Below are 55,753 nucleotides of genomic sequence, written 5' to 3'. Positions count from 1 at the left end.
CAGTGTCACCGACGAGAGCGCGGGCAGCGCCTCGACCTCGTATCCATGTGCCACGAGCGTACTGCCGACCCCCGACAAAAACGGATCACCGCTGGCCAGGACGCAGATCCGCTGCCCTTCGTGCTCGGCGAGCAGCGCGTCCAGACCGGGCAGCAACGGAGATGGCCACGGCACCGCGGTGACCCCGGGCGGCAGGTACTCCAGCTGCCGCGGAGCGCCGATCACGACATCGGCGCCGAGCACCAGGGCCTGGGCTTGTTCCGACAGGCCGGACCACCCGTCAGCCCCGATCCCCACCACCGTCAACCGTGATTTTTCGCGCACGATTTCCCACCCTAAGCGAGCCGGGCGCTGTGCGATGATCGGCCGGTCGCCGAGCCGGAGGAGTGCTGTTGAAGCCGTACCCGTTCACCGCCGTCGTCGGGCTGCCGGACCTGCGCCTGGCGCTGGTCCTCTCCTCGATTTCTCCTGCGGTCGGCGGCGTGCTGGTGCGCGGCGAGAAGGGCACCGCGAAGTCGACCATGGTCCGCGCGCTCGCGGGCCTGCTGCCGGGCGTGGACGTCGTGGACGGCTGCCGCTTTTCGTGCGATCCCGCCGCTCCCGACCCGCTCTGCCCGGACGGCCCCCACGACGGTGCGCAGAGCCATCGACGCCCGGCGAAGCTGGTCGAACTGCCGGTCGGCGCCGCCGAAGACCGCGTCATCGGCTCGCTGCACCTCGAACGCGCGCTCGCCGAAGGCGTCACGGACTTCCAGCCCGGCCTCCTCGCCGCCGCACACCGCGGCCTGCTCTACGTCGACGAGGTCAACCTGCTCCACGACCACCTCGTCGACACCCTGCTCGACGCCGCCGCGATGGGCCGCGCGACCGTCGAGCGCGAGGGCGTCTCGGTGTCGCACGCGGCCCGGTTCGTGCTGATCGGCACCATGAACCCCGAGGAAGGCGAGCTGCGGCCGCAGCTGCTGGACCGGTTCGGGCTGACCGTCGAGGTCGCCTCCAGCCGCGACCCGGAGCAGCGCGTCGAAGTCGTCCGGCGCCGTCTCGCCTACGAAGCGGATCCTGACGCCTTCGCCGCGCAGTACGCCGAGGAAGACGCGCAGCTCGCCGCGGACATCGAAGCGGCGCAACAGCTTCTGCCCGCCGTCAAGCTCCCCGACGACGCCCTGCGCCAGATCGCCGAGATCTGCGCGTCCTTCGAGGTCGACGGCATGCGCGCGGACATCGTCACGGCGCGCACGGCCGTCGCGCACGCGGCCTGGGCCGGCCGCGACGAGGTGACCACCGACGACGTCCGCGTCGCCGCGCGGCTCGCCTTGCCGCACCGGCGCCGCCGCAACCCGTTCGACGCCCCGGGAATCTCCGAAGAGCAGCTGGAGCAGGCCCTCCAGGACGCGCAACCGGACCCGGGACCCGAGGACGACGGCCCCGGTTCGGGCTCGACGCCCGAGGAAGCCCCGCAGGAAGTCCCACCGGGCGACGCGCCGCAGGGGCAGCCGCAGCAGAACGCGGGCGGTCAGCAGAAAACCGTCGGCGCCGGCGAAACGTTCAAGGCGCGCGTGTTCCGCGTCAAGGGCATGGGCGAAGGCGAGCGCGGACGTCGCTCGCGCGCGATCACCGACAGCGGCCGCACCATCGGCGTGCAGCCCCCGAGCGTCCGCGACGGACGGCCGCACCTGGTCGCGACCGTGAAAGCCGCGGCGCCGCACCAGAAGTCGCGCGGTCGCGACGGCGCGGCCTTGAAACTGCGCCCGGAAGATCTGCGGTACGCGCTGCGCGAAGGGCGCGAAGGCAACCTCGTGCTGTTCTGCGTCGACGCGTCCGGCTCGATGGGCGCGAAGGCCCGCATGCGCGAGGTCAAGTCCGCGGTGCTCTCGCTGCTGCTCGACGCCTACCAGCGCCGCGACAAGGTCGGCCTGGTCACGTTCCGCGGGAGTGAAGCCGAACTCGCGCTGCCGCCGACGATCAGCGTCGACGCGGCCGCGTCCCGCCTCGAAGGACTCCCGACCGGCGGCCGGACGCCGCTCGCGGAAGGTCTTCTGGAGGCCGCGCGGGTGCTGCGAGTCGAGGAAATCCGCGACCCGCGGCGCCGTCCGCTGCTGGTCGTCGTCACCGACGGCCGCGCCACGAGCGGACCCGACGCCGTCGCGCGCGCCCAGGCCGCGGCCGGGTTGCTGGGTGGCGTGACCTCCATCGTCATGGACTGCGAAAGCGGCAAGATGCGCCTCGGCCTGGCCGCCGAGCTGGCCGCCCACCTCGGCGCGGAACACGTGCCGCTGGCCGACGTCGCCGCCGAGTCGCTGGCGAGCGCCGTTCGCGCCCGGACCGGGAAGGCCGCCTGATGCCCCAGGGAAAACCTTCGGTCGTGCCGGAAGACGGCCTGACCACCCGCCAGCGCCGCAACCGGCCGCTGCTCGCCGTGCACACCGGCGAGATGAAGGGCAAGTCGACCGCCGCCTTCGGGATGGCGTTGCGCGCCTGGAACCAGGGCTGGTCGATCGGCGTGTTCCAGTTCGTCAAGTCGGCGAAGTGGCGTGTCGGCGAGGAAGCCGCGTTCAAGGCGCTGGGGAAGCTGCACGACGACACCGGCCAGGGCGGCCCGGTCGAGTGGCACAAGATGGGCGAAGGCTGGAGCTGGGCGCGCAAGTCCGGCACCGAGGACGACCACGCCGAAAACGCGCGTGAGGGCTGGGCGGAGATCAAGCGCCGGCTCGCCGCCGAGGCACACGGTTTCTACGTCCTGGACGAGTTTTCCTACCTGCTCAAGTGGGGCTGGCTCGACGTCGAAGACGTCGTGTCCACTTTGGTCTCCCGGCCCGGGCACCAGCACGTCGTCGTCACCGGCCGGTACGCACCGCCGGAGCTGGTCGAAGCCGCTGATCTGGTCGCCGAGATGACCAAGGTCAAGCACCCGATGGACGCCGGTCAGAAGGGCCAGCGGGGGATCGAGTGGTAGCGCGCGTGGTCGTCGCCGCGCCCGGGTCCGGGCACGGCAAGACGACCGTCGCCGCGGGGCTGATGGCGGCGCTGCGCGCGGCCGGGCACCGCGTGTCCGGGCACAAGGTCGGGCCCGACTTCATCGACCCGGGTTACCACGCTCTCGCGACCGGCCGTCCAGCGCGGAACCTCGACCCGTTCCTGCAGGGCGAAGACGCGTTGATCCCGTTGCTGCGCCACGGTTCTCGCGGCGCGGACATCGCCGTCATCGAGGGCGTGATGGGCTTGTTCGACGGCGCTCTCGGGACCGAGGGCTACGCCTCGACCGCGCACGTCGCGCGGCTGCTGGACGCGCCGGTGGTACTGGTCGTGGACGCGTCGGCGGCGTCCCGCAGCGTCGCGGCGACCGTGCTCGGGTTCGCTTCGTACGACACGCGTGTGCGGCTCGCCGGGGTGATCCTCAACAAGCTGGGCTCGCAGCGGCACCTCGACGAGATCGCGTCCGCGCTGGAAGCCACCGGCGTCCCGCTGCTGGGAGCGTTGTACCGCAACGAAGAGATTCACGCGCCGAGCCGGCACCTGGGGCTCGTCCCGGCGGCGGAACGGGCGGCCGAAGCGCGGCACGTGCTGCCGGCGCTGGCCGCGTGGGTTTCCGACGGGGTCGACCTGGAAGCGATCGTCCAGATCGCTTCGGCGGCACCGCCGTTGTCCGCGCCGGCCTGGGAACCGTCCGGAGTGGACGGTCCGCGGGTGACGGTCGCGGTCGCCGGGGGACCGGCGTTCACTTTCCGCTACACCGAAAACGTCGAGCTGCTGGCCGCCTGCGGCGTCGACGTGGTCGACATCGATCCGTTGCGGGACACGGCATTGCCCGAGGGCTGTGCCGGGCTGTACTTCGGCGGCGGGTTCCCCGAGGTGCACGCGGCGGAGCTGTCGGCGAACACGGCGTTGCGCGCCGAAGTGGCTTCGGCGATCTCCCGGGGCATGCCGGTCAGCGCGGAGTGTGCGGGGCTGCTGTACCTGTGCCAGTCGCTGGACGGCGTCCCGATGGTCGGCGCGGTCCCCGCGGACGCGAAGATGACCGCCCGCGGCAAGCTCGGTTACCGGCGCGCGGTCGCCGTCGAGGACAACGTGCTGGCCACGGCCGGGCAGCGCGTCACCGGGCACGAGTTCCACCGCACCGAAGTGACGCCCTCGCACGGGACTTCGGCGGCGTGGGGCTGGGACCGGCAGCTGGACGGCTTTGCGTCGCCGACGTTGCACGCGTCCTACCTGCACGTCCACTGGGCCGGGTACCCCGAGCTGGCCCACCGGTTCGCGGCGCGGGTCCGGGCTCATGCCTGAGTACGACCTGCACCACCACGGCGATCGCGAGGTCGGGCCGGGGCTGGTCGACCTCGCCGTGAACGTCCGGCTGCCGCGGCCACCCGCTTGGCTGCGGGACGAACTGGCGTCCGCTTTGGACTCCCTGGCGGCTTATCCGTCCACTGAGGACGCCGTCGCGGCCGTTGCCGCTCGCCACGGCCGTCTTGCTTCGGAGGTGCTGGTCACCGCGGGTGCGGCGGAGGCGTTCACGCTGCTGGCGTCGGCGTTCCGGCCCCGGCGTGCGGTGGTCGTGCACCCGCAGTTCACCGAGCCCGAGGCGGCGTTGCGGGCGGCGGGTCATGACGTCTCGCGCGTGATCCTGTCCGAAGCGGACGGTTTCGTGCTGGACCCGGCGCTGGTTCCTGTTGACGCCGACCTGGTGTTCGTCGGCAATCCGACGAACCCGACGTCCGTGCTGCACCCGGCGTCGTCGCTGCTTTCCCTGACGCGACCCGGGCGGCTGCTGGTGGTGGACGAGGCGTTCCTGGACGCGATCCCGGGCGAGGCCGAGAGCCTGGCGTCCGGGTTTCCCGGGGTCGTCGTGCTGCGCAGCCTGACGAAGACGTGGGGCCTGGCCGGGCTGCGGGCGGGGTACGTGCTCGCTTCGGCGGACGTCGTCGAGCGGCTGCGCGCGGTGCAGGTGCCGTGGTCGGTGTCCACTTTGGCCGGGGTGGCGACGGTGGCCTGCTGCCGCCCGGCCGCCCTGGAGGAAGCGGAAAAGCTGGCGACCGCGGCGGAGTCGGACCGCGAGTACCTGGTGTCGGGTCTGACGGCGGCGGGCGTGCCGGTGCTGGGCGACCCCCGCGGCCCGTTCGTGCTGGTGCGCGTCCCCGACGGCGCTTCCCTGCGCGCGCGCCTGCGTGAAGCGGGCTACGCGGTGCGGCGGGGGGACACGTTCCCCGGCCTCGGCCCGGACCACGTGCGCTTGGCGGTCCGCGACCGCGCGACGACGGACGCGTTCCTGACCGAGTTGCGGAAAATCTTGTAAACACCGACAGGGGGCTGTCGTCACCGCCGCCGAAAGTGGGTGCAGCCGGGAAACGCCCGGCGCCCCAGCGGAAGGAACGACATGCCCGGATTCAACGACGTCGCCTGGTTCGAGATCGGCACCGACGACCCGGCGACCGCCGAACGGTTCTACGGCGACGTCTTCGGCTGGAAGGTCGCGCAGGACGACACGGCGAGCACCGACACCGCCTACCGCGTCGTCGACACCGGCGGCTCGCGCGGCGGTCTGTTCACGGGCCAGGAGAACTACGCGATCTTCACCGTGCTGGTCGAGGATGTCGACGCGACCTGCCGCCAGGTCGAGAAGGCCGGCGGCCGGGTGCAGCGGCCGCCGAGCGTCAACCCGGTCGGCGTGACGTTCGCGCACGTGCTCGACCCGGCCGGCAACCACTTCTCGGTGTTCACCCCGCCAAAGTGAGCTGCTCGACGTCGCCGTAGGGGATGTCGAGGTCCTCGGGCCGCAGCCGGCGCAGCGGCGGGACCTCGGCCAGCACGGAGAAGGAGGTGATGCGGTCGGTGCGGAACGCCCGGATCTCCCGGCGCAGCCGGCACCAGGCGATGAGGTACCAGTGCTCGGGCTTGCCGACGTAGCCGAGCGGCTCGATTTCCCGGCGGGTGGCCGTGCCCGCGCGGTCGGTGTACCGGATGCGCAGGACGCGGCGGATGCTCAGCACCTGCGGCATCGGCGGGACGGGCTCGCCGCCGAGCAGGTGGACGCTGAGGGCGAGGTTCTTCGCCGCGGTCGCGTCCTCCTGCCGCATCGCGGCGACGAGCTTGCGCAGCGCGGAACGCCCTTCCTCCCGGAAGGGGGTGCCGTCGAGGTGTTTCAGCGCGAGGGCCATGGCGACGGCCTCGGCGGGCGTCAGGTTGACCGGCGGCATCGTGTGCGCCTTGTCGAGGCAGTACCCGCCGGTGCGGCCGGTCTCGGCGTAGATGGGCACGCCGGACTGCTGCAGCGCGCTGATGTCCCGTTCGACGGTGCGGACGCTCACCTCGAACCGGGACGCGAGCCAGCGCGCGCTGCGCGGACGAGGGGAGACAGCACGAAGTTCTTCGACGAGCGCGTACAGCCGATCGGTTCGGTTCACGCGTCGCACTCTAGGAAGGGGGTACGACAGTTTCAGACGAGCGCGAGCAGCGCGGCCGCAACGGCGACTTCGACACAAGCGCCGAGAACGTCCCCGGTGACACCGCCGAGCCGCTTGGTGCACCGCCACAGGAGCGCACCGGCAACGGCATAGGCGACGGCGACGGCGACGGGCCCACGCCACCACGGAAGCCCGGGCAACAAGGTGGCGAGCCCAGCGGCGGCGAGCCCGACGCCGACGGCGGCGGCGCGGGGAACCGAGCCGGCGACGGTGGCGCCCAGACCCTCCGGCCGAGCTGAGGGGACACCACGGGCGCAGGCGAGCGAGAGGGTGCACCGCCCGATGAGGACGCCGGCGGCCGCGGTGACCGGACCGGCGGCGGTCAGGGCGCCGACCTGGACGAGGAGGACGAAGACAAGCGTGGCAACCCCGGTGGGCCCGGAGTCCCCGCGGCGCATGACGTCGAGAGCCTTGGCGCGGTCGTAAGAGGCACCAAGTCCATCGGCGGTATCGGCGAGCCCATCGAGGTGCAGCCCCCGGCTGCCCAGGGCGACAACCCCGAGCGCGAGGGCGGCAGTAGCGAGAGAAGGGAGGTGAACGGCAAGTCCACCGGCGACAACAAGCCCGGCGGCCACGGCAAGCGGCAGCGCGGCAAGGGGAGCCAGCAGCATGGCACCCCCGGCCACACGCCGGTCGATGACGCGAGGCGCCGGAACGCGAACGGTGGTCAACGTCCCGACGGCCATCCGCAAGGAGTCCGCCCAGCGACTCACGCGAAGTGCTCCACAGCGCGACCGGACCGGACGGAGTCGTCTTCAGCGCGCCCGGAGTTGTCCACAGCGCGACCGGCGACGGCGGAGTTGTCCACAGATCGCCGAGCGGGGCTTTTTCCCCGGTGGGGGCCGATAGACTGGACAGGGGACGCCCCCCAGGGAGTGGCGGGGGCTGCCCTCATGCCAGGTCCGCCAGCAGACCCATGTCGGCCAAGATCGCGCGCGCGGCGCGGAGCGTCGGGACCGCCTGCACCGCCCCGCTGCCTTCGCCGAGCCGCAGCCCGAAGTCCAAGATCGGCTCCAGTCCCAGCGCCTTCAGCGCGAACGCCTGCGAAGGTTCCGTCGACCGGTGCCCGGCCAGCCACCACTGCTCCGCGCCCGGCGCGATGTCCCGCGCGACCAGGGCCGCCGCGCCCGAGAACACGCCGTCCAGTAGCACCGGGATCCCCCGCACCGCCGCCTCGACCAGGAAGCCGGCCGTTGCCGCGACGCACGCGCTGCCCAGCGCCGTCAGCCGGTCGAACGGGTCCTCCGTCCGGCCCGCCGTCCGCGTCAGGGCCGCCGCGACCGCCGCCGTCTTGCGCTCGAGGCCGTCCGCGTCGACGCCGGTCCCTGTGCCGACCACCTCGGCGGCCGGCAGCCCCAGCGAGGCCGCCACCAGCGCCGCGCACATCGCCGTGTTGCCGATCCCCATGTCGCCCGGGATCAGCACGTCCGCGTCCGCTTCCTCGCGGGCGATCGCCCGGCCGGCCTCGAAGGCCGCCCGCGCCTCACCCGGCAGCAGCGCGTCCTCGACGTCGATCGAGCCCGAACCGCGGCGGATCTTGTGCGCGGTGACCTCGGGCGGTACGTCCGCGCCGTCCCAGTCGACGCCCAAGTCGGCCACGCGCACCTTCGCCCCGACCTGCGCGGCCAGCACGCTGACGCCGCTCTTGCCCGCCAGGAACACCCGCACCATCGCCGCGGTCACCTCGCGCGGGTACGCCGACAGCGCCGACACGCCGTGGTCGCCCGCGAAGACGACCACCCGGACGTCGTCCAGCGGCCGCGGCGGCACGCTCCCGTGCGCCGCGGCCAGCCAAGCGGCGATCTCCTCCAGCCTGCCGAGCGAGCCGAGCGGCTTGACCAGGCCGTCGAGCCGCTCCTGCGCGGCGGCGCGGGCGGCGGCATCGGGGACGGGTACGTCGAACACGGGCGCCTCCTGGCTACAGGTCGAGCGCCCGGCCCGCGACGACCAGCACGACCCGGTCGGCGTCGGCGGACACCCGGTTGTTGAGTGCGCCCAGCACATCACGGAACAGCCGTCCGGACGACGTTGCGGGCACCACACCGCTGCCGACCTCGTTGCTGACCGCGACCACCGGCACCCGCGCCGCGGCCCACGCGGCGAGGAAGTCTTCGAGCCGGTCGTCCAGCCGGTGCTCCCAGCCCGGCTTCTGCTTCCACGCGCCGACGTCGTCCAGCACGCGGGACAGCCACGTGCCGAGGCAGTCGATCAGCAGCGGTTCGGTCGCCTTCCGGAGGGTGCCCGCGAGGTCGGTGGTCTCGACGGTCTTCCAGTGCGACGGCCGCCGAGCCTGGTGCGCGGCCACCCGCGCGGCCCATTCCGGGTCGTCTTCGCCGGCGGGGAGGCCGGGCGCGACGTAGACCAGGTGCGGGTGGCCGGCGACGAGCCGTTCGGCGTGCCGCGACTTCCCCGAGCGGACGCCGCCGAGGACGAGCACCTTGCCTTCGTCGCGGCCGTACCGGCGGAGGGCGCGTGCCAGGGTCTCGAGGTAGCCCGCGAGGCGGGCCGTCAGCCTCGCCGACGTCTTTTTTCCCGCGGAGGCGGTGGGCACAGTCATACCCGGCATTGTGGTGCACGCGCTACCGTGCGCCACGTGCCACTCCGTCTAGGGACAACCGCTGCCGGACTCGTTACCGGATACGCCGCCGACACCCTGTTCGGCGACCCCCGACGGGGTCACCCGGTCGCGTTGTTCGGCTCGGCGGCGGCACGCCTCGAACGTCTCGTGTGGGCGGACTCGAAGCCGCGCGGAGCCGTGTACGCGGGGTTGTGCTCCTTCGGCGCCGTCGGCCTCGGAGTCGCGCTTCAGACGGCGACGCGGCGAAGCCCCTTCGCGCGCTTCTCGCTCACGGCGGTGTGTACGTGGGTCGTGCTCGGCGGCCGGGGCCTCGCCGCCGAAGGCGCCGAAATGGCCAGGCTGCTCGAAGCGGACGAAGTACCTTCGGCGCGTAAGCGGCTTTCGCACCTGTGCGCGCGCGACGCGACGACGCTCGACTCAGCCGAGCTCACCCGCGCGGCGACCGAGTCGATCGCCGAGAACACGTCGGACGCCGTGGTCGCCCCGTTGTTCTGGGGCGCGGTCGCCGGAATGCCGGGACTGCTCGGCTACCGGGCGCTGAACACGCTGGACGCAATGGTCGGCTACCGGTCACCGCGCTACGGCCGGTTCGGCTGGGCCGCGGCCCGCGCCGACGACGTGGCCAACTTGGTGCCATCGCGGATCGGCGCGGCAATCACGGCGCTGTGCGCACCATTGGCGGGAGGACGCGCAGGCGAGGCGTGGCGCATCTGGCGCCGAGACGGCAGCCGCCACCCAAGCCCGAACGCGGGCCAGGTCGAGGCGGCATTCGCGGGAGCGCTGAACATCCGGCTGGGCGGGACGAACAGCTACGGCGGCGAGTTGGAGAGCCGCGCCCGGCTGGGCGAGGGACGCGACCCGCAACCGGTCGACCTGCGCCGAGCAGTGCGCCTATCGCGCCTGGTCGGAGCAGCTGCAGCAGCCATCGCCACCGCCGTCGCAGCCCCCACCACTCCCTGGGGGGCGTCCCCTGTCCAGTCTATCGGCAGGGCGCGCCGGGGAAGGGCCGTTCGGCGATCTGTGGACAACTCCGCCGGCGCACTGCGGGCTGTGGACAACTTTGCCCGCAAAGCGCGGGTCGCGAACAACAGCACCCGCGCAATGGGGGCCGTGGGCAACTCGGCTGGGGCGGTGCGGGTCGTGGGCAACTTCGCCGGCGCACTGCGGGTCGTGGGCAACTCGGCTGGGGCGGTGCGGGTCGTGGGCAACTTCGCCCGCGCACTGCGGGTCGTGGGCAACTCGGCCGGCGCAGCGCGGGCCGCGGGCAACTCGCCCCGCGCAGCGCGGGTCGTCGACAACTTCGCCCGCGCAGTGCCGGCTCTGGGCAAAGCACGAGCCGCCCGGTGAGCGGCCTTCTCATCGCCGGCACCACCTCCGATGCCGGTAAGAGTCTCGTCACCGCCGGGGTGTGCCGGTGGCTGGCCCGGCGCGGGGTGCGCGTTGCGCCCTTCAAAGCTCAGAACATGTCCAACAACTCCATGGTCTGCGCCGATGGTGCCGAGATCGGGCGCGCCCAGTGGGTGCAGGCGCGGGCCGCTCGCGTTGAGCCCGAAGCCGCCATGAATCCCGTTCTGCTCAAGCCCGGCAGTGATCGGCGCAGTCACGTCGTCGCGCTCGGGCAGCCCTTCGGCACCCTCGAAGCCGGCGAGTACGCCACCGGGCGCGCCGGGCTGGCCGAGATCGCCTTCGGTGCCTTTCAAGATCTCAACGAGCGCTATGACGTCGTCGTCTGCGAAGGGGCCGGGAGTCCCGCCGAGATCAACCTGCGCGGCGGCGACTACGTCAACATGGGGCTCGCCCGGCGGTTCGGGCTGCCGGTGCTCGTCGTCGGCGACATCGACCGCGGTGGTGTCCTCGCCGCCATGTTCGGCACCCTCGCCCTGCTGTCGGCCGATGACCAGGCGCTCGTCGCCGGGTGGGTCGTCAACAAGTTCCGCGGCGACGTCGGCCTGCTGCGCCCCGGCCTCGACAGCCTCGAGAAGGTGACCGGACGGCCGGTGCTCGGCGTGCTCCCGTGGCTCGACCGCGTCTGGATCGACTCCGAGGACGCCCTCGCCGCCGCGGGGTGGCGCCGGGAGGCCCACGGCCGCGGTCTGCGGGTGGCCGTCGTGCGGTTCCCGCGCGCGTCCAACGCCACCGACGTCGACGCGCTCGCCGCCGAACCCGGTGTCACCGTCACGCTCACCGCCGACCCGGACACCGTCGCGGACGCCGACGTCGTCGTGCTGCCCGGGTCGCGTGCCACCGTCACCGACCTCGCCTGGCTGCGCGAGCGCGGCCTCGACACGGCGGTCGCGGCCCGCGTGGCCGCCGGACGTCCGGTGCTCGGCATCTGCGGTGGCTACCAGATGCTCGCCGAGTCCATTGTGGACGACGTCGAGTCCGGTGCGGGCGAGGTGCCCGGTCTCGGCCTGCTGCCGGCTCGGGTGACGTTCGCCGAAGAAAAGGTCCTCGCTCGACCAAAAGGGGAGTGGCGCGGTACCCCCGTCGAGGCGTACGAGATCCACCACGGCTCGGTGACCACCGAGGCGCCCTTGGAGTCCTTTTTGGACGGGAGCCGCCACGGCGCGGTCTGGGGCACGATGTGGCACGGGGCCTTCGAGAACGACGCGTTCCGCCGAGCTTGGCTCACCGAAGCGGCGGCCCAGTCCGGCGTCGAGTGGACCCCGGCGCCGGATGCCCCCGGCTTCGCCGACCTGCGGGAGCAGATGCTGGACAAGCTGGCCGACGCGATCGACGAGCACCTGGACACGGCGGCGCTGCGCACCCTGCTGGAGCTGGGCACGCCGAAGGACCTGCCGCTCGTCCCGCCCGGCGCGCCCTGACGGTCAGGGCCGCACGGGGCCGGTGAGCTTCCCGCTGACCTGCCGCGCGGTGCAGACCGCCTCCCGGGCCCCGGCGTTCCAGGACGACTCGGTCGGGACGTGCGCGGCGAACTCGATGCCGGGCGGCGTGGTGCCGCCGGGGAAGGACGCGGCCGCCGCGATGCGGCACAACGGCTGCGCCAGCTCCTGCAGCGCGGTGAGCCCGGGGTAGGTCTCGTACCCGTTGCCGACGTCGACCCGCGCGGCGATCTGCTCGTCGTGCGGCAGGTCGCAGGCGACCCGGATCACCTGCGCGCTGTCCGCGTCGGAGTCCAGGCAGTCGCCGACCGCCATGGTGTCGATGTAGTCCGGGGCCGCCGCCGCGTGCTTGGCCTGCTGCGGCGTGATCGCCACCAAGCCGCCGAGGGTCCACAGCGCGCCGAGCACCAGCCCGGCGATGGCCAGGCCGGTGCCGTCCCGGCCGGTGCGGCCGATCCGGACCAGGGCGCGGATCCCGAAGCCGACGGCGAGCGGGACCACCCCCAGCAACCCCAGGACGAACGCCGTGATCGCGAACCCGTCGGTCCCGGGGGACTCGACGGGTCCGCGGACGGTCGTCTGGGCATGACTGGACAGCGTCGAGCGCGTCTCGTCGAACACGGGTCCCCTCCGGAATCCCCCGACCCGGCGGGAGAAACCTTAGAGGCCCGAGATCACGAAGCGGCGACAGTGGCCTTTTTGGTCAGTGCCTTCTCGGCGAAGGCGCCGAACGCCAGTCCGAGCGCCAGCCACAGCGTCACCTGCGTGCCGACCGACGCCGTGCGGAAGCTCCACAACGTCGAGGCGGGGAAGTCCGCCGGGACTTCGTCCACCGCCGGCATCAGCCAGGCCGCCACGCCGATCACGACGACGTAGCCCGCCGCGGCCAGGAGGAAGCCGTTCCAAGCTCCGAAGCGGTCCGCGAGCTTGCGGCCGAACACCGTCGCGAGGATGCCGACCAGCAGCGACACCGCGACGAACCCGAAGTACAGCTCGGTGCGCGAGCCGATCGTGCCCGGCTGGCCGACCGCCGGCGGGTTGGCCGGGTACTTCAGGAACGGCACCAGGAACACCACCGCGAACGCGCCGCCGGTGAGCAGCAACGCCGTCACGCGGGGGCGGAGGTTGCCGAGGCGGCCTTGGGCGAACGCGAAAGCCAGCGAAAGCAGGCCGCCGATCGCGACGCCGTAGACCAGCACGCCGGTCAGCAGCCCGACGGTGCTCTGGATGTCCCGCGGGACGAGCTCTTCCTCGTGTTCTTCGGCCGGCGCGGCGCCGGCGTCGTGTGAATGGGAGTGGCCACCGGAGTCTTCGAGGCCGATGGCGGTGTTCACCGACGGCTCACCGAAGGCGTAGGCGAACCCGAACGCGAGCACGCCGGCGATCAGGCCCGCGAGCATGCCGCGGACCAGCAAGGTCTTCATCATGGGAAGTTGCGCCGCCGCTCAGTGGCAGGGGAAGGCCAGCAGGTGCCGGCCGTCGTGCACGAACTCGTGGACGTAGGAGTTCGCGAACACCGCCGTCGCGCCCTGCTCGGCGCTCACGAAGTACAGCGCGATCAGGGCGAGGAGCACCACGAACACCGCCCACGGCACGATCTCACGGATCGGGATGCGGATCGGGAGCGGGACGGCGGGAACTGCCGTGTGGGACATGAGCGTGGCCTCCTCGGGCTTTCGCGGCCTCATCGGGGACTGCACGAAGGGATCCGGGTCTGGCTTCCCCCTGGTGGGGTCACAGTGGCGCGACCGCGCGGACTTGCACCGCGTTCCGGAATCTCCTCGTCTGGCCGGTTGAGCGTAGGTCCGCCGTTTGGGCCGCGTCAATGTGACAATGCCGCGGTGACTCGAATGGTGGCGGCCCTCGATGTGGGCGGGACGACGATCAAGGCGGCGTTGCTCGACGAGCAGCTCCAGCCCAAGGCGACGCTGCGGGCGGAGACGGCACGCAGCGCCGACGGCACGGCGCTGGCCGCGCAGGTCGCGGAGATCGTGACGGCGCTGGCGGAGCAGGCGGGCACCGGGCGGCCGTCGGCGGTGGGCGTGGTCGTGCCCGGGATCGTCGACGAGGAGACCCGCGTCTGCCACTTCTCGGCCAACCTCGACTGGCGCGAGGTGCCGTTCGGCGAGCTGCTGGAGGGACGGCTGGGGCTGCCGGTGGCGTTCGGCCACGACGTCACGGCGGGCGGCATCGCCGAGTTCCGGGTCGGAGCGGGCCAGGGCGCGACGAACGCGGCGTTCATCCCCGTGGGCACGGGCATCGCGGCGGCGCTGCTGCTGGACAGCCGGATCCACCGGGCGCACGGGCAGGCGGGCGAGGTGGGGCACATCGACGTGGGCCACCCGGGCAAGTGCGGCTGCGGCGCAACGGGCTGCCTGGAGGCGATTTCCTCGGCGGCGGCGATCGCCCGGAGGTACACGGAGAGAACGGGCCGAGCCGCCGACGGGGCGCGCGAGGTGGTGGAGCTGGCCCGCCACGGCGACGAGGTGGCGGTGGCGGTGGTCCAGGACGCGCTGGACGGGTTGGGGCACGGGATCCGCACGCTGTTGACGTTGCTGGGTCCGGAGGTGATCGTGCTCGGCGGAGGGTTGTTCACCGCGGCGGACTACGTGCTGGAGCCGGTTCGGGAATGGCTGGCGGCGCATTTGACTTTCCAGCGGATGCCGGAGTTGCGGATCGCGAAGCTGGGCGACGAGGCCGGCCGGCTGGGTGCGGGATTGCTGGCGCTCGACTTGCTGAAGGACTGACGTGCCGCCAGGCCGTGAATGCCACATCGAAGGCTTTTGTCCCTGAATGTGGCATTCACGGCTTTTGACAACAGGCGCGCGACGCCGTCAGAGCGCCCGCAGGAAAGCCAGCGACGGCATGAAGAAGTACTCCCCACCCCGCAACGTCACTGCCTGCGGCACCGGCTCCGCCGTCTGCTGCACCGATCCGCCCCACTCCACCGTGTACTCCGAGGTCCCCCGCTCACCCTGGCCGATCACCGGGTCCAGTCCCGGTGTCACGCCCTCGACGATCGGGAAGCCCGGGTTGTTCGCCCACAGCGTCTGGGTGAACTCGAACTGGTTGCCCAGCACCGAATTGAACGCCATGAACAACAACCCCACGCCGCCGCTGGGACGCGCCGCCGGGGGTACGTCCGCGTTCGGGTCGTCCGGGCGCTCTCCGTACGTCACCCCGCGACGCGCCATCAAGTGCAGGCGCTCGCCGGAAGGGTCCTCGGCTCCTCCCGAGCCTCGCGGGTTCGTCTTGCGGATGTGCGCCTGGAACGGGCACTTCAGCGCCGCGCGGTCGCTGTCGTACGTGAAGTTGTTCGACACCGGGCTTTCCGCGCCGTCTTCGCGCTGCGTCGTCAACGGTGTTCCGTCCTCGAACCGGCCGATCAGCATCGCGCCCGCTCGCTCGCGGTCTTCCCCCGTCAGGCCCAGCGTGTCGGCCAGGTCCGACTCCGCCTGCTTGAACCGGCGCACGTTCTGCTCCAGCTTGCGGAACACGAAATAACTGCCGAAGTGCACGCCCGGGTCCGGGGCCGCGGTGTCCGGCACCAGCACCTGGGACAGCGGCGCCGCCGGGTTCCACACGTTGATGCCGTCCGTGTTGTTCTTCTCCGCGTCGACGTCCTCCGTGAGGAACAGCGGCTGGCTCCGGCCGTCGACGTACCCGAAGTGCTCGATGCCCTCGCCGCGCGCGTTCACGCGGCCCAGGCCCGTTTCCTCCGCCAGCACCGTCACCGAATCCGGCAGCAGACCGAGGATTTCGTTGCGCCGGGCGGTCATCGCCTTGTCCGTCGCGGCGCCGACCAGTACCACCGCGTGGATTTCGCCGTGGTAACCCGGATCGAACGTCGACCGCGGCGGGTCGTTCAGCCGCTGCCGGGTGTCCGGCGCCGCCATTCCACGCCGGAATGACTCGTCCGACGGGAACTCCGTGACGCCGAGGACGCCGTAACCCGCCGCGGTGAGCCCGACTCCGACGTACGGTGTGCCCGCCGCGCCGGACTCCTTGAACGCACCCACCTCCTCGAGGTGGGCCTTGGCGGATTTCATCTTCCCGGTGACCGAGACCAGGAACGCCCGCGCCTCCGCCGGGTCGCCGAAACCCAGCAGCAGCGCGGAAAGGTGGTCGCGGACGTGGGCCTTCAGGATGTTCGGCTGCAGTTCGCCGAGCATCACCTCGGCGTCCCCGGTCGCGGTGGTCCAGGACAAAGTGGTGGACAGATCGACACTCATTGCGGGCTCCCCTCCCGTGTGAAACGGGCGCACGCCCGCACCGAACCCCCTCGCCGGTGCGGTGCGTGCCCCCTGGAACCAGGCTGCCCTCGCCGTCCTGTCGCGTGCCACCGAAATCCCGGCATTCACACGAAAGATTAAGTTGAACGCGGAACCGTTCGCCCGCAACGAAAACGCGGGCCCCGGAACCGGGACCCGCGTCTCGTCAGGAATTGGTCAGTACCACCACTGCGACTTGCCGCCCGCGATGTAGTCCCACAGCTGCAGGCGCGTGCCGTTGGCGCCGACCGAACCCTCGCCGGTCAGGTAGCGGCCGTTCTGCGGGCTCTGCAGGCGCAGGTAGCCTTCCGGGTTCACGGTGTCGGCCCACCACTGGTTCTTGGCGCCCGCGCGGTAGTCCCACAGCTGGACCTTGGTGCCGTTGGCGCCGGCCGTGCCGAGGTCGGCGTCGAGGTACCGGCCGCTCTGCACGTTCTGGAAGCGCAGGTAGCCCTCCGGGATGGAGGTGACGTAGAACGCCTGGTTCGCGGCGTACACGTCGCAGTCCCACAGCTGCATCTTCGTGCCGTTGCCGCCGATCGTGCCCAGGTCCGCGTCCCAGCAGCGGCCGAAGGCGGCGGACTCGATCAGGTACGCGTCGGCCTCGGCGACCTGCGCGCCCGCGACCCCGGGGGTGGACCGGTGCGCGGCACCGACCTTCGCCGGCCGCAGCTTGATCCCGCCGGCCAGCACCGAGACCGCGGTCCCCTTGCCTTCGGCGGGCGCCGCGCCGGCCTGCGGAACGGCGACGAGGCCGAACAGGCCCGCCGCCGCGACGGCCGTCACCATCAGCCGCTTCATCTTCGTCATGCTTTCCCCTTTTCGTCGGTTCACCCGTGGTGACGAAAGGGCGCCAACCGCCACCGGGCCCGTGTGGACCCGGCGCGTGGACGTGCCGGCGAATCCCCCTCGTCGAGACCGTCAAACCCCCGAAAGCGGTCTCTCGGACCATCATTCAGTGCGGTCCCGTCGTCGTCGAGGTCATTTCCGCGAGGGGCCAAAACGCACGTCAGGCGTGTAACGGAACGGAACCGGCGCCGATAGAGGGGCAGACACCGGGGGGAGTGGCGTTGCGCATCGAGCTGACCTTGCCCGACCTCGTCCGCGTCGGGCTCGCCGCCGCGGCCGACCCGATGGGGGAGCTCGCCGCGAGCCTGCAGGTCCTGCAACGCCGCGACGGCGGCCGCACTGCGGCTTCGGGCGCGTTCAACCGGTGGCGGTACCGCGTGTGGCAGAGCCTGCCCGACTCGGCCGCGGTGCTGATGTGGCTGTGCCGTCCCGACGCGCCGCTCCCGGGATTCCTGCTGCCCGCGGCGGGGCGCTACGAACTGGAATCCGGGCTCGCGGCGGTGCTGAAGACGGATCCGCTGAGCCTGAAGACGGCGTTGCGCACCGCGCCGGTCTGGCGCGATCTGCCGTCGTGGGCGGCCGCGCTCGCCGACGGCGACACCGCGGGCCTGCCGCGATTGGTCCAGGCCATGCGCGACTACCACGAGGTCGCGATCGCGCCCGGCTGGGAGACGGTGTCCGGTCAGGTGGACGCCGACCTCGGGATGCGCACGCAGCTGCTGCTCCACGGCGGCGTCGACGCGCTGCTGACCGGCCTCCGCCCCCTGGTGCGCTGGGACGCGCCCGAACTGGAGACCGACGACCGGATCGCCGGCACGGTGCCCTCGGAGGGCACGGGCCTGCTGCTGGTGCCGACGTACTACTCGGTGTGCCCAGGCCTGGTCCCGGCGGCTCCGGGCGGTACGCCGCGGCTGCACTACCCGTGCGTCCGCCAGGCCGCGCCGCCGGCGGGCTTCGGCCGCGGTGCGCACAAGGCGTCGGAAAAGGCTCTCGCGGACCTGCTGGGTCCGACTCGCGCGGCTGCGTTGGCGGTGCTGGCGGTGGGGTGTTCGACGTCGGAGCTGGCGGCGCGGCTGGGGGTCACGCCGTCGGCGGTCAGCAAGCACACGACGGTGCTGCGGCGGGCCGGGCTGATCACGACGCACCGGGAGCGGAACACGGTGCTGCATTCGCTCACGCCGCTGGGAAGCGCGCTCCTGGACACTTGACGCGCGGCTCGCGCGGTCAGCTCAAGGCGCCGGCGGCTTTCACGAGTTCGGCCAAAGCTTCCCGGGCCAACTCACCGAAACCCCTCGAGTTCGCCGGCTCCACCCAGCGCGCGAAGGCTGTCGTGAACGCCAACCCGCCGATCTCCGCGGCCAAGCTCGCCGCCGGGTCCGCGACTCCACGAGCGCGCAACGCCGATGCCATCGCGCCCCGAAGCTTCGCGCGCTTCAACAACTCGCGCTCGCGAAGATCCGGCTGACCCGAGACCACCCGCTGGACCTTCGCCGCCCACTCCCGCCGTTCCGCGTCGAACGTCGTCTCGACCGCCGTCAACGCCGCCGAGATCGCCTCGATCGGCGTCGCGGACGACGGCGCTGCCGTGATCGCGTCCGCGAGGAGGCCGCTCAGGACGTCCTGGCCAGCGAACAGCACCTCGCGCTTGTCCCCGAAGTGCCGGAAGAACGTCCGCTTCGTCAACCCCGCGCGTTCGGTGATCTCCGCGACCGTGACGACGTCGTAGCCCCGCTCCAGGAACGACTCCACCGCGGCGCGCACCAGCCGCTCGCGTGCGTTCGGCTCCCAGCGGCTCATGCCGTCCAGCCTAGGCGATGACACCGAGTGTCGTCACACGTGCTACGGTGATGTCACCAGGTGTCATCACAGGGAGGTTCTCATGCGTGTCTTCGTCACCGGGGCGTCCGGCTGGATCGGCCGGACCCTCGTCCCCGAACTGCTCGAAGCCGGCCACGACGTCGTCGGGCTCGCCCGGTCGGACGCCTCGGCGGAAGCCGTCGCGAAAACGGGCGCCGACGTGCTTCGCGGCGACCTACAGGACCTCGAAGCCCTCCGAAAGGCCGCCGACGGCGCCGACGGTGTCGTCCACCTCGCCTTCGGCCACGACTTCAGCCGGATCGAAGAGTCGATCCGCACCGACGCGGCCCTTGTCGACGCGCTCGGCCCGGTGCTCGACGGCAAGCCGTTCATCGCCGCCTCGGGGACGCCGATCGTGGCCGGCGGGACCGCGACCGAACGGGACGACCCGGACGGCTTCGGGCCGGTCGCCGGCCGCATGGAGGTCGCCCGGTCGGTGCTGAAGACGGCGGAGCGGGGCGTGCGCGCGTCCGTCGTGCGGCTGCCGCGGTCGGTGCACGGCGAGGGGGATGAGCACGGTCTCGTCGCGCGGCTGATCGGCCTCGGCCGGGAGAAGGGCATCGCCGCGTACGTCGGCGACGGCGCGCAGCGCTGGCCCGCGGTGCACGTCGCCGACGCCTCGCACCTGTTCCGCCTCGCGCTGGAGCAGGCGCCGGCGGGCTCGGTGCTGCACGCGGTCGGCGACGAAGGCGTGGCGATCCGGGACGTCGCCGAAGTGGCCGGGCGCCGCCTCGGCCTGCCACCCACGTCGGTCGACGCCGGAGAACTCGGCTTCCTCGGGCCGCTCCTGGCGATCGACCAGCCCGCGTCCAGCAAGGAGACGCAGGCGCTGCTCGGCTGGCAGCCCACCCACCCGGGACTGCTCGACGACCTCGGAAACGGTTACTACGGCTGAAGAAGTGGGACAGCGCCGGCGGAGGTGGCGACAGTGACACCCCCGCCGGCGCCGGGTTCTACGCGATCGGCCGGTCCGTCGGCGCGATCGGGGCGGGCAGGACGTCCCGCCCGGTCAGGAAGGCGTCGACGCCGGCCGCGGCGCTGCGGCCCTCCGCGATCGCCCACACGATCAGGGACTGGCCGCGGCCCATGTCACCGGCCACGAACACGTTGTCCAGGCTCGTCTTGAACGCCTTGTCGCGGGCGACGTTGCCACGCGCGTCCAGCTCGACGCCGAGGTCTTCGACGAGGCCCTTCTTCTGCGGCCCGAGGAAGCCCATCGCCAGCAGGACGAGCTGCGCCGGCAGTTCCTTCTCCGAACCGGGCACCGGGACGAACTTGCCGCCCTCGTTGCGCACCTCGACCAGCTTCAACGCCCGCACGCGGCCGGCATCGTCACCCAGGAACTCCTGCGTGTTCACCGCGTACAGCCGCTCGCCACCCTCTTCGTGCGCCGAGGACACCCGGTAGATCATCGGGTACGTCGGCCACGGGTGCGCGTCCGAACGCGCCTCCGGCGGCTTCGGCATGATCTCCAGCTGCGTCACCGAACGCGCGCCTTGGCGGTGCGACGTCCCGACGCAGTCCGCGCCCGTGTCGCCGCCGCCGATGACCACGACGTCCAATCCCGAGGCGTCGAACGGAGACGCATCGAGGTCGCCCGAAGCGACCCGGTTGGCCGGCGGCAGGAACTCCATGGCCTGGTGGATGCCGTCGAGTTCGCGACCCGGGATCGGCAGGTCACGCCAGTCGGTCGCCCCGCCGGCCAGCACCACGGCGTCGTAAGAAGCCGTCAGCTCCGAAGCCGTGATGTCCTCGCCGACGTTCACCGACGTCCGGAACTCCGTCCCCTCGGCGCGCATCTGGTCGAGGCGCCGGTCGAGGCGGGACTTCTCCATCTTGAACTCGGGGATGCCGTAGCGCAGCAGCCCGCCGATCTTGTCGGCCCGCTCGAGGACCACGACGCTGTGGCCCGCGCGCGTGAGCTGCTGCGCCGCGGCGAGTCCCGACGGGCCGGACCCGACGACCGCGACCTTCTTGCCCGTGAGCGCGGACGGCGGCTGCGGGGTCACCCAGCCCTCGTCGAAGGCCCGGTCGACGATCGAGATCTCGACGCGCTTGATCGTCACCGGGTCGTCGTTGATGCCGAGCACGCACGCGGTTTCGCACGGCGCCGGGCACAGCGTGCCGGTGAACTCCGGGAAGTTGTTGGTCGCGTGCAGCCGTTCGATCGCCTGCTGCCAGTCTTCGCGCCAGGTCAGCGTGTTCCACTCGGGGATGAGGTTCCCGAGCGGGCAGCCCTGGTGGCAGAACGGGATCCCGCAGTCCATGCAGCGGCCGGCCTGCTTCTGCAGCTTCGTGGTGGCGAAGTCCTCGTAGACCTCTCGCCAGTCCATCAGCCGCAGGTCGACCGGACGGCGCTTCGGCTCTTCGCGGGTGGTGGTCAGAAAGCCCTTGGGGTCAGCCATGTGCGGCCTCCATGATCGCCTCGTTCACGTCGCGCCCGTCGCGCTCGGCCTGCACCTGGGCGGCGAGCACGCGCTTGTAGTCCTTCGGCATGACCTTCCCGAAGCGGTCGACGCCCGCGTCCCAGTCGGCCAGCAGTTCCCGCGCGACGGCGGATTCCGTTTCGTCGTAGTGCTTCTCGAGCGTCTCGCGCAGGAAGTCCGCGTCCTCGGAGTCGAGCGGGTCGAGGTCGACCATCTCCGGGTTGACGCGGTGCGCGGGCAGGTCCAGCACGTAGGCGATGCCGCCGGACATGCCGGCCGCGAAGTTGCGCCCGATCCCGCCCAGCACGACCATCCGGCCGCCGGTCATGTACTCGCCTGCGTGGTCGCCGACGCCTTCGACGACGGCCAGCGCGCCCGAGTTGCGCACGCAGAACCGCTCGCCGACCTTGCCGCGGATGAAGATCTCGCCGCTCGTGGCGCCGTAGGCGATGACGTTGCCGGCGATGATGTGGTCCTCGGCGGCGATGGTCGCTTCCTTCGGCGGCCGCACGATCAGCCGGCCGCCGGAGAGGCCCTTGCCGACGTAGTCGTTGCCGTCGCCGTAGAGCCGCAACGTGATGCCCTTGGGCACGAACGCGCCGAACGACTGGCCGGCGGTCCCGGTGAAGGTGACGTCGATGGTGTCGTCGGGCAGGCCTTCGCCGCCCCACCGCTTGGTCAGCTCCGAGCCGAGCATCGTGCCGACGGTCCGGTTGACGTTGCGGACGGGCAGTTCCAGCCGCACCTTGTCACCGGAGTTCAACGCGCCTTCGGCCAGCTGGATCAGCGTGTTGTCGAGCGCCTTCTCCAGGCCGTGGTCCTGCAGCGTCTGCTGCAGGCGCAGGCCCGCCGGGGCCATGTCGGGCACGTGGAAGATCGGCGACAGGTCGAGCCCGGCGGCCTTCCAGTGGTCGATCGCCTTGCGCTTGTCGAGGAACTCGGCGTGCCCGACCGCCTCGGCGATCGACCGGAAACCGAGCTCCGCCAGGTACTCGCGCACTTCCTGGGCGATGAACTCGAAGAAGTTGACGACGTATTCGGCCTTGCCGCTGAACTTCTCGCGCAGCTTCGGGTTCTGCGTCGCGACGCCCACCGGGCACGTGTCGAGGTGGCAGACGCGCATCATGATGCAGCCCGACACCACCAGCGGCGCGGTCGCGAAGCCGAACTCCTCGGCACCGAGCAGCGCGGCGACGACGACGTCACGCCCGGTCTTGAGCTGCCCGTCGGTCTGCACGACGATCCGGTCGCGCAGCCGGTTGGCCAGCAGCGTCTGCTGCGTCTCGGCCAGACCCAGCTCCCACGGGCCACCGGCGTGCTTGATGGACGACAGCGGCGACGCGCCCGTCCCGCCGTCGTGACCCGAGATGAGCACGACGTCGGCGTGCGCCTTCGAGACACCCGCCGCGACCGTGCCGACGCCGACCTCGGACACGAGCTTCACGTGGATGCGCGCGTTCGGGTTGGCGTTCTTGAGGTCGTGGATCAGCTGCGCCAGGTCCTCGATCGAGTAGATGTCGTGGTGCGGCGGCGGCGAAATCAGGCCGACGCCCGGCGTCGAGAACCGCGTCTTCGCGATCCACGGGTACACCTTCGCGCCGGGCAACTGCCCGCCTTCGCCGGGCTTCGCGCCCTGCGCCATCTTGATCTGGATGTCGTCGGCGTTGACGAGGTACTCGCTCGTGACGCCGAACCGGCCGGACGCGACCTGCTTGACCGCGGACCGGCGCTCGGGGTCGTAGAGCCGTTCCGGGTCTTCGCCGCCCTCACCGGTGTTCGACTTGCCGCCGAGGCGGTTCATCGCGATGGCGAGCGTCTGGTGCATCTCCATCGAGATCGACCCGTAGGAGATGGCGCCGGTGGCGAACCGCTTGACGATTTCCGAGACCGGCTCGACCTCCTCGATCGGCACCGGCGAGCGCTTGCCGTACTTGAAGTCGAACAGCCCGCGCAGCGTCAGCAGCTTCTCGGCCTGGTCGTCGACGGCCTTCGTGTACTCCTTGAAGACGTCGTACTTCCCGGCCCGCGTGGAGTGCTGCAGCTTGAACACCGTCTGCGGGTTGAACAGGTGCGGCTCGCCTTCGCGCCGCCACTGGTAGTCCGCGCCCGTTTCCAGCTCGCGGTGGGTGGCCCGGACGCCGTCGGCCGGGAACGCGTACTCGTGCCGCTTCGCGACCTCGTCGGCGAGGGTCTCGAAACCGATGCCGCCGAGGCGGGACGTCGTGCCGGCGAAGCAGGTGTCGATGACCTCTTCGCCGAGCCCGACGGCCTCGAAGATCTGCGCGCCGGTGTAGGACGCGACGGTCGAGACGCCCATCTTGGACATCGTCTTGCGGACGCCCTTGCCGAGCGCCTTGATCAGGTTGTACGTCGCTTCCTTCGGCGTGACCCCGGGGATCAGGCCCTGGTGGGCCATCTCCTCGACGGTCGCCATCGCCAGGTACGGGTTCACCGCGGCGACGCCGTAGCCGATGAGCAGCGCGATGTGGTGCACCTCGCGCGCGTCGCCGGCCTCGACGATGAGGCCGACCTGCGTGCGCGTCTTCTCGCGGACGAGGTGGTGGTGCACCGCGCCGGTCAGCAGCAGCGAGGGGATCGGGGCGTGGTCTTCGTCGACCCCGCGGTCGGACAGCACGATCAGCCGCGCGCCGTCTTCGATCGCCTCGGACACCTCGGCGCGGATCTCGTCGAGCCGCTTGACGAGCGCGTCGCCGCCGCCGTGGACGTTGTAGCGGCCGAGCACCGTGACGGCCTGGAACTCCGGCAGGTCGCCGTCGTCGTTGACGTGCACCAGCTTGGCGAGCTGGTCGTTGTCGAGCACCGGGAACGGCAGCACGATCCGGCGGCACGACGACGCGTTGCCGTCGAGCAGGTTCGGCTCGGCGCCGATCTGCGTGCCCAGCGCGGTGACGAGCTCCTCGCGGATGGCGTCCAGCGGCGGGTTCGTCACCTGGGCGAAGAGCTGGATGAAGTAGTCGAAGATCAGCCGCGGCCGGCTGGACAGCGTCGCGATCGGCGAGTCGTTGCCCATCGAGCCGATCGGCTCCGCGCCGGTGCGGGCCATCGGCTCGAGGATGGCTTCGAGCTCTTCCTCGGTGTAGCCGAACGCCTGCTGACGGCGGACGAGCGCCGCGTGCAGCGGGACTTCGCGGTCGCGCTCGGGCAGGTCCTCCAGGTGCAGGAGGCCGGCCTCGACCCACTCGTCGTACGGGTGCGCGGTGGCCAGCTCGGTCTTGACCTCTTCGTCCTCGATGATCCGGCCCTCGGCGGTGTCCACGAGGAACATCCGTCCGGGCTCGAGGCGTCCCTTCCGGACGATCGTCGCCGGGTCGATGTCGAGCACGCCGACCTCGGAGGCGAGCACGACGAGGCCGTCGTCGGTCACCCAGTAGCGGCCGGGGCGCAGGCCGTTGCGGTCGAGCACCGCGCCGATCTGGGAGCCGTCGGTGAACGCGACGAGCGCCGGCCCGTCCCACGGCTCCATCAAAGTCGAGTGGAACTCGTAGAAGGCGCGTCGCGCCGGGTCCATCTCCTGGTGGTTCTCCCAGGCTTCCGGGATCATCATCAGCACGGCGTGGGGCAGCGAGCGGCCGCCGAGGTGCAGCAGTTCCAGCACCTCGTCGAAGGAGGCCGAGTCGCTGGCGCCGCGCGTGATCACCGGGTAGACGCGCTTGAGGTCGCCCGGGATCAGGTCGGTTTCGAGGAGGGCCTCGCGGGCGTCCATCCAGTTGCGGTTGCCGCGCAGGGTGTTGATCTCGCCGTTGTGCGCGACGTAGCGGTACGGGTGCGCCAGCGGCCACGACGGGAAGGTGTTGGTGGAGAAGCGGGAGTGCACCAGGCCGATGGCGCTGGTGACGCGCTCGTCGGTGAGGTCGGCGAAGAAGCGCTCGACCTGCGGCTCGGTGAGCATTCCTTTGTAGACGATCGTGCGCGAGGACAGCGACGGGAAGTACACGTCGTCCTCGACGAGTTCGTGCTCGGCGCGCTTGCGGACGCAGAACGCGCTGCGCTCGATGTGCAGCGGGTCCGAGTGCTCCGGCTTCGGGCGGCGCGCGGTGAGGAACAGCTGCGTGAAGTGCGGCATGGTCTCGGCCGCGGTCGGCCCGCAGTGCTCGGTGTGCACCGGCAGCTCGCGCCAGCCGAGGACGCGCATGTCCTCCTCGGCGGCGATGCGCTCGATGGTCGTCATGGCCCGGCCGCGGCGCTTTTCGTCCTGCGGCAGGAAAGCCGTGCCGACGGCGTAGGTGCCCGGCTCGGGCAGCTCGAAGTCCACGACCTCGCGGTAGAACTCGTCCGGGATCTGGATCAGCAGCCCGGCGCCGTCGCCGGTGTCGGGTTCGGCGCCGCGAGCCCCGCGATGTTCCAGGTTGCGCAACGCGACCAGGGCCTTGGCGACGATCGAATGATCTCGGCGGCCGGTCAGGTCGGCGACGAAGGCGACACCGCAGGCGTCGTGTTCGTAGTCGCTCCGGTAGAGGCCCTCGGCCTCGGCGTTGCTGAGCTGCTGCCCCGCCGGGGGCAGGGAACGGGCACGGTGGGTCACGGCTGGCCGCCTCCCAAGGCGTTGGCGCGACCGGTACTCACCTCATCGAGTGGTTCGAGCTGAACCGGTTAACGAAGTGGTCCGGTACCGCGATGGTCAGTCGAGAACAGTTGCTGTTGTCGGCGTCGGTCGTGTCTGCGCTGTCGGTGTCACAGTGCAAGATGCCGCGAGGTACCGGCCGAGCGTCGATGCTCGGAGACCGGACGCGGGTCATCTGGGAGGCCGCACAACACTGGGCAGCCGAACATGTCGGGTGCTGCGTGCGCGCACGGACCGGCCACTGTGGTGGGGGCCGGTCAGAGCGCGCGGTGTTACTCCCGGGTTCGCCGGGTCTTATGACGATAGTGTGAATTCGCTGTTATCGACATACGTCGTTGCGCCCGGGTGGGAAATGCCACGGTTGCGTTGACGAGGCCCAGGGTAGTCCCATATGCCGGGCCGTCTCTCCCGAGTATCGGTCAAAGTAGGCGCTGACCTGCGAAAACGTCTGTCGCAAGTGGTCTGGGGCGCGTGGTGCGGTGCCCTGCCGGGGTGAGAAGCTGGCTGCATGGCGGACTCGTCCGATGACTGATCGTTATCTCTCCGTGGCTCGTTCCGGCGTCCACGAGCTCGAGATCAAGCGCTCGCGGTTCCTCTGCGCCGTTGCCCCGGTGACGTCGGAGGAGGCGGCGCGCGAGTTCATCGCGGCCCGCCGCTGGGCCGATCCGGGTGCGCGGCACCACTGCCACGCGTTCGTTTTGGGTGCTGACGGGCGAACCCGGCGGTCCAGTGACGACGGTGAGCCGGCCGGCACCGCGGGCACGCCGATGCTGGAGGTGCTGCGACGGCGTGAGCTGACCGACACGGTCGCGGTCGTCACGCGCTACTTCGGCGGGGTGCTGCTGGGCGCGGGCGGGCTGATCCGCGCGTACGGTCAGTCCGTTTCGGACGCTCTGGAAGTTGTTGGTGTACTAGAACACCGGCGTCTCAGGCTCGTCGAGGTGGCCGTGAGTTACGACCGGGCGGGCCGGCTCGAGAACGACCTGCGCGCGTCGTCGTACTTGGTGCACGCGACCCGCTTCGACGAACTCGCGCGCTTCGAGATCGGATTGGCGCCGGGGGAGGGGCCGGCTTTCGAGGGGTGGCTGGCGGACTTGACGAACGGTGAGGCGTCGACGACCGAACTCGGCGACCACTGGGTGGTGGGCTGAAGGCCAGTGGTCCACCGCCGCCGCGTGGTCCGGTCCGGAACCGCTTGGCGCGCAACGGACTTTCGGCGCTTCCGCCCGAGGGTCCTTCCGTGGCACCATGTCGTGCCACCGAGTTCCGGTACCACCTCGATCACCCGAACGTTGTCAGCGTCGCTTGCTCCGAGCTGACAACGTTGTCACCACCTGCTTCGCCCGCCCGACAACGTTGTCGCCCAGCGGAAAGCGCGTGCGGCAAGGAGAGGAAAGGTTCATGTCCGGACCATTCGCCAGACGGCTGCGCACGGCCGTGCTCGCGGCCGCCGTCGTCGCCGGGGGCGTGGGGCTCGTCGCGCCGCCCGCCGGCGCCGCCACGCTGGCCCTTACGCAGTACGTGAATCCCTTCATCGGCACGGACAACAGCAACTCGCCGAACCCGGTTCCCGGCGGGGCTGGCGGCAGCACGTACCCCGGTGCCGTGGTGCCGTTCGGCATGGTGCAATTCAGCCCGGACACCCCGACCGCGTCGCCGTCCGGGTACCGCTACGCCGACACCAGCATCGAAGAGTTCAGCCTCACCCACTTCAACGGCGCCGGCTGCGCCAACAACGAAGACCTCGGCCTGCTGCCGATCACCGGCGCGATCGGGACTTCGCCGGGCACCGGCTGGACCGGCTACGCGGGCCGCTACACGAAAGCGAACGAGTCGGCCGCGCCCGGCTACTACAAGAACAAGCTCGACAACTACAACACGACCGTCGAACTTTCGGCGACCAAGCGGTCCGGCTTCATGAAGCTGACCTACCCCACCACGACGTCCGCGCGGCTGCTCGTCAACACCGGCCGCAGCGCCACGGGCAACCGCAACGGTTCGATCGCCATCAACGGCAGCCAGCTCACCGGTTCGGTGACCGGCGGCGGCTTCTGCGGTTCGTCGAAGACCTACCAGATCTTCTACGTGATCCAGTTCGACCGCGCGCCCAGCGGGTTCGGCACCTGGCTCGGTGGCACGGTGAGCGCCGGGTCGTCGAGCACCAGCGGCACGAACTCGGGCGGTTACGTCACCTTCGACACCTCCAGCAACACCACCGTGCAGGCGAAGGTCGGCATCTCGTTCGTCAGCCTCGCGGGCGCGCAGGCGAACCTCGCCGCCGAGAACCCCGGCTTCGACTTCGCCGGCATCCGCGGCGCGGCCGACACGAGCTGGAACACCATCCTCAACCGCGTCCAGGTGACCGGGGGCGCGACGGCGGACCTCCAGAAGTTCTACACGGCGCTGTACCACGTCTTCCAGAACCCGAACATCGCCAGCGACACGAACGGCCAGTACCGCGGGTTCGACCAGGCGATCCACACGGCGTCGCACACCGTCTACCAGAACTACTCCGGCTGGGACATCTACCGGTCGTGGGCCGCGCTGATCGGGTTGGTGGCGCCGGCGGAAGCGAGCGACATCGCGAAGTCGATGGTGCTCGACGGCCAGCAGGGCGGGCTGCTGCCCAAGTGGTCGCACAACAGCAACGAGCACTTCGTGATGACCGGTGACCCCGGGCCGATCATCGTGGGCAGCATGTACGCCTTCGGCGTCCGCGGCTTCGACACCGCGGCGGCGTTGACGTTGATGGACAAGAGCTCCAACGGCGGAACCCAGCAGGGACAGGCCATCCGCGGCCGTCAGTCCGGGTACGTCAGCCGGCACTACGTCACCGAGGACCCGTCCGACTCGCTCGAGTACTCGGCGTCGGACTTCGCGGTGGCGCAGTTCGCGAAAGCCTTGGGCGACACCACGAAGTACAACACCTACATGCAGCGCGCCCAGTGGTGGCAGAACGTGTACGGCCCCGACTCGGGCTACATCCAGCCGCGCGGCGGCGACGGGAACTGGGCGTGGCCGGTCGTGCCGTCGAGCAACAGCGGCTACACCGAGGGCAACCCGTCGCAGTACACGTGGATGGTGCCCTACAACTACCAGGGCCTGATCAACCTGATGGGCGGCCGCCAGACCGCCGTCCAGCGGCTGGACCACCACTTCACCCAGCTCAACGGCGGCCTCACCCAGCCGTACTTCTACATCGGCAACGAGCCCGAGCACGGCGTGCCGTGGGCGTACAACTACGCCGCCCACCCGCAGGGCGCGAGCTCCGCGGTCCGGCGCGTGATGAACGAGTCGTTCACCACCGGCCCGGGCGGTCTGCCGGGCAACGACGACCTCGGCGCGACGTCGGCGTGGTACGTCTTCGCCGCGCTGGGCATGTACCCGGCGACGCCCGGCGCGGACGTCCTGGCCCTGCACGGCCCGCTGTTCCCGTCGGCGTCGATCATCCGGCCCAGCGGGACGATCACGATCACCGGCTCCGGCGCGGGCCAGGGAGCGCAGTACGTGCAGAGCCTGAGCGTCAACGGGACCGCGACGACCAAGTCGTGGATCCGCTACGGCGACATCGCGGGCGCGTCGACGCTGAACTACACGATGGGCTCGTCGGCGAGCTCGTGGGGCACGAGCACCGCGGACGTCCCGCCGTCGTACAACGACGGGTTCACGCCGCCGCCTGCCGCGCCGGAGCTGGGCACGAACCTGGCCCAGGGCAAGGCGGCCACGGGCTCGGCGCCGTGCAACTCGGCCGAGGCGCCGGCCCTCGCCGTCGACGGCAGCGTGGCGAACAACAGCAAGTTCTGCTCCCTGGCGGCGACCAAGTACCTCCAGGTCGACCTGGGGTCGGCGCAGAACGTGTCGTCGTTCGTGGTCAAGCACGCGGGCCTGGGCGGTGAGACGACCGGCTGGAACACCGGCGCGTTCACGATCCAGACGTCGACCGACGGCAGCACGTGGACGACGGTCGCGTCCGTGAGCGGCTCGCGGGCCAGCCGCACGTACCACCCGATCGCGACGCGGTCGGCGCGGTACGTGAAGCTGAACCTGACCACGCCGACGAACAACGGCGACGGCGCGGCGCGGATCTACGAGTTCGAGGTCTACCGCTGACCCACCGGTCGTGAGTGGGAAACAGGGTTGGAACACTGTTTCCCACTCACGACCGAGCCGCGGCAGACCACTCCTCGCGGGTGATGGCGTACTCGACTTCGCCGTGCTCGCTGCCCGGAGCGCGCTCGTGCTCCGGGAACTCCTCGAAGTACGTGCGGACGAACCGCATCCCCAGTTTCTCCATCACCCGCCGTGACCGCTTGTTCACCGTCATGGTGAACGCCGTCACGCGGGTGACCCCCAGTTCGGTGAAGCCCTTCGCGAGCAGGGCCGCCGAGCCTTCGGTTCCGTAGCCCTTGCCCCACGCCTTCCGGTGCAGCCGGTACCCCAGCTCCGGCTCGTCCGGTGGATCTTGCGGGCGCGGGCGGAAATGGAACCACCCCAGGAAATCGCCGGTGCTCTTCTCGATCGCCGCCCAGAACCCGTAACCGGGGAAACGCTCGTAGTAACCGAGGAACGCGGGAAGATCGAGTGAGACGATCTCGGTGCGATCCGCCGGCTGTCCCCCATTGAGGTACTTCATCACGGCCGGGTCGTCGTAGAGCTCGAAGAGTGCGTCGGCGTCGTTCTCGGTGAACCGGCGGAAGATCAGCCGCTCGGTTTCGAGGAATACGTGCATCGGGTGATGCTGGCAGTAACCCCAGTGTGTGGCAACGCGATTACGCGGCGATGGCGAGGACCTCGCCCAGCGCCAGCGAGCCGGCCTCGGTGAGCACGGCGGCAACCCGCTCGCCGCACTTGCCGGGGTGGGCAGGCGCGATCAGGCCGAGCCGCGCGAGTCGGTGCACGGTGGACTGGTCGCAGCAGCTCAGGCCGTCGATGAACAGGTCGGGCTCGCAGCTGCAGCTGATCTCGGCGTGGCCCCCGGCCACGGCTCTCAACGTGGCCCGCTCACGGTGGTTCAGTTCCGTTGTCATGGCGGTGCCTCCTTCCCGTCGGGACTCATCAGACCACTCACCACCGACATTTTCCGCCTCCGAGGGTGCGAACCGGGGGATTTAGGGGAAACACTTAGGGGTGGCGTGTCGCGTCTTCTCGGGTGACTCCCGGATACCCCGCGCCGAGTGGTTCAATCGTCGTCTTCCGCAGGTGCCGGAAAACGATCGACGTGCGGAAGCCGACGATCTCCCGGCGCAACGCGAGCCGGTCGGCGAGGAACGCGTGGAGCGCGTCGATGTCCGGTGTCGTGACTTCGATCAGGAAATCGTCACTCCCCGCGGTCACGTACACCGAGAGCACCTCCGGCAGCTGGGCGATCGACCGCTGGAACTCGTCGATGACCGCCCGGCTCAGCGGCCGCACCTGCGCCGCGACCAGCGCTCGGACGCCGCGGTTGAGGCTCGGCAGGTCGATGTCGGCGTGGTACCCGCGGATCACGCCGCGTTCGCGCAGCAGCCGGATGCCCTCGAGGCACGTCGAGGGGGCGATGCCGACCTTCCGGGCGATGTCGCGGTTGGTCTGCCGCGCGTCTTCCTGCAGGTGCCGCACGATCGCCGAATCAAGTTCGTCCAGCACGCCGTCCTCCGTGTCCTTGCCGAATTTCGTTCGGCGGTGACTCCGTACCGCCGATGTTCACCCTAACTTCGGTCGGCATGACCGCACATGAGCAGCTCGTGGCCCGCCGGGGCCGTCGATCCGGCATCACCACCCTGGTCGCGATCCATTCGACCGCCCTCGGTCCCGCCGTGGGCGGCTGCCGCTTCAAGCCGTACGCCACGCTCGAAGAAGCCGTCGGCGACGTCCTCCGCCTGTCGGAGGCGATGACGGCGAAGTGCGCCGTCGCGGGGCTGGCGTTCGGCGGCGGCAAGAGCGTCATCGCGCCGGAGCCCGGGCGCGTCCTCTCGCCGGCCGAGCGCCGGGACGTCCTGCTCGACCACGCCGACCTGGTCGCCGACTTCGGCGGCGCCTACCTGGCCGGCCCGGACGTCGGCACCGGCCCGGCCGACATGCTGGTGCTGCGCGAGGTCTCGGCGTTCGCGTTCTGCACGCCCGAGTCGGCGGGCGGAACCGGTTCCTCCAGCGGCCCGACGGCGGTGGGTGTGCTCGCCGCGCTCCGGGCCGCGGCCGGCACGGCGGACTTCACCGGACGCCGCGTGGTGATCAGCGGCTACGGCTCGGTCGGTGCCCACCTCGCGGCGAGCCTGCACGCCGGCGGCGCGGACGTCGTCGTCTCGGACATCGACCCGGCCAAGCGGGCCGGCGCGGAGAACCAGGGCCTGACGTGGGTCGAGCCGGAGAAGGCGCTCACGTTGACGGCCGACGTGGTGATCCCGGCGGCGGTCGGCGGCGTGCTCAGCCCCGAGACGGTGGCCCGGCTCGACACGCCGCTGGTCGTCGGCCCGGCGAACAACCAGCTGACCGACGACGCCGTCGCGGACGAACTCGCGGCGCGCGGCATCCTGTGGGTCCCGGACTACGTGGCGAGCGCGGGCGGGATCCTCTACACGCTGTCCCGCGAGGCGGAGGGCCTCGACCACGAGGACGCGCTGGCTCGCGTCGAGACGATCGAGCAGACCGTCACGGACCTGTTGAACGCGGCGAGGGCCAACGCGACCACCCCGTTGCGGGAGGCGGCCGCGTTGGCCGAGCGCCGGCTCACTTCTGGTGCGGTGCCACGTACTCCTTGGCCTCCGGTGCCTCGAACAGCGGCTTGACGTACTTGACGCCGCCCTCGGCCGAGGCGTCCGGGGTGGCCGCGTAGACCTGGCGCGTCGCCGGCGTTCCCGGCTTCGAGAAGTCGAGCGCCGCGACCAGGTCGTCCGTGTTCGCCGAGGTCGTCTGCTTCAGCGCCGCCGAAATGCCGTCGCGGGTGAGGTCCTTGTTGTCGCAAGCCTTCTTCAGCACCGCGCCCCAGACCTCGCCCACCGCGTAGCCGTAGGGGACGCCGCCGTTCGGGGTTTCCTTGTACGCCGCCTTGTACTTCGCCGCGACGTCCTTGGCCTTCGGCAGGTCGGCCGAGAACGGCACGCTGCTCGCCACGATCGTCAGCTTGTCCAGCGCGCCCGCGGCGGGGCTCTTCAGCAGCTGCGGGTCGAACGTCGGGTTGTTGCCCAGCACCGGCACGTTCAGCCCGAGCGCCTTGTTCGCCGCGACCGCCGACCCGGTCTGGGCGGGCGTGGTGGTCAGCGCGATCAGCTTGACGCCGGCGCCCTTGAGGCCGGTGACGACGTTGGTGAGGTCGCTGTCGGTCGAGGTGATCTTCACTTCCTTGACCGTCAGGTTGTGCTTCTTCGCGTAGAACTGCGAGCCGCGCAGGCCGTTCTTGCCGTACTCGCCGTCGATGTACACGTGCCCGATCGTGTCGCCGTCCTTGAGCAGTCCCTGCTCCTGCAGGTACGCCAGGCCGTCTATGATCTCGAGGTCGTACGTCGTCCCGACGATCATCACGTACGGGTTGTCCAGCAGCTCCGACGACCACGACGCGGGCGCCGCGACCGCCTTGTCGGTCGCCAGGTTCTGCTTCAGCGCGGCCACCACCGGCGAGCCGAGCAGCTGCACGAACCCGAGCACCTTCGGCTCGATCTGCGGGTACAGCGTCTTCGCCGTGTCGGCCTTGTAGCCGTGGTCGACCTCTTCGAGCTTGACCTGGCGCCCGCAGACGCCGCCGGCGGCGTTGAAGTCCTTGGCCCACAGCTCGTTGCCCTGCGTGACGCCGAGCCCGAGGTTCTTGAAGACACCGGACTTGTCGGTCATCACGCCGAGGGTGACCTCGGAAGCCGTCACCCCCTTGCCGGTCTTGACGCCGGAGCTGTCCGGGCCCGACGAGCCCGCGTCGCCCGCTTTCGTGCTGCACGCGGAGAGGACGAGGACGGCCGCCAGCGCCGCCGCCAGGTGTGTGCGTTTCATGGTTCCTCCGGGGGTTGACGGCGGGAACGGGTGAGCCGGCGGCCGATCGCGGCGAGGCCGCCGGGCTCGAAGAGGACGACGAGGATGATCGCGGCGCCGTAGACGAACGAGCTGACCAGGATCGGGGTCAGCGCGCCGTCGCCGGTGCCGGAGAACCAGCCGAGGTCGGCCGAGTACAGGGCCAGTACCTGCGGCAGCCCGTTCACGATCAGCGCACCGACCAGCGCGCCGGAGACCGAGCCCAGCCCGCCGATGATGACCATCGCGAGGTAGGCGATGGACACGTTGATGCCGTACGTGCCGTACTCGCTTTCGTCCGGCTTGAGGATGTCGAACCACAGCACGGTCATCGCACCGGCGAGGCCGCCGTAGGCCGACGAGACGGCGAACGCGCCCGCCTTCGCCCGCAGCACGCTGACGCCCATCACCGCGGCCGCGGCCTCGTTGTCGCGCACGGCCCGCCACGAGCGTCCGACGCGGCCCCGGACGGCGCCGCGCGCGATCACGAACGCCAGCACGGTCAGCAGCAGGAACAGGTACCACGTCCGTTCGGCCTGCCGGATCGGCACGCCCAGCACGGTGATTTCGGGACCGTCGTTGGTGAACGGGAAGCCGAACAGCGAGAACGGCGCCGGCGCGCGCCCGGTCGAGGTCCCGCCGGTCAGCTCCTCCGCCGACTGTCCGAAGTAGAGCCCGAGGAACACCAGCGCCAACGAGGCGACGCCGAGGTAGATCCCGCGCAGCCGCCCGGCGACCGGGGCGAAGGCGAGGCCCAGCAACGCCGCGACGGCCACCGCGCCGAGCAGCGACAGGCCGGGGTCGAGGCCGAACCCGATCACGCGGTCGTCGCCGGTCGGTCCGGAAAGGACGGTGTAGCCGGTGGCCCCGGCGAGCAGGAAGAACGCGTGGGCCAGGGAAAGCTGCCCGGCCTGCCCGACCACGAGCGTCAGCCCGATCGCGCCGACCCCGCCGATCATCATGTACTGCCCGGCCTTCAGCCAGGCGGCGTCGAGGTAGAGCGGCAGGGCGAGCAGGACGACCAGCAGCGCGAGCCAGGCCGCGGTGCGCACGAGCCTGCCCCAGTCGCGGCGCGGTGGCGGCGCGGCTTCGACGGCCGGTGGGGTGTCCACTTCGGACACGGCGCTGTCAGACACGCGTTCGCTCCCTCGTGCCGAACAGCCCCGAGGGCCGCACCACCAGTACCACCAGCATCACCAGGAAGACCGCGCTCTTCGAGAAGTCGAACGAGACGTACTGCGCGGAGAGCGCTTCCACGATCCCGACGACCAGGCCGCCGACCACCGCGCCCGCCGTCGAGTCGAGGCCGCCGAGGATCGCCGCGGGGAACGCGGCCAGCGCGATCGAGTGCGTCCCGCGCGAGAGGCCGGCGCCGGAGAAGTCCTGCGTCGCGATGAACAACACGGCCACGCCGGCCAGCAGCCCGGCGACGAGCCACGCGGTCGCGGTGACCCGCGAACTGCGGATGCCCATCAACGCCGCGGCTTCCCGGTTCTCCGCCTGCGCCCGCATCGCCACGCCCCAGTTCGAGTACTTGAAGGCCAGCCAGAACGCCGTGATGAGCACCGCGGCGACGACCAGCGCGACCAGGTGCGTGCGGAACAGCGTGATCCCGCCGAGCTGGAACGGCTTCGCGTCCCAGGCGTCGCCGAGGAAGGGCAGCGTGACGCCGAGACGGCGGACGATCTCCTCGGTGACGATCACGTCGACGCCGATGGTGAGCAGCGCCAGGCTGTTCGCGTCGGCGTGGCGCGACCGCGACAGCAGCAGCCGCTCGACGGCCAGGCCGAGCACCCCGGCCGCGACGATGCCGACCAGCGACGCGCCGACCCAGCCCAGCGCGTCCCGCGTCACGACGACGAGGTAGCCGCCGAAGAGCACGAGCGAGCCGTGCGCGAAGTTGACCACCTCGGTGGCCTTGAAGATGATCACGAACCCCAGCGCCAGCAACGCGAACACCGCGCCCTTGCCGAGGCCGTTCACCACGAGCTGCAGGAAAGTGTTCACGCCGCCTCCGTGCCGAGGTAGGCCTTGATGACGTCCGGGTCGGACTGGACCTGCGCCGGGGTGCCGTCGGCGATGCGCCTGCCGAAGTCGAGCACCGTGACCCGGTCGGCGATGCCCATCACCAGGCCCATGTCGTGTTCGACGAGCAGGATCGAGATGCCGAGCTCGGCGCGGATCCCGCTGATCGTGCCGGCCAGCTCCGCGGTCTCCGCCGCGTTCATCCCGGCCGCGGGCTCGTCGAGCAGGAGCAGCACCGGTTCGACGGCCAGCGCGCGGGCGAGGTCGACGCGCTTGACGACGCCGTAGGGCAGCGCGCCGACGGGGGCGTCGACGACCGCGCCGAGGCCCAGGAACGCGCAGATCTCGCGGGCGCGTTCGGCGTGCCGGCGTTCGGCGCGGACCGTCCACGGCAGCCGCAGCCCGACTTCGAGGAACCCGCCGCGGGTCAGCGCGTGCCGGCCGAGCATGACGTTGTCCAGCACGGTGGAGCCGGCCGAGAGCGCGGCGTTCTGGAACGACCGCCCGACGCCGAGCCGGGCGAGCTTGTGCGGCGCGAGCCCGGTGAGATCGGTGTCGCCGAGCCGCACGCGGCCTTCGTTGGCCCGGTACAGGCCGCTGATCACGTTGAAGCAGCTGGACTTCCCGGCGCCGTTGGGCCCGATCAGCGCGTGCAGCGAGCCGGGGGTGACGGTGAAGCTCACGCAGTCGAGGGCGCGGATCCCGCCGAAGCGCAGGGAAAGGCCTTCGACACCCAGCTCCGGCGGCGTCATCCGGCCCACCTCGACAGCGTCCGGCCGGCCAGCTGCTCGCGCGCCTGCTCGGCTTCGGCGTCGGCGGTCTCCTGCGACTCGGCGTGCCCGCCGAGGTAGAGCCGCCGGACGTCCTGGCTGGCGGACAGCTCGGCGGCCGTCCCGGCCAGCGCCACCCGGCCGACCTCCAGCACGACGGCGTGGTGGGCGACGTTCAGCGCCATCACGGCGTTCTGCTCGACCAGCACCACGGCGGTGCCCTGCTCGTGGATCTCGCGGATGGTCCGGCCGATCTGTTCGACGATCTTCGGCGCGAGGCCCAGCGACGGCTCGTCGAGCAGCAGCAGCTTCGGCGCGGACATCAGGGCCCGGCCGATCGCGAGCATCTGCTGCTCGCCGCCGGACAGCAGCCCGGCGCGCTGCTTGGCGCGTTCGGTGAGCACCGGGAACAGCTCGTCGACGCGCTCGCGGGCCGCGGTCCGTTCGGCGGCGGTCCGGGCACCGATGCCGCCGGCCCGCAGGTTCTCCTCGACGGTCATCCGCGCGAAGACCTGCCTGCCCTCGGGCACGCCGACGACGCCGAGCCGGACGATCCGGGCGGGGTCGAGCTTGCCGAGCGCGTGGCCGTCGTAGCGGATCTCGCCGGCGTCGACGGCGCCCCGGTGCATCCGGAGCGTGCCCGAGACCGCCCGCAGCAGGGTGGACTTCCCGGCGCCGTTGCTGCCGAGCACGGCGAGGACGCCGTCGGCGGAAACGTCGAGGTCGACGCCGTGCAGGGCGGGGGTGGACCGGCCGTAGCGGACCCGCAGGCCACGCACGGTCAGCACGGACTCACTCCAGGACGCAAGAGGCCTCCTCCACTCGTGTGACGTGAGTCACCGTCGGTGGCGGTCATCCTGCGATCAGGCGGGGCTCCCGGACACCCCCACGTGGAGACCCCGCAGGCTACGAAACGGACACGGCGGACTCCCGGAGCGCGGCGAACACCTCGGGTGAAGTCGTGCATTCGCCCAGGCGGACCGGCTTGCGGTCGCCGTGGAAGTCACTTGAGCCCGTGGCGAGCAATCCCAGGTCCGCGGCTACCTCACGCAGCCGGGCCCGGACTTCCGGCGGCTGCTCGGGGTGGTCGACTTCGATCCCGGCGAGACCGACCGAAGCGAGCGAGGCTAGCTGCGCCTCGGAAACCGAAGCGCGCCGCTTGACCGACCGCGGATGCGCCAGCACCGCGACACCGCCGGCCGCGCGGACCAGCGCGATCGCGTCCACAGTGGACAGCACGTGCTTCGGCACGTCCGCCCGGCCGCCGTCGGCGATCCAGTCGGCCGTGAAGGCGTCGGTGATGCCCACGGCGGCCAGCGCCGCGGCGATGTGCGGCCGTCCCAGCGGCGCTCCCGCCGCGATCGCCTCGACCTGCGCCAGGGTGATCGGCGCGCCCAGCTCGCGGCAGCGTTCGACCATCCGCACCCCGCGGCGGACGCGGTCGGTGCGGATCAGCTCCAGCTCACCGGCCAAGGGCGCGTGCAAAGGATCGACGAACAGGCCGAGCAGGTGGACCTCGAACTCGTCGAGCCGGCACGAGATTTCGACGCCGGGAACGAGTTCCACGGTCGAGGCAGCGGAAGCCGCGGCCAGGCCGGCGAAGGTGTCGTGGTCGGTGAGCGCCAGCACGGTCAGCCCGGCTTCGGCGGCCAGCCGGGGCAGCTCGGACGGCGGCGTCGTCCCGTCCGAAGCCGTGCTGTGCGTGTGGAGGTCGATCGTCACCCGGCCGAGGATCTCACAGCAGCCCGGCCTCGCTGGCCTTCCCGATCGCCTCGACGCGGTTGCGCGCGCCGAGCTTGTGCAGCGCCGACTGCAGGTACGTCTTGACCGTGTTGCGCGCCAGCCCCGTCGACTCCGCGATCTCCGGGTTCGTCTGGCCCTGCGCGGCGAGCCGCAGCACCTCGTACTCGCGGCGGGTCAGGCCGCTGCGGGCCAGCGCGTCCGACCGCTGCCCGGCGTCGGGCAGGATCCGCGGGTCGACGACGCGCTCGCCGCGCAGGACCCGCCGCAGCTCGGTCACCAGCTGCGCGCCGGCGGCGTCCTTGAGCAGGCAGCCGTGCGCCCCCGACTCCAGCGCGGCCAGCACGCCCTGGTGGTCGCCGTGCGCGGTGAAGACGACGATCTTGCCGTCCGGGTGCACGCGCCGCAGCTCGGTGACGACCTCCGGCGCGAGCATGTCCGGCAGGCGCAGGTCGAGCAGGATCACGTCCGGCGCCAGCGCCGCGACCCGCTCGATCGCCAGCCGCCCGGACTCCGCGGAGCCGACCACGCTCAGGCACGGGTCCGAGCGCAGCAGCAGCGTCACGCCGTCGCGGACCACCGGGTGGTCGTCGACGACGAACACGGTCGCGGGCGTCACGGCCGTACCAGCGGCACCCACGCACGCAGGGTGCAGCCGTCGTCGTCATCGCGGACGAGGCTGACCCGCCCGCCGAGCCGCAGGGCGCGCCCGGTCAGCGTCCGCAGGCCCATGCCGGTGCCCGGGACGGGTTCGCCGCCGGTGCCGTCGTCGGCGACGACCACCTGGACGCCGTCCTCGCTGGGCAGCAGGCTCACGATCACCGACGACGCTCCGGCGTGCTTCTCGACGTTGAGCAGCCCTTCGCGGACCGCGGCGACCAGCAGCGCGGTCCGTTCGGCGTCCAGCGGTGGCACCGCCGCGAGCTGCACGAACCGGGCCGGGACACCGCAGCGCGCCTGGAACGAGCGGCAGTGCTCGGCCAGCTCGACCGGCAGCGCCCGCTCCGGGCTGGACTCCGACAGCGCCAGCAGCGACTCCCGCAGCGCGCCGGCCGCCGCCGAGACGTCGCCCTCCAGCCGGCGTAGCCGCGCCTCCAGGGCGGGGTTGCCGTAGGCGTCCGAGTGCAGGTCGCGCACCTGGACGCCGATGGAGAACAGCAGCGCGCCGACCGAGTCGTGCAGCGCGCTCTGCATCCGCAGGCGTTCGCCGGCCACCGCGGCCGTCCGGTCGGTCTCGGCGACCTTCGCCAGCTGCAACGCCGTCCCGGCCTCGCAGGCGACCTCCTCCATCCGCCGGACGGCGTCGTCGCCGAAGTCGGCGGGCTCGCGCATGGCCGCGTAGGCGATGGCGACGGTCTCGCCGCGCGCGACGATCGGGACGGCGAGCATCGCGGCCAGGCCCTCGCCGCGCACCTGGGCGTCGAACTGGTGGGTGATCGCGGGCGAGCTGACGTAGTCGGTGACCCGCACCGGGCGGCCCAGCGCCAGCACCCGCCCGCCGATGCCCTGGCCGACGGGCACTTCGAGGTCCTGCAGCGAGCCGGTCCGGGTGCCCGACATCCAGCGGATCACGGCGAGCCCCGGCTGGTCGAGCTCGGCGACGAAGCCGGCTTTCGCGCCGACGGTCTCCCGGACCAGGCGCGCGGTTCCGTGCAGCGCGGCGACGCGGTCGAGCGTGCCGAGCAGTTTTTCCCGCTCGCGCAGCAGCTCGCCCAGCACGGCGCTGTACTCGGCGACGTGCTCTTTCGCCGTCACGCGATCACGATGGCACACGGACTGTGGTTTCGGACATACCCGGCTGGAGAGGTACGGAGGCCGTCCGTCGACTTGAATGGGGGCGTGGAGATCCTCACCGACGCCGCCACGCTCGCGCTGTACACGACCGACGCGTCCAACTACCGCCACGTGCCCCGGGGCGTGGTGCTGCCGGAGAGCGTCGACGACGTCGTCGCCGCGGTCGCGGCCGCCCGCGATCGTGACCTGCCGGTGATCGCCCGCGGGGGTGGCACGAGCGTCGCCGGGAACGCGTGCGGGCCGGGCCTGGTGATCGACACCTCGCGCCACGTCGGCGGCGTGCTCTCGCTGGACCCGTCGACGCGGCTCGCGCGGGTGCTGCCCGGCACGGTGCTCGACGACCTGCAGGCCGTCGCGGCACCGCACGGGCTGCGGTTCGGGCCGGACCCGTCCACCCACAGCCGCTGCACGATCGGCGGGATGATCGGCAACAACGCGTGCGGCTCGCACTCGGTGGCGTGGGGGCGCACGGTCGACGTCGTCCGCTCGCTGGACGTGCTGCTCTACGACGGCACGCGGCTGCGCGTCGGACGGGACGAGCCCACCGAAGGCCGGATCTTCGACGAGCTGCGTGCTCTGGTGCGGGACAACCTGGCGTTGCTGCGCAAGGAACTTTCGACGTGGCCGCGGCGCGTGTCCGGCTACGGGCTCGAACACCTGCTGCCGGAGAACGGGTTCGACGTCGCGAAGGCGCTCGTCGGCTCGGAGGGAACCTGCGTGACGGTGCTCGGCGCGGAAGTCGAGCTGGCCGAGCTGCCCGCTCGTCGCGTGCTCGCGGTGCTGGGCTTCCCGTCCGACATCGCGGCGGCGGACGCGGTGCCGTCGATCCTGCCGTGGTCGCCGCTGACCGTCGAAGGCGTGGACGCCGAGCTGGTCGCGATGCTGCCCGGCCGCGCGGGCGACCTGCCGCCGGGCGGGGCGTGGCTGTTCGTCGAGCTGGCGGGAGAGGATCCGGCCGCGCGGGCTCGGGAACTGGCCGCATCGCTGGACCTCACCGGGTTCGCGATCGTCGACGACCCGGCCGCGCAACGCGGGCTGTGGCGCATCCGCGAGGAGGGCGCGGGACTGGCGACCCGGCTCGCGGACGGCTCGGAAGCCTGGCCGGGCTGGGAAGACGCGGCCGTCCCACCCGAGCGGCTCGGCGCGTACCTGCGCGAGTTCAAGGACCTCATGCGGGCGCACGGGCGGCGCAGCGTCGTCTACGGCCACTACGGCGAAGGCTGCCTGCACATGCGGCTGGACTTCGACATGCTCTCGTCGTCCGGGGTGGCGGACTTCCGGAGGTTCCTCGAGGAGGCCGCGGACCTCGTCGCTGCGCACGGCGGATCGCTGTCCGGCGAGCACGGCGACGGCCAGGCGCGGTCCGAGCTGCTGTCCCGGATGTACAGCCCGGAGATGATCGACGTCTTCGCCCGGTTCAAGGCGATCTTCGACCCGGCGGGCCGGATGAACCCCGGCATCCTGGTGGCGCCGCGGGCGATCGACGCGGACCTGCGCGTCCGGGCCACCACGGCGTCCTTTGAGGACAGTGTCTTCCTCGGTTATCCGGAGGACCGCGGGAGTTTCGGCCAGGCGATGCGGCGCTGCGTCGGCGTGGGGAAGTGCCGCAACACCAGCGGCGGCGGTGTGATGTGCCCGAGCTACCGGGCCACCCGCGAGGAGCAGCACTCGACGCGCGGGCGGGCGCACCTGCTCGCCGAGATGATCAACGGCGAGGTCATCACGGACGGGTGGCGTTCGTCCGAAGTGCACGACGCCTTGGATTTGTGCCTGTCCTGCAAGGGATGCCTGTCGGACTGCCCGGTCGACGTCGACATGGCGACCTACAAGGCGGAGTTCCTGCACCACCACTACCGGCGGCGGCTGCGGCCGGCGTCGCACTACTCGATGGGCTGGCTGCCGGTGTGGCTCCGGGTCAGCGCGCGGATGCCGCGGCTGGCCAACGCTGTCGGACGGTCCCGGCTGGCGGGCTTGGTGAAACGGCTCGGCGGGATCGCGCCGGAACGTTCGCTGCCTTCGTTCGCTTCTTCGGCTTTCACGTCGTCGCGGGCGGACCTCCGGCGGAAGGCGTCGGGGGAGCGCCGCGTGGTGCTGTGGCCGGATTCGTTCAACAACTACCTGACGCCGTCGGTGCTGGAGGCCGCTCACGAGGTGCTCACCGCGGCGGGCTACGACGTCGTGCTGCCGGACCGCGGAGTCTGTTGTGGACTGACGTGGGTGTCGACGGGCCAGCTCGGCGTCGCGCGCCGCGTCCTGGACCGGACGCTTTCCGTGCTGGCGCCGTACCTCGAGGAGGGATACGAGGTGGCCGGCCTGGAACCGAGCTGCACGGCCCTGTTCCGCGGCGACCTGGCCGCGTTGCTGCCGGGTGACGAGCGTGCCGCGCTGCTGGCGTCCCGGACGTTCACGTTCGCGGAGCTGCTGGAGCGGGCGCCGATCCCGTTCGCGGCCCTGGACGTCGACGCGATCACGCAGGTCCACTGCCACCAGCACGCGGTACTCGGCTTCGGCGCGGACGAGTCGGCGCTCGCGTCGGCGGGCGTCCGCAACACGACGCTGGACTCGGGGTGCTGCGGCCTGGCGGGCAACTTCGGCTTCGAGCGCGGGCACTACGAGGTCTCGAAGGCGGTGGCGGAGGACCGGATGCTCCCGGCGATCCGCGCGGCCTCGGAGGAGACGGTGGTGGTGTCGGACGGCTTCAGCTGCCGGACCCAGATCGAGCAGGAGTCGGGTCGCCGCCCGGTCCACCTCGCCGAACTCCTGCGCCGCGCCCTGCCCGGTCGTGAGTGAGAAACAGGGTTAGAACACTGTTTCTCACTCACGACCGCTATTCCGCGCGCTCCAGCAGGGTCCGGACTGCCGTGAGGACCAGTCGGCCGACCTCGTCGGGGTCGGCGCTGGCCAAGGGTTCCTTGCCGCTGACCTCGCGGACCAGCGCGATGCCCATCAGCCACGCGAGCGCGAGGTCCGCGCGCAGCTCGGCGTCCGGGGCGTCGGTCAGCGTGGCCAGCACCCGCGCGTACTCCTCGCCGATCTCCTCGCGGATGGCGGCCGCGACGCCGTCGCTGCCCGACGAACGCAGGTAGGTCTCGAGCGTGCGGTTCCGCGCCCCCTCGGGCGCCAGCATGCTGTGCAGGGACGCGCTGAAGAGCCGCTCGGGCGGCGTGGTGGCCAGCTGCTCGCGCCCGTCGCGGGCGATCACCGCCTCGAACAGCGCTTCCTTGCTGCCGAAGTAGCGGAACAGCAGTGCCTGGTTGGCTCCGGCCTCGCCCGCGATGTCGCGCACGGTGGTCCGGTCGAAGCCGCGCTCGGCGAACAGCTTCGCGGCCGCGTCCAGCAACGCCTGCTGCGTCGCCGCCGCGTCCCGCCGCCGGCCGGCCTGTTCCGTCACGGGAGCAGGCTAACCGGCAAACGGGACAAGCGCGCTCCTACCCGGTCAACCGGATCGCCGCGGCCGGGCAGGTCAGCTCGGCCTGGCGGACCGCGTCGTCCTCACCGGACGCCGGCTCGTCGGCGAGGAGGACGACCATGCCGGCCTCCTCGTCCTGGTCGAATGTCCCCGGCGCGAGCAGGACGCATTGTCCGGAAGCGACACAGGCTTCGGTGTCGGCGGTGATCTTCACCGGGCTCACCACGTCACGGGGACGGCGTCGACCCCGCCGGCGACGCGGTTGACGCGCACCGGGATGTCGTCGATCGCGCTCGCCAGCCGCAGGCCGGGGAAGCGGCGGAACAGCTTGGGGAACACCGTCCGCAGCTCGGTCCGGGCGAGGTTGGCGCCGATGCAGACGTGCGCGCCGGTGCCGAAGGCGAGGTGGACGTTCGGCGTGCGGCCCGGGTCGAACTCGTCGGGGTCGGCGAACACCGAGGCGTCGCGGTTGGCGGCGTCGCTGGAGATCAGCACGGCGTCACCGCGCAGGATCCGCGTGCCGGCGATCTCGACGTCTTCGTGGGCGTAGCGCAGCAGGCCGGTGCCGCTGGTCGCGGTCAGCCGCAGGATCTCCTCGACGGTCTGGTTGACCTCGCCGTCGGGATCGGCGGCGAAGCGGTCGCGGCGGGCGGTGTCGCTGAGCAGGAAGAGCGTGCCCATCGCGATCCGGGTGGACGTGGTCTCGTGGCCGGCGAACAGCAGGCCGGCGCCCATCCGGGCGAGGTCGTCGTCGGTGAACGTGGGGTCGTCGGCCTGGACGGCGACCATGTCGGAGATGACGTCCGGCTGCGGGTCCGCGCGCTTCGCCTCGGCCAGTTCCAGCATGTAGGCCTTGAACTCGGCCATCGCCGCCTGCGCGTCCGCGCCGCCGTCCATCATCGCGATCCGCTCGGACAGGCCGCGGAACTTCTCGCGGTCTTCGTACGGCACGCCGAGCAGTTCGCAGATCACCAGAACCGGCAATGGGAAGGCGAGGAAGTCGGTGAGGTCGACCGGCGTACCCGGGTCGGCGTCGTGGGCGGCCTGCAGGTCGTCGAGGCAGCGGTCGGTCAGCTCGGCGATCCGGTCGCCGAGGGCGCGCATGCGCGGCGCGGAGAACGCGGGCGCGAGCATCCGGCGCATCCGCTTGTGCTCGGCCTCTTCGGTGTCGAAGTCGCCGCTCGGCCCGTCCTGGATCGCGGCGTTCGAGATCCGCGACGCCTGCTCGGGCGCGGGGTGCGAGCGGCCGAACCGCTTGTCGCGGAAGACGTCCTTGGCCTCTTCGTACGACGTCACCAGCCACGCGGGGTCGCCGGCCGGGGTCAGCACGCGGCTGATCGGCGCCCGGCTGCGGAGGGCTTCGTAGTCCGGGGCGATCGCGAGCGCGTTCGCCCGGGCGAAGGGGAGGCGAGGCGTCTCTTCGGTGGTGGTCATGCGTCTCTCCTCAGTTCGGTTTCGAGGTCGGCGAGCCAGCGGAGTTCGGCGTCGAACTTCCCGAGGACGTGCCGCAGCGCGGCCCGGCCCCACGGATCGGCCTGCCCGGCGGCGAGCGCGGTGAGCCGTTCGTGCTCGGCGGTGAGCGCGTGTTTCCGCACGTCGAGCACGCGGGCGCGTTCTTCGTGGCGCAGCCGGCTGAAGCTGCCGACGCGCGCGAGGAACTCCTCCTCGCTGAGCGCGAGCTCGTCGGGGAAGTCCGCGAGCAGGTCGTGCAGCAGCTCCCGCCCGACCTCGGTGATCGTGTAGACGTGCCGCGGCGGTTTGGCCTCCTGCTCCTCCGCGCTGCGGCTCACCGCACCGGCGTCGACGAAGCGCCGCAGGGTCGGGTAGAGCGAGTTGTTCGACAAGGTGTGCCCGGTCGAGGCTTCGACGGCCTTGCGCAGCTCGTAGCCGTGCATCGGCTCGCGGTCCAGCCTCGACAGCAAGAGGATCTCGATCCACACCTAGGTCACCGTAACCTAGGTGTCGGTGACTGAGCAATGGCGGATCGTGACAGGTGGGAAGAAACTGTGTAGCTTTGTAAGCAGCTGCTTACAACCGAGCACGGGGGTTTTCCGAATGACCGTCACGCACACCGAGCCGCTCTCGTACCCCTTCAACGAGGAGGCCGGACTCGACCTCAACGACGCCTACGCGGCGGCCCGCGAAGCCGAGGGCATGGTCCGGGTCAAGATGACCTACGGGGAGCCGGCGTGGCTGGCCACCCGCTACGCCGACGCCCGGCTCGTGCTCGGTGACCGCCGCTTCTCGCGGGCGATGGAAAAGGAGAAGGACGCGCCGCGCCGCTCGCCCGTGCAGCGTGACGGCGGCATCCTGCAGATGGACCCGCCCGACCACACGCGGCTGCGGACGCTGGTCGCGAAGGCGTTCACCATGCGCCGCGTCGAGCTGCTGCGCCCGCGCGTCGTCGAGCTGGCGACGGGGCTGATCGCGGACATGAAGGCCGCCGGCCCGCCCGCGGACCTCGTCGACCTCTACGCGCTGCCCATCCCGGTCGCGGTGATCTGCGAGCTGCTCGGCGTCCCGGTCGCCGACCGGCCGAAGTTCCGCGTCTGGAGCGATGCCGCGCTGTCCACCAGCGGGCTGACGCCGGAGGAGTTCGAGCGCAACCGCGAAGAGCTGCGCGACTACATGCGCGGCCTGATCGCCGAGCACCGCGCGCAGCCCCAGGACGACCTGATGACGGCGCTCATCGAGGCCCGCGACACGCGCGATCGGCTGACCGAGCTGGAACTGGTCGACCTGTGCGTCGGCATCCTCGTCGCCGGCCACGAGACCACCGCGAGCCAGATCCCCAACTTCGTCTACGCGCTGCTCGACCAGCCCGGCCAGTGGCAGCGGCTGGTCGACGACCCGGACCTGATCCCGGCGGCCGTCGAGGAGCTGCTGCGGTTCGTGCCGCTGGGCGCCGGCGCCGGGTTCGCGCGCTACGCCACCGAAGACGTCGAGGTCGGCGGCGTGCTCGTGAAGGCGGGGGAGCCGGTGCTGGTGGCGGTCGGCGCGGCCAACCGCGACCGGCTGCAGTTCGACGACGCCGACCAGCTGCGCTTCGACCGCGGCGACACCCACCACCTCGGCTTCGGCCACGGCGTCCACCACTGCCTGGGCGCGCCGCTGGCCCGGCTCGAGCTCCAGGAGGCGCTGCGCGCGTTGGTCACCGAGCTGCCGGGTCTGCGCCTGGCCGGCGATATCGTGTGGAAGACGCAGATGCTCGTCCGCGGACCGCGGTCGATGCCGATCGGATGGTGAGCATGACCTGGCACGTGGAAGTCGACGAACACACCTGCATCGGCTCGGGGATGTGCGCCGCGCTGATGCCCGAGGTGTTCGTCCTGGAGGGCGCGGTCGCGCAGACGTCGGCGCCCGAAGTCGAGGCCGACGAGACGGTGCTGGACGCGGCGGACTCGTGCCCGGCGATGGCCATCACGGTGACCGACGGCGGCCGCGAGATCGGCCCGCGCCCCTAGGGTTCGTACCGGCCGCGCTCGGTGACGACGGCCGTGACGAGCTCGTGCGGGGTGACGTCGAACGCGGGGTTGAAGACCCGCGTGCCGTCCGGCGCGATCGGCGTCCCGGCGTAGTGGGTGAGTTCGCGGGCATCGCGCTCTTCGATGGCGATGCCCGCACCGGTCGCGAGGCTCGTGTCCACAGTGGACGACGGCGCGACGACCACGAACGGGATGTCGTGGTGCTTCGCGGCGATGGCGAGGCCGTAGGTACCGATCTTGTTGGCGACGTCGCCGTTGGCGGCGATCCGGTCGGCCCCGACGAGCACGCAGTCGACCATGCCCTTGGCCATCGCCGCGGCGGCCGCGCCATCGGGCTGGACGCGGTGGGGGACGTTTTCCTGCGCGAGTTCCCAGGCGGTCAGCCGGGCGCCCTGGAGGAGGGGACGGGTCTCGTCGACGAGGACTTCTTCGACGAGCCCGCGGTCGTGCAGGTGCCAGACGACCCCGAGGGCGCTGCCCCACCCGACGGTGGCGAGCCGCCCGGCGTTGCAGTGGGTGAGCAGCCTCAGCGGCCGGCGCGGGCAGGCGCGGAGCACGACCTCGGCGGCGTGTTCCGAGGCGGCCTTGTTGAGTTCTTCGTCTTCGGTGAGCAGGGCTTTCGCCTCTTCGAGGACGGCGTCCGGGCCTTGGGGGAGCTTTTTCAGGGCGCGCTCGACGCCCCAGGCCAGGTTGACGGCGGTCGGCCGCGCGGTGGCGATGAGCTCGGCGTCGGCCTCGACGTCCTCGCTGGTCCGGGCGGCGAGGGCGACGCCGAGGGCCCCGGCGGCCCCGAGGGCGGGCGCCCCGCGGACGGCGAGCCGCTTGACGGCGTCGACGAGCTCACCGACGGTCCGCAGGCGCAGCAGCCGGAACTCACCGGGCAGAGCGGTCTGGTCGATGACGACGACGGCATCGTCGGCCCAGTCGATGGTCCTGCGCACGTGCCCTCCTCGGGGTAATCGGGTTGCGCGCCCGGCGAAGATGCGACGGTGACCATTGAACGGCAGAACCCGCCCGGACTGCACACCCCACCGGGCTACCACCACGTGGTTTCCGTCTCGGCCGGGCGCACGGTGTACCTGGCGGGCCAGTGCCCCCTGACGGCCGACGGATCGGTGCCCGAGGGGGTGGCGGCCCAGGTCGACCAGGTGGTGGCCAACACGGCGACGGCGTTGAAGTTCGCGGGAGCAGCGCCGGCGGACGTGGTCCGGACGGTGATCTACGTGGTGACGGAGGACCGCGAGGTGCTGTCGGAGGCGTGGGACCGGTTGACGGAGTCGGAGATCGGCGAGGCGTTCACGTCGGCGAGCACGCTGCTGGGGGTGGCCCAGCTGGGCTTCCCGGGCCAGCTGGTGGAGCTGGACGTGACGGCAGCGCTGGACTGAGGCGCCTCTACAACCCGGCCATCAAATCCGTCTCCGTGATCCCCGGCCCCTGACCGGCCCGGATGAACCACTCGGTCCCGAACGCGAAAGCGAAGGCATCGTCCGGCATGGCCAGCATGAACATGTCCTCGCTGATCTGGCTCGGGTGGGCCCGCATGGCCGCCCGCTTCACGCCCACGTACTTCGACACGTCCACCGCCGCCGTGATCTCGGCCTCCGGCTTGCCGAACTCCACGTCCTCCGGTGGCTTCGGCGCCGCCTCTTCGGGCATCAGCCCCTGCTCCACCGCCTCCTCGAAACCGCGCTGCATGAACTCGCGGTTGAAGGTCGCCTGGAACACGCGGGACGTGCCCGCCAGCTCGGCCGCGCGCACGCCGACGCGGTGGACCTGGATGTGGTCCGGGTGGCCGTAGTCGCCGTTGTCGTCGTACACCGTCAGCACGTCGGCCGACTCCGCGCGCAGGATCTCCGCCAGCTGCTCCGCCGCCTTTTCGACGTCGGCCTGCCAGAAGCACGCCGGGTCGTCGTTCGTCGGCTCGCCCATCATCCCCGAGTCGCGGTAGCCCAGGAACTCCACGCGGGCCACGCCCAGGATCTCCGCGGCCGCGTGCGACTCCCGCACGCGCCGCTCCCACAGTTGTTCGCCCTCGGCGAGGAAGCCGTCGGGGACCTCGCCGACCTCGCCCCTGGTGGCGACGACGAGCACGACGCGGTGCCCCTCCGCGACGGCCTTGGCCATGACACCGGCGGTGCGCAGGCATTCGTCGTCCGGGTGGGCGTGGAAGGTGACCAGTGTTGCCATGTCCGCCAAGCTACCGAACACCACCGACAAAAACCGCCCGCGAGGGTGCGCACCTGCCGTTAGTCTCCCCGGTCGTGGCCGACGAGAAGAGCACCCTGCTGTCGTTCCTGCACGCCCAGCGCGCCGTGGTGCTGGCGATCCTCGACGGGCTCGGCGAGGACGCGCTGACCACCTCCGCCCTGCCGTCCGGCTGGACCCCGCTGGGCATGGTCGAGCACCTCGGGTACGCCGAGCGGCACTGGTTCCAGGAGGTCGTCACCGGCACCGCGGACCCGGTGTCCTGGCCGGACGACGACCACGAGCCGCTGCGGACACCGCGTTCCCCCGAAGTCGTCTTCGCCTTCTACCGCGAACAGTGCCGCCGCTCCGACGAGATCTTCGCCGCGACGCCGTTGTCCGCGCCGCCGAAGGCACCCACCCCGATCACCGCCGACCTGCGCGGGGTCGTCCTGCACATGATCGAGGAGACCGCCCGGCACGCCGGCCACCTCGACGTCGCCCGCGAGCTGCTCGACGGGCGCACCGGGCTTGGGCCGCGCTAGGCCTGTTCCTTCGCGCACCACCAGGTCGACCGGCCGCCGACCGTGCCGTGCACCATCTCCGCGCCGCAGCGCGGGCAGTGGTCGCCCGCGCGGCGGTGCCCGATGATCTCGCCCGTGTGGACGCCGCCGTGCTTGATCGCCGCGCGCAACGACTTCCGCAGCGCCTTGTGCAGATCCGTGAGCTCCTCGCCGGTCAGCTCGTTCACCGGGCGGGCCGGGCTGACCGCCGCCTGCCACAGGGTTTCGTCGGCCAGCAGGTTCCCGATCCCGGCCAGCACGGACTGGTCCAGCAGCCGCGCCTTCACCGGCGCCCGCCCGCGGCCCACGCGCGAGCGGAAGTCCGCGCGCGACACCTCGCCGGCGTCCGGGCCCAGCGCGTCGAGCTCGGGGTCGAGGCGCACCCGGCTGAGCCGTCGCGTGTCGAAGAGGCGCAGCTGTTCGCCGTCGGCGAAGGTGATCCCGAACCGGAACCACTCGGGTTTCTCGTCGCGGCCGCGGAAGCGCCGCGGCCCGGGCGGCCCGCTGCGGCCCGCGAACCGCAGCTGCCCGGCCATCCCGAGGTGCAGGCCGAGGTTCGGGCCGGGCCCGCCGTCGGCGTTCTCCGTTTCGCACCACAGCGTCTTGCCCCGCCGGTGCGCTTCGGTGAGCCGGCCGCCCCGCAGCGCGGCGGCGATGTCGCCGGGCGCGTGCGGACGGCACACCCAGTCGTCGTGGTCGTCGACGTCCCGGATCTCCCGGCCGAGCGCGTCGGCGAGGACCTGGCGGGCGAGCTCCACTTCGGGCAGTTCCGGCACGCCGACCAGTCTGACCGGTCCGGTGCCCGGCCGCAGATCACTCCGGCCGCACCCACTCGTAGAGGCGGTGGTCGGGGTTGGTGAGGTCCGGCGCGGCCATCACCCGGTCGATGACGAGCGCCCGCGCGACGAACCCGAAGTGCTGGTTGGCGCCGACCCGGCTGCGGAGGTACGCCTGGTTCGCGGGTCCGCGCACCGGATCGGTCAGGCACCGGGCCGCGGCCAGCGTTCCGCGGGCGTACCCGCCCGCGCAGATCGTGATCGTGCGCCGCCGGTCGAGCGGGTTGACCCCGCGGAAGAACAGGATGACGTCCTCGTGGAGGACGCGCGTCCCGTATTCGTCGCCGAGAACGGGGCTGAACCGCTGCGGCCCGTCCCCGTTGACGACTTCCACGCCGAGCCAATCCGTTTCCTGCGAACGGAACGACAGCTTCACGGGCAGGTGGAGGGCGGCGAACATATCGCGCGTCAGCACGTTGAAGTCCGACCCGCCGATCACCACGAGGTGGCTGGCGTAGTCCGCCTCCTGCAGCTCGTTCGTCGTCGCGAATCTCACGTCGTTTCCCGGGTTCAGGGCACGGATGTGACCGAACAGGTGGATCAGCGCGTCCGGATCGGCGTAGGTGAGCAGATCGACGTGGTCGGGGTCCCGCGGATCGCTCGGTGCGAATTTGCTGACGACCTCCGATTCCGGAATCCGCCCGCAGGTGATCATCACCGGCTCGTCCGGCGGGAACCGCCAGATGTCGGGCGTTTCCTCGTCGACGACCTCCGGGGGCTGCCCGCCGACGGCTCTTTCCCACGCGTTCGTCCACGCCGCCCGGTCTTCGCCGGGAACCCCGAACGCGTCCAGCAGCGCCAGCAACAGATCCCGCCGCGGTCCGCGACGGCCTGCGAGGACACCGTTCACGGTCGAGCGGGGCAGCACGTGCCCGCGTTTCTCGCCGAGCCGCTCGATTTCGCGCAGTGACGGATTCCCGGCGCGCACCCGGCATTGCCGCAGCAGCTCCGCCAATTGGGTGACCGTCGTGACCCCTGCGGGGTCGAGGTCACCGAATGGTCTGGGACGGGAAGGGGGCACCTTCCCATAGTGTCCCATCCCGGCCGGTTTTGTCCCACATCGTCTCATCCTTTCGCGTTCGTCTTCGTGTGTCCGCGAACGTGGTGCGCAAACCGCGCGCGCCTGTTCAATCGGCTCAGGGACATCGGCTCTGCCGAGGGGACGGACAATGCTTCACGTAGGTCAGCTCGTTTACGGACTCGTCGTCGTGGTCGACGTCGAAGGGTTCTCGCGCTTGGGGATTCTCGACCAGACCGCGGTGCTTTTCCGGCTCGAAGAAGTGCTCGACCGGGCGGCCGTGCGCGCGGGGCTCAGCCGCGCCGAATGGCTGCGGCAACCGCGGGGCGACGGGGAACTGGCGGTGCTGCCCGCCGATTCCGACGTTTCCCGGGTCGTCGCGGATTTCGCCGACGAGGTCGCGGAAGAACTGCGCCGGGGGAGCCGTCCCCGGCTGCGGTTGCGGATTTCGATGCACCACGGCGCCCTGACCGCGGGCGTGTTCGGCCCGATCGGGGACGCCCTGATCGTCGCCTGCCGGTTGCTCGACGCGGAATCCGCGCGGGAGGCGCTGGCCCGGCACGCCGGCGAAGACGTCGTGGTGGTCGTTTCGCAGCGGTTGTTCGAAGACGTCGTCGCCACGCGGTTCCGCGGGCTGCGTCCCGACCGGTTCCGCCTGGTGACCGAACAGGTGAAGGGACAGACCTACTGCGGGTACCTCTGCGTCGGCAGCCCGAAAGCCGTGCCCGAGCCGGAAGACGTGGTTCCGGTCGGGCACGGCACCGTGATCGAGCTGCCGGGCGGGTGACCCGCCGGTCAGGGGCGGCGATCCCGCCGGACCAGGGCCAGCGCCGGGACGATCACCACGGCCGCGAGGACGAAGGTCACCGGGTAGCCCACGGCGCCGATGATCAGCCCCGCGCCGAGCGCGCCGGCGGCCATGCCCAGGTCGTAGGCCGCGTTCCAGATCGCGCTCACCGCGCTCTCGCCGCCCGCCGGGACGCGGGCGTACATCAGCGTCAGCGTCGCGTTCTGCAGCGCGCCGAACCCCGCGCCCAGCACGACCGCCCCGCCGATCACCAGCGACGGCGTACCGGTGGCCGCGATGGCCGCCGTGCCCACGGCCGACAGCACGACACCGGGCACCAGCAGAACGGCGGGGCCGTGGCGGTCGCCGAGCCGGCCGGCGAACCAGCGGGCCGCGGTGGCCGCCGCGGGCTGGGCGAGCAACGCGCTCGCGGCGAACCAGGCGGGCTGGTCCGAAGCGGCGAGCGGGAGGAACGTGACCAGGACGCCGACCGCGGCGGTCGCCACGGCGAAGACCGTCGCGGGCCGGGTCAGCACCGGGTTGCGCAGGCCGGCGACGACGCCGTGGCCGCCGTCTTCCTTCGGGGTCGCGGAGTGGCGCGGCAAACCCGGCACCGACAGCAGCGCGAGCAGGGTGGCCACCGCCGTCGCCACGAACACCGGCGTGAAGCCCCAGTGCGCCGCCGCCCAGACCCCCGCGGGCAGCGCGAGCAGGCCGGGGATCCCGCCGACGATCCCGACCAGCGCGAGGCCCTCGCCGCGCCGGTCCGCGGGGATCAGCAGCGCGGTGACGGCGCCGCCGGCCACGACCGCGATCGCGAACCCGATGCCGCGCACCACGCTGACCCCGACGATCACCCGGACGTCCGAGCTGACCGTGAGCAGCAGCGTCGGCGCGCCGAGCAAGATCAGTCCGACGGACAGGGCCCAGCGGTAGCTGACCCGGGCGACCAGCCGCGGCGTCACCAGCTCGGCGGCGACGGTGGCGAGCAGCAGCGCGACCGTCGCGAGCCCGGCGCCGCTGTCCGAGCCGGCCTGCTTCGCGAACAGCGGGACCACCGAAAGCGGCAGGTAGAAGCCGATGGACGACCCGAAGATCGAGACGAAGCGGATGAGCAGGGCGCGGGACACCAGCCTCGGCCGGACTTGCAGGTCAGCGGTCATGACGAGAACGGTAGAAGCGAACTGGGTCACCAGTAAGGTCCAGTTCCATGGCTGTGGAGTGGGCCGGTTCGGGTCCGGAGCTGCTGTTCACGATCGACCGCGAGAGCGGCGCGGGCCTGCGTACGCAGCTGGAGGACCAGCTGCGCGACGCGATCCGCGGCGGCCGGCTGGCGGGCGGCGAGAAGCTGCCGTCGTCGCGCGAGCTGGCCCGCGGCCTCGGCCTGTCGCGGGGGCTGGTGCAGGACTGCTACGCCCAGCTGCAGGCCGAGGGCTACCTGACCAGCCGGGCGGGCTCGGCGACGCGGGTGGCCTCGGTCGCCCGGCCTGCCGAGCCGCCGCGGGTGAGCGCCCCGGAGCGGCCGAAGCACGACGTCGCCGACTTCCGCCACGGCGTCCCCGACCTGCGCCTCGCGCCCCGCGAAGACTGGGCGTGGGCCGTGCGCGAGGCCTGCCGCACCGCACCGAACAGCGCGTTCGACTACGGCGATCCCGCCGGCGCCCGGCACCTGCGGGAGGTGCTCGCGGCGTACCTGCGGCGGGTGCGGGCGGTCGTGGCCACGGCCGACCGGCTCGTCGTGTGCACCGGCATGGCGCAGGCGCTCGGGCTGGTGCTGCGCGCGCTCGCCGCCGGCGGCATCGGCTCGATCGCCGTCGAAGATCCCGGCGTCGTCCGGACGACGACCGAGCAGGCGAACGCGGCCGGCCTGGCCGTCGTGCCCGTCCCGGTCGACGGGGACGGCGTCGACGTCGCCGCCCTCGACCGCAGCGGCGCGCGGGCCGTGCTGGTGACCCCGGCCCACCAGTGGCCGACCGGCGTGGTGCTCGCCGGGCACCGCCGCCAGGAGCTGCTCGAGTGGGCGCGGCGGCGCGACGGCGTCGTCATCGAAGACGACTACGACGCGGAATTCCGCTACGACCGCGACCCGGTCGGTTCGCTGCAGGGCCTCGACCCCGACCGCGTGGTCTCGCTGGGGACGGTCAGCAAGTCGCTGGCGCCGGCGTTGCGGCTGGGCTGGCTGGTCGCGCCGGCCCGGCTGCTCGAGGCGGTGACGCGCGGCAAGCACGTCACCGACCGCGGGAGTCCCGGCCTCGACCAGCTGGCGCTGGCCCTGCTCATCGAATCCGGGCGCTACGACCGGCACCTGCGCCGCGCCCGCGCCGAGTACGCGGCCCGGCGCGAAACCCTGCTCACGGCGTTGGGCACGCACGTCCCCGGCATCCGCGTCACCGGGCTCGCGGCGGGGTTCCACGCGATCCTGCACCTGCCCCCGGGCGCCGACGAGGAACGGGTGATCGCCCGCGCGGCCGAGCGCGGCGTCGGGTTGTACGGCCTGGCCCGGATGCACGCGACGCCGTCGCCGACGGCCCCGCGGCTCGTCCTGGGCTTCGGCGACACGTCGCAACGGTCGATCGAAGCGGGGATCGCCGCCGTCGCGGACCTGCTGTCAGGCGTCGAGTGACTGCTGCGTGGTGACTTCCCAGGCGAACCCGTCCGGGTCCGTGAACGCCCCGGCGGAGTGATTGACGGCGATCCGGTGCGACCCGCTGCCTTCGTGGTCGACGCCGGCCTGCTTGGCGAGCGCCTTGCGCCGGTAGAGAGCCAGCTTGATCGAGCTTTCGCCGCCTTCGAACTCGACGTACACGCGGCTGAAGCTCTTCGCGACGGCGAGCCCGTGGTCGACGTAGAACTTCTTGGTGGCGGCGATGTCGGCGACGCCGAGCAGCAGCACGATGGCGTCGAACTCCCGCGTGACGGGGCCGGTGTCCTTCTTGTTCGAGGTGGCGAGGGTCCAGATGGCGCCATCGGGTGCCTGGACGGCGCCGCCGTAGCCCCACATGGACTTGGCGGCGGGCTTGAGCGTGGTGGCCCCGGCCTCGACGGCGCTCGCCATGAGCGAGTCGACGTCCCCGGGCTGGGCGACGGTGAGGGAGAGGGTGTAGCCGCGGAACCCGCTGGAGGGCTGCCGCGCGGTCCGGAAGCGGAGCTGGGTGGTGAGGCCGAAGGCGTCGGCGTAGAAGCGCTCGGCGGCGGCGGTGTCGGTGACCTCGAGGGTGAGGGAGTCGATGTTCGTCATGCCGGTAACGCTAGGTCCGGCCCGGTGACCGGCGCTTCTCGATTCCTGATCGGTTAGTACTCGCCCTTG

General features: G+C 71.7%; 54 protein-coding genes and 1 pseudogene (2 of these 55 running past the window's edge). 20 read left to right on the top strand and 35 right to left on the bottom strand.

Translation table 11 applies throughout. From position 1 onward, the window contains the following. Positions 1-324 carry the 5' end (the start) of a precorrin-6y C5,15-methyltransferase (decarboxylating) subunit CbiE gene (gene cbiE / locus ACIQWX_RS30215; RefSeq protein ID WP_400878065.1) on the bottom strand. The gene continues 828 nt to the left of window position 1, outside the view, so 324 of the gene's 1,152 nt are visible here — the first part of the coding sequence; the start codon lies at positions 322-324; its stop codon lies beyond the left edge, outside the window. A gap of 68 nt (positions 325-392) precedes the next feature. On the opposite strand from cbiE, the gene ACIQWX_RS30210 reads away from it, so the two are divergent. The 5 genes from ACIQWX_RS30210 (at position 393) to ACIQWX_RS30190 (ending at position 5,725) form a co-directional block, all read left to right on the top strand. After that, entirely contained in the window at positions 393-2,339 is a 1,947-nt protein-coding gene (locus ACIQWX_RS30210) for a putative cobaltochelatase (RefSeq protein WP_400878062.1), read from the top strand. After that, on the top strand, positions 2,339-2,953 hold the full coding sequence (gene cobO, locus ACIQWX_RS30205) for a cob(I)yrinic acid a,c-diamide adenosyltransferase (protein ID WP_400878059.1): 615 nt from the start codon (positions 2,339-2,341) through the stop codon (positions 2,951-2,953). Before ACIQWX_RS30210 ends, cobO begins: the two co-directional genes overlap by 1 nt. Further along, positions 2,947-4,278: a cobyrinate a,c-diamide synthase gene (locus ACIQWX_RS30200; protein WP_400878056.1), complete on the top strand. Its 1,332-nt coding sequence runs from the start codon at positions 2,947-2,949 to the stop codon at positions 4,276-4,278. Before cobO ends, ACIQWX_RS30200 begins: the two co-directional genes overlap by 7 nt. After that, the gene (gene cobC / locus ACIQWX_RS30195) at positions 4,271-5,287 is read left to right on the top strand and encodes an Rv2231c family pyridoxal phosphate-dependent protein CobC (protein ID WP_400878053.1); all 1,017 of its coding nucleotides are present in this window, start codon (positions 4,271-4,273) and stop codon (positions 5,285-5,287) included. Before ACIQWX_RS30200 ends, cobC begins: the two co-directional genes overlap by 8 nt. An 81-nt stretch (positions 5,288-5,368) precedes the next feature. Then, positions 5,369-5,725, top strand: coding sequence for a VOC family protein (locus ACIQWX_RS30190; protein ID WP_400878051.1), 357 nt, complete (start codon positions 5,369-5,371; stop codon positions 5,723-5,725). On the opposite strand, the gene ACIQWX_RS30185 is transcribed toward ACIQWX_RS30190, so the two are convergent. From ACIQWX_RS30185 to ACIQWX_RS30170, 4 genes are all read right to left on the bottom strand, one after another. Next, positions 5,709-6,395: a helix-turn-helix transcriptional regulator gene (locus ACIQWX_RS30185; protein WP_400878048.1), complete on the bottom strand. Its 687-nt coding sequence runs from the start codon at positions 6,393-6,395 to the stop codon at positions 5,709-5,711. The two genes, ACIQWX_RS30190 and ACIQWX_RS30185, sit on opposite strands and share 17 nt — an antisense overlap. A gap of 32 nt (positions 6,396-6,427) precedes the next feature. Then, positions 6,428-7,141, bottom strand: coding sequence for an adenosylcobinamide-GDP ribazoletransferase (locus tag ACIQWX_RS30180; protein ID WP_400878045.1), 714 nt, complete (start codon positions 7,139-7,141; stop codon positions 6,428-6,430). Positions 7,142-7,346: 205 nt separating this feature from the next. Beyond that, positions 7,347-8,360 (bottom strand): nicotinate-nucleotide--dimethylbenzimidazole phosphoribosyltransferase, encoded by a 1,014-nt coding sequence (gene cobT, locus ACIQWX_RS30175; RefSeq protein ID WP_400878042.1) that lies wholly within the window; start codon positions 8,358-8,360, stop codon positions 7,347-7,349. 13 nt (positions 8,361-8,373) lie between these two features. Beyond that, positions 8,374-9,012: a bifunctional adenosylcobinamide kinase/adenosylcobinamide-phosphate guanylyltransferase gene (locus tag ACIQWX_RS30170; RefSeq protein ID WP_400878040.1), complete on the bottom strand. Its 639-nt coding sequence runs from the start codon at positions 9,010-9,012 to the stop codon at positions 8,374-8,376. Positions 9,013-9,048: 36 nt separating this feature from the next. On the opposite strand from ACIQWX_RS30170, the pseudogene ACIQWX_RS30165 reads away from it, so the two are divergent. Both ACIQWX_RS30165 and ACIQWX_RS30160 read left to right on the top strand, forming a co-directional pair. Continuing rightward, positions 9,049-9,972 (top strand): annotated as a pseudogene (locus ACIQWX_RS30165) (cobalamin biosynthesis protein); the annotation flags it as partial. Between the two features lie 404 nt (positions 9,973-10,376). Beyond that, positions 10,377-11,858, top strand: a complete 1,482-nt coding sequence (locus tag ACIQWX_RS30160) for a cobyric acid synthase (RefSeq protein WP_400878037.1) — start codon at positions 10,377-10,379, stop codon at positions 11,856-11,858. 3 nt (positions 11,859-11,861) lie between these two features. On the opposite strand, the gene ACIQWX_RS30155 is transcribed toward ACIQWX_RS30160, so the two are convergent. The 3 genes from ACIQWX_RS30155 to ACIQWX_RS30145 are packed head-to-tail and all read right to left on the bottom strand — an operon-like array spanning position 11,862 to position 13,531. Then, positions 11,862-12,497 carry a DUF4190 domain-containing protein gene (locus ACIQWX_RS30155; RefSeq protein ID WP_400878034.1) on the bottom strand — a complete coding sequence of 212 codons (636 nt, stop codon included), beginning with the start codon at positions 12,495-12,497 and terminating at the stop codon, positions 11,862-11,864. Between the two features lie 53 nt (positions 12,498-12,550). Continuing rightward, entirely contained in the window at positions 12,551-13,303 is a 753-nt protein-coding gene (locus ACIQWX_RS30150) for a CbtA family protein (protein WP_400878032.1), read from the bottom strand. Positions 13,304-13,321: 18 nt separating this feature from the next. After that, positions 13,322-13,531 carry a CbtB-domain containing protein gene (locus ACIQWX_RS30145; RefSeq protein WP_400878029.1) on the bottom strand — a complete coding sequence of 70 codons (210 nt, stop codon included), beginning with the start codon at positions 13,529-13,531 and terminating at the stop codon, positions 13,322-13,324. 195 nt (positions 13,532-13,726) lie between these two features. Here ACIQWX_RS30145 and ACIQWX_RS30140 point away from each other — a divergent pair, with 195 nt between their 5' ends. Continuing rightward, positions 13,727-14,623: an ROK family protein gene (locus ACIQWX_RS30140; protein ID WP_400879751.1), complete on the top strand. Its 897-nt coding sequence runs from the start codon at positions 13,727-13,729 to the stop codon at positions 14,621-14,623. A gap of 87 nt (positions 14,624-14,710) precedes the next feature. Here the strand turns inward: ACIQWX_RS30140 and ACIQWX_RS30135 are convergent, their stop codons facing one another. Then, the gene (locus ACIQWX_RS30135) at positions 14,711-16,108 is read right to left on the bottom strand and encodes a Dyp-type peroxidase (RefSeq protein WP_400878026.1); all 1,398 of its coding nucleotides are present in this window, start codon (positions 16,106-16,108) and stop codon (positions 14,711-14,713) included. A gap of 216 nt (positions 16,109-16,324) precedes the next feature. Beyond that, a complete protein-coding gene (locus ACIQWX_RS30130; protein ID WP_400878024.1) occupies positions 16,325-16,957 on the bottom strand; it encodes an RICIN domain-containing protein in 633 nt (210 codons plus the stop codon). 260 nt (positions 16,958-17,217) lie between these two features. Between ACIQWX_RS30130 and ACIQWX_RS30125 the strand changes: the two genes are divergently transcribed. Further along, positions 17,218-18,204 (top strand): helix-turn-helix domain-containing protein, encoded by a 987-nt coding sequence (locus tag ACIQWX_RS30125; protein WP_400878021.1) that lies wholly within the window; start codon positions 17,218-17,220, stop codon positions 18,202-18,204. 16 nt (positions 18,205-18,220) lie between these two features. Here ACIQWX_RS30125 and ACIQWX_RS30120 read toward each other — a convergent pair whose 3' ends face one another. Then, on the bottom strand, positions 18,221-18,793 hold the full coding sequence (locus ACIQWX_RS30120) for a TetR/AcrR family transcriptional regulator (protein ID WP_400878018.1): 573 nt from the start codon (positions 18,791-18,793) through the stop codon (positions 18,221-18,223). Positions 18,794-18,875: 82 nt separating this feature from the next. Here ACIQWX_RS30120 and ACIQWX_RS30115 point away from each other — a divergent pair, with 82 nt between their 5' ends. Continuing rightward, a complete protein-coding gene (locus ACIQWX_RS30115; protein WP_400878015.1) occupies positions 18,876-19,748 on the top strand; it encodes an SDR family oxidoreductase in 873 nt (290 codons plus the stop codon). Positions 19,749-19,806: 58 nt separating this feature from the next. On the opposite strand, the gene ACIQWX_RS30110 is transcribed toward ACIQWX_RS30115, so the two are convergent. Together ACIQWX_RS30110 and gltB are read right to left on the bottom strand one after the other, a co-directional pair. Beyond that, positions 19,807-21,258, bottom strand: coding sequence for a glutamate synthase subunit beta (locus ACIQWX_RS30110; RefSeq protein ID WP_400878012.1), 1,452 nt, complete (start codon positions 21,256-21,258; stop codon positions 19,807-19,809). Next, positions 21,251-25,822, bottom strand: a complete 4,572-nt coding sequence (gene gltB, locus ACIQWX_RS30105; RefSeq protein WP_400878009.1) for a glutamate synthase large subunit — start codon at positions 25,820-25,822, stop codon at positions 21,251-21,253. Before gltB ends, ACIQWX_RS30110 begins: the two co-directional genes overlap by 8 nt. Before the next feature lie 563 nt (positions 25,823-26,385). Here gltB and ACIQWX_RS30100 point away from each other — a divergent pair. Both ACIQWX_RS30100 and ACIQWX_RS30095 read left to right on the top strand, forming a co-directional pair. After that, a complete protein-coding gene (locus ACIQWX_RS30100) occupies positions 26,386-27,012 on the top strand; it encodes a YigZ family protein (RefSeq protein ID WP_400878006.1) in 627 nt (208 codons plus the stop codon). 250 nt (positions 27,013-27,262) lie between these two features. Then, positions 27,263-29,971, top strand: a complete 2,709-nt coding sequence (locus tag ACIQWX_RS30095) for a GH92 family glycosyl hydrolase (protein WP_400878003.1) — start codon at positions 27,263-27,265, stop codon at positions 29,969-29,971. A gap of 46 nt (positions 29,972-30,017) precedes the next feature. On the opposite strand, the gene ACIQWX_RS30090 is transcribed toward ACIQWX_RS30095, so the two are convergent. From ACIQWX_RS30090 to ACIQWX_RS30080, 3 genes are all read right to left on the bottom strand, one after another. Further along, positions 30,018-30,590 (bottom strand): GNAT family N-acetyltransferase, encoded by a 573-nt coding sequence (locus tag ACIQWX_RS30090; RefSeq protein ID WP_400878001.1) that lies wholly within the window; start codon positions 30,588-30,590, stop codon positions 30,018-30,020. Positions 30,591-30,630: 40 nt separating this feature from the next. Next, positions 30,631-30,888 carry a hypothetical protein gene (locus tag ACIQWX_RS30085; protein ID WP_400877998.1) on the bottom strand — a complete coding sequence of 86 codons (258 nt, stop codon included), beginning with the start codon at positions 30,886-30,888 and terminating at the stop codon, positions 30,631-30,633. 94 nt (positions 30,889-30,982) lie between these two features. Continuing rightward, complete coding sequence (locus ACIQWX_RS30080) at positions 30,983-31,483, bottom strand: Lrp/AsnC family transcriptional regulator (RefSeq protein ID WP_400879748.1); 501 nt, start codon at positions 31,481-31,483, stop codon at positions 30,983-30,985. An 80-nt stretch (positions 31,484-31,563) separates the two neighbouring features. Here ACIQWX_RS30080 and ACIQWX_RS30075 point away from each other — a divergent pair, with 80 nt between their 5' ends. After that, entirely contained in the window at positions 31,564-32,625 is a 1,062-nt protein-coding gene (locus ACIQWX_RS30075) for a Glu/Leu/Phe/Val dehydrogenase dimerization domain-containing protein (protein ID WP_400877995.1), read from the top strand. On the opposite strand, the gene ACIQWX_RS30070 is transcribed toward ACIQWX_RS30075, so the two are convergent. The 8 genes from ACIQWX_RS30070 to ACIQWX_RS30035 all read right to left on the bottom strand — a co-directional run bounded on the left by ACIQWX_RS30070 (position 32,567) and on the right by ACIQWX_RS30035 (position 40,125). Further along, positions 32,567-33,817 carry an ABC transporter substrate-binding protein gene (locus ACIQWX_RS30070; RefSeq protein ID WP_400877992.1) on the bottom strand — a complete coding sequence of 417 codons (1,251 nt, stop codon included), beginning with the start codon at positions 33,815-33,817 and terminating at the stop codon, positions 32,567-32,569. The two genes, ACIQWX_RS30075 and ACIQWX_RS30070, sit on opposite strands and share 59 nt — an antisense overlap. Then, the gene (locus tag ACIQWX_RS30065; protein WP_400879745.1) at positions 33,814-34,956 is read right to left on the bottom strand and encodes a branched-chain amino acid ABC transporter permease; all 1,143 of its coding nucleotides are present in this window, start codon (positions 34,954-34,956) and stop codon (positions 33,814-33,816) included. Before ACIQWX_RS30065 ends, ACIQWX_RS30070 begins: the two co-directional genes overlap by 4 nt. Before the next feature lie 7 nt (positions 34,957-34,963). Further along, positions 34,964-35,842 carry a branched-chain amino acid ABC transporter permease gene (locus tag ACIQWX_RS30060; RefSeq protein WP_400877989.1) on the bottom strand — a complete coding sequence of 293 codons (879 nt, stop codon included), beginning with the start codon at positions 35,840-35,842 and terminating at the stop codon, positions 34,964-34,966. Beyond that, positions 35,839-36,612, bottom strand: coding sequence for an ABC transporter ATP-binding protein (locus ACIQWX_RS30055; RefSeq protein WP_400877986.1), 774 nt, complete (start codon positions 36,610-36,612; stop codon positions 35,839-35,841). The genes ACIQWX_RS30060 and ACIQWX_RS30055 overlap by 4 nt, the downstream gene beginning before the upstream one ends. Next, positions 36,609-37,418, bottom strand: coding sequence for an ABC transporter ATP-binding protein (locus ACIQWX_RS30050; RefSeq protein WP_400877983.1), 810 nt, complete (start codon positions 37,416-37,418; stop codon positions 36,609-36,611). The genes ACIQWX_RS30055 and ACIQWX_RS30050 overlap by 4 nt, the downstream gene beginning before the upstream one ends. Before the next feature lie 118 nt (positions 37,419-37,536). Next, positions 37,537-38,352 carry a PHP domain-containing protein gene (locus ACIQWX_RS30045; RefSeq protein WP_400877980.1) on the bottom strand — a complete coding sequence of 272 codons (816 nt, stop codon included), beginning with the start codon at positions 38,350-38,352 and terminating at the stop codon, positions 37,537-37,539. A gap of 13 nt (positions 38,353-38,365) precedes the next feature. After that, entirely contained in the window at positions 38,366-39,010 is a 645-nt protein-coding gene (locus tag ACIQWX_RS30040) for a response regulator (protein ID WP_400877977.1), read from the bottom strand. Next, positions 38,986-40,125, bottom strand: a complete 1,140-nt coding sequence (locus ACIQWX_RS30035) for a GAF domain-containing protein (RefSeq protein ID WP_400877974.1) — start codon at positions 40,123-40,125, stop codon at positions 38,986-38,988. The genes ACIQWX_RS30040 and ACIQWX_RS30035 overlap by 25 nt, the downstream gene beginning before the upstream one ends. Positions 40,126-40,209: 84 nt before the next feature. Between ACIQWX_RS30035 and ACIQWX_RS30030 the strand changes: the two genes are divergently transcribed. Continuing rightward, positions 40,210-42,954 (top strand): FAD-binding and (Fe-S)-binding domain-containing protein, encoded by a 2,745-nt coding sequence (locus ACIQWX_RS30030; protein ID WP_400877972.1) that lies wholly within the window; start codon positions 40,210-40,212, stop codon positions 42,952-42,954. Between the two features lie 37 nt (positions 42,955-42,991). Here ACIQWX_RS30030 and ACIQWX_RS30025 read toward each other — a convergent pair whose 3' ends face one another. The 4 genes from ACIQWX_RS30025 to ACIQWX_RS30010 are packed head-to-tail and all read right to left on the bottom strand — an operon-like array spanning position 42,992 to position 45,513. After that, complete coding sequence (locus ACIQWX_RS30025) at positions 42,992-43,555, bottom strand: TetR family transcriptional regulator (RefSeq protein WP_400877969.1); 564 nt, start codon at positions 43,553-43,555, stop codon at positions 42,992-42,994. A gap of 37 nt (positions 43,556-43,592) precedes the next feature. Continuing rightward, positions 43,593-43,787: a ferredoxin gene (locus ACIQWX_RS30020; RefSeq protein WP_400877966.1), complete on the bottom strand. Its 195-nt coding sequence runs from the start codon at positions 43,785-43,787 to the stop codon at positions 43,593-43,595. 5 nt (positions 43,788-43,792) lie between these two features. Continuing rightward, entirely contained in the window at positions 43,793-45,007 is a 1,215-nt protein-coding gene (locus ACIQWX_RS30015; protein ID WP_400877963.1) for a cytochrome P450, read from the bottom strand. Continuing rightward, on the bottom strand, positions 45,004-45,513 hold the full coding sequence (locus ACIQWX_RS30010; protein WP_400877960.1) for a PadR family transcriptional regulator: 510 nt from the start codon (positions 45,511-45,513) through the stop codon (positions 45,004-45,006). Before ACIQWX_RS30010 ends, ACIQWX_RS30015 begins: the two co-directional genes overlap by 4 nt. Positions 45,514-45,628: 115 nt before the next feature. On the opposite strand from ACIQWX_RS30010, the gene ACIQWX_RS30005 reads away from it, so the two are divergent. Further along, on the top strand, positions 45,629-46,819 hold the full coding sequence (locus ACIQWX_RS30005; protein WP_400877957.1) for a cytochrome P450: 1,191 nt from the start codon (positions 45,629-45,631) through the stop codon (positions 46,817-46,819). Positions 46,820-46,821: 2 nt separating this feature from the next. Then, on the top strand, positions 46,822-47,037 hold the full coding sequence (locus tag ACIQWX_RS30000; protein WP_400877954.1) for a ferredoxin: 216 nt from the start codon (positions 46,822-46,824) through the stop codon (positions 47,035-47,037). On the opposite strand, the gene mtnA is transcribed toward ACIQWX_RS30000, so the two are convergent. Continuing rightward, a complete protein-coding gene (mtnA, locus tag ACIQWX_RS29995; protein ID WP_400877952.1) occupies positions 47,034-47,999 on the bottom strand; it encodes an S-methyl-5-thioribose-1-phosphate isomerase in 966 nt (321 codons plus the stop codon). The genes ACIQWX_RS30000 and mtnA overlap by 4 nt on opposite strands. A 48-nt stretch (positions 48,000-48,047) precedes the next feature. Between mtnA and ACIQWX_RS29990 the strand changes: the two genes are divergently transcribed. After that, the gene (locus tag ACIQWX_RS29990) at positions 48,048-48,443 is read left to right on the top strand and encodes a RidA family protein (RefSeq protein ID WP_400877949.1); all 396 of its coding nucleotides are present in this window, start codon (positions 48,048-48,050) and stop codon (positions 48,441-48,443) included. 7 nt (positions 48,444-48,450) lie between these two features. Here the strand turns inward: ACIQWX_RS29990 and ACIQWX_RS29985 are convergent, their stop codons facing one another. Beyond that, entirely contained in the window at positions 48,451-49,245 is a 795-nt protein-coding gene (locus ACIQWX_RS29985) for a PIG-L family deacetylase (RefSeq protein ID WP_400877946.1), read from the bottom strand. A gap of 74 nt (positions 49,246-49,319) precedes the next feature. Between ACIQWX_RS29985 and ACIQWX_RS29980 the strand changes: the two genes are divergently transcribed. Continuing rightward, the gene (locus ACIQWX_RS29980) at positions 49,320-49,787 is read left to right on the top strand and encodes a DinB family protein (RefSeq protein ID WP_400877943.1); all 468 of its coding nucleotides are present in this window, start codon (positions 49,320-49,322) and stop codon (positions 49,785-49,787) included. On the opposite strand, the gene ACIQWX_RS29975 is transcribed toward ACIQWX_RS29980, so the two are convergent. Together ACIQWX_RS29975 and ACIQWX_RS29970 are read right to left on the bottom strand one after the other, a co-directional pair. Further along, entirely contained in the window at positions 49,784-50,581 is a 798-nt protein-coding gene (locus tag ACIQWX_RS29975) for an Fpg/Nei family DNA glycosylase (protein ID WP_400877940.1), read from the bottom strand. The two genes, ACIQWX_RS29980 and ACIQWX_RS29975, sit on opposite strands and share 4 nt — an antisense overlap. 37 nt (positions 50,582-50,618) lie before the next feature. Then, on the bottom strand, positions 50,619-51,596 hold the full coding sequence (locus ACIQWX_RS29970; RefSeq protein WP_400877937.1) for a helix-turn-helix domain-containing protein: 978 nt from the start codon (positions 51,594-51,596) through the stop codon (positions 50,619-50,621). A gap of 214 nt (positions 51,597-51,810) precedes the next feature. Here ACIQWX_RS29970 and ACIQWX_RS29965 point away from each other — a divergent pair, with 214 nt between their 5' ends. Then, complete coding sequence (locus ACIQWX_RS29965) at positions 51,811-52,446, top strand: hypothetical protein (protein WP_400877934.1); 636 nt, start codon at positions 51,811-51,813, stop codon at positions 52,444-52,446. An 8-nt stretch (positions 52,447-52,454) separates the two neighbouring features. Here ACIQWX_RS29965 and ACIQWX_RS29960 read toward each other — a convergent pair whose 3' ends face one another. Next, on the bottom strand, positions 52,455-53,609 hold the full coding sequence (locus ACIQWX_RS29960; protein ID WP_400877932.1) for an MFS transporter: 1,155 nt from the start codon (positions 53,607-53,609) through the stop codon (positions 52,455-52,457). A gap of 47 nt (positions 53,610-53,656) precedes the next feature. Between ACIQWX_RS29960 and ACIQWX_RS29955 the strand changes: the two genes are divergently transcribed. Further along, positions 53,657-55,069 carry a PLP-dependent aminotransferase family protein gene (locus ACIQWX_RS29955; RefSeq protein WP_400877929.1) on the top strand — a complete coding sequence of 471 codons (1,413 nt, stop codon included), beginning with the start codon at positions 53,657-53,659 and terminating at the stop codon, positions 55,067-55,069. Here ACIQWX_RS29955 and ACIQWX_RS29950 read toward each other — a convergent pair. After that, positions 55,055-55,684: a glyoxalase gene (locus ACIQWX_RS29950; RefSeq protein ID WP_400877926.1), complete on the bottom strand. Its 630-nt coding sequence runs from the start codon at positions 55,682-55,684 to the stop codon at positions 55,055-55,057. The two genes, ACIQWX_RS29955 and ACIQWX_RS29950, sit on opposite strands and share 15 nt — an antisense overlap. A 53-nt stretch (positions 55,685-55,737) precedes the next feature. Further along, positions 55,738-55,753 carry the 3' portion of a phage tail protein gene (locus ACIQWX_RS29945; RefSeq protein ID WP_400877923.1) on the bottom strand. The gene runs 446 nt beyond the window's last position, so only the last 16 of its 462 coding nucleotides appear in the window; its start codon lies off the right edge, out of view; the stop codon is at positions 55,738-55,740.

Origin of the sequence: Amycolatopsis sp. NPDC098790 (assembly GCF_044759945.1) — a bacterium.
GTDB lineage: Bacteria > Actinomycetota > Actinomycetes > Mycobacteriales > Pseudonocardiaceae > Amycolatopsis.
Note: the sequence above shows the minus strand (reverse complement) of the source record. Positions and strands in the feature narration are given on the sequence as shown.

Bases quoted from the DNA above. Each gene is read 5' to 3' on its own strand.
- ACIQWX_RS30110 (WP_400878012.1), bottom strand. From the start codon at position 21,258: ATGGCTGACCCCAAGGGCTTTCTGACCACCACCCGCGAAGAGCCGAAG.
- ACIQWX_RS30075 (WP_400877995.1), top strand. From the start codon at position 31,564: ATGACCGCACATGAGCAGCTCGTGGCCCGCCGGGGCCGTCGATCCGGC.
- ACIQWX_RS30070 (WP_400877992.1), bottom strand. From the start codon at position 33,817: ATGAAACGCACACACCTGGCGGCGGCGCTGGCGGCCGTCCTCGTCCTC.
- ACIQWX_RS30145 (WP_400878029.1), bottom strand. From the start codon at position 13,531: ATGTCCCACACGGCAGTTCCCGCCGTCCCGCTCCCGATCCGCATCCCG.
- ACIQWX_RS30085 (WP_400877998.1), bottom strand. From the start codon at position 30,888: ATGACAACGGAACTGAACCACCGTGAGCGGGCCACGTTGAGAGCCGTG.
- ACIQWX_RS29985 (WP_400877946.1), bottom strand. From the start codon at position 49,245: ATGGCAACACTGGTCACCTTCCACGCCCACCCGGACGACGAATGCCTG.
- ACIQWX_RS30090 (WP_400878001.1), bottom strand. From the start codon at position 30,590: ATGCACGTATTCCTCGAAACCGAGCGGCTGATCTTCCGCCGGTTCACC.
- ACIQWX_RS30150 (WP_400878032.1), bottom strand. From the start codon at position 13,303: ATGATGAAGACCTTGCTGGTCCGCGGCATGCTCGCGGGCCTGATCGCC.
- ACIQWX_RS30100 (WP_400878006.1), top strand. From the start codon at position 26,386: ATGACTGATCGTTATCTCTCCGTGGCTCGTTCCGGCGTCCACGAGCTC.
- ACIQWX_RS30140 (WP_400879751.1), top strand. From the start codon at position 13,727: ATGGTGGCGGCCCTCGATGTGGGCGGGACGACGATCAAGGCGGCGTTG.
- cobO (WP_400878059.1), top strand. From the start codon at position 2,339: ATGCCCCAGGGAAAACCTTCGGTCGTGCCGGAAGACGGCCTGACCACC.
- ACIQWX_RS30135 (WP_400878026.1), bottom strand. From the start codon at position 16,108: ATGAGTGTCGATCTGTCCACCACTTTGTCCTGGACCACCGCGACCGGG.
- ACIQWX_RS30180 (WP_400878045.1), bottom strand. From the start codon at position 7,141: ATGGCCGTCGGGACGTTGACCACCGTTCGCGTTCCGGCGCCTCGCGTC.
- ACIQWX_RS29960 (WP_400877932.1), bottom strand. From the start codon at position 53,609: ATGACCGCTGACCTGCAAGTCCGGCCGAGGCTGGTGTCCCGCGCCCTG.
- ACIQWX_RS30000 (WP_400877954.1), top strand. From the start codon at position 46,822: ATGACCTGGCACGTGGAAGTCGACGAACACACCTGCATCGGCTCGGGG.
- ACIQWX_RS29950 (WP_400877926.1), bottom strand. From the start codon at position 55,684: ATGACGAACATCGACTCCCTCACCCTCGAGGTCACCGACACCGCCGCC.
- ACIQWX_RS30095 (WP_400878003.1), top strand. From the start codon at position 27,263: ATGTCCGGACCATTCGCCAGACGGCTGCGCACGGCCGTGCTCGCGGCC.
- ACIQWX_RS30015 (WP_400877963.1), bottom strand. From the start codon at position 45,007: ATGACCACCACCGAAGAGACGCCTCGCCTCCCCTTCGCCCGGGCGAAC.
- ACIQWX_RS30005 (WP_400877957.1), top strand. From the start codon at position 45,629: ATGACCGTCACGCACACCGAGCCGCTCTCGTACCCCTTCAACGAGGAG.
- cobC (WP_400878053.1), top strand. From the start codon at position 4,271: ATGCCTGAGTACGACCTGCACCACCACGGCGATCGCGAGGTCGGGCCG.
- ACIQWX_RS30115 (WP_400878015.1), top strand. From the start codon at position 18,876: ATGCGTGTCTTCGTCACCGGGGCGTCCGGCTGGATCGGCCGGACCCTC.
- ACIQWX_RS29955 (WP_400877929.1), top strand. From the start codon at position 53,657: ATGGCTGTGGAGTGGGCCGGTTCGGGTCCGGAGCTGCTGTTCACGATC.
- ACIQWX_RS30055 (WP_400877986.1), bottom strand. From the start codon at position 36,612: ATGACGCCGCCGGAGCTGGGTGTCGAAGGCCTTTCCCTGCGCTTCGGC.
- ACIQWX_RS30130 (WP_400878024.1), bottom strand. From the start codon at position 16,957: ATGACGAAGATGAAGCGGCTGATGGTGACGGCCGTCGCGGCGGCGGGC.
- ACIQWX_RS30170 (WP_400878040.1), bottom strand. From the start codon at position 9,012: ATGACTGTGCCCACCGCCTCCGCGGGAAAAAAGACGTCGGCGAGGCTG.
- ACIQWX_RS29965 (WP_400877934.1), top strand. From the start codon at position 51,811: ATGCTTCACGTAGGTCAGCTCGTTTACGGACTCGTCGTCGTGGTCGAC.
- ACIQWX_RS30120 (WP_400878018.1), bottom strand. From the start codon at position 18,793: ATGAGCCGCTGGGAGCCGAACGCACGCGAGCGGCTGGTGCGCGCCGCG.
- ACIQWX_RS30190 (WP_400878051.1), top strand. From the start codon at position 5,369: ATGCCCGGATTCAACGACGTCGCCTGGTTCGAGATCGGCACCGACGAC.